Consider the following 57671-nt stretch of genomic DNA (forward strand, 5'->3'; position numbering starts at 1 on the left):
ATATTATCAAAAGACACGCTTCCCGTCAAGGCACGCTCATCCTGGCCGTCCTCCAGGTTTACCACATAAAGCCGTTTCAGCTTGGCCGGGTGCTTCAGTCCGCTTGCCGTCAAATCGACCGTCAATGTCTTCCATCCGGTAAAGTCGAGTGGCCGCGCAAGATCCACATAAACGCTCTTTCCGTCCGCTCCGGCAAACTCGGCCCGCAGCCAGTTCAGGCCCGCATCTCCAAGCACGTCGATGGCCATCGACGTAGCTCCTTCCGGAATAGCCTTGCCTGCGGTTCCATTGATTTGCGCATAGCCGAATTTATTGCCGCTGCCTCCGGTCAGGTCATAATCCAGTTTAAGCACTTTGGATTTGGCGCGCTCTCCGGTTCCTTGGACGATCGCTGCCGTTCCTTTGGCCTCCGTCGGCAAGCCGGTAAAGGACACCGGATAACTCACATTCTCGAAGCTTTCCCAAACCTGCTCTTCGGAAGAGGACAGCACGATCGGCGTCCCGCTGAATCCGTCATACTTTGGCGTAGCATAAGCAACCTTGGCCCCGTTATTGATGGATTGCACCGTCAGGACACCACTTTGCACGCTTGCCTTCATGCCGGAGAACACCCACTTGACCGATTCATCCGGCACGTTCACGGTTCGTCCGTTTTTCAATTTGGCGGTCACTGGAACCGAGACGGTCGCTCCGGCCTCCAGCGGCGCAAATGTCGTTACCGGCGTCAGGCCGGCCAGATCGCTGCCGCCGAGCACGGTCACATCCATGCTGCTCTTTGCCTCTCCGCTTACCGCCGTTATTTTTGCGGCGCCTGCCTTAATGCCTTTAAAGCCCGACCCGGTCCAAGCTACATTCCCGTTGCTCGACTTCCAGGTGGCTTGAACGCTCGCCGTATCGATCGGGTTGTAATAGGTGTCATAGCCCTTCAAGCTAAAAGACACCGTCTGCCCGATCAGCAAAGTCGAAGCCCCGCTAACCTGCAGCCCTTTGAGCGTCCCCTGCGGAGCTGTCGTGAACACGCCGAGCCCATTGGCCACAGAGCGTTGACCCGCGGAGCCGTTGGAGGTCGTAAACGTCAGCTCCGCCTCCGTCTCGGCGAGCGGACGAGTGACCATCGTCGTCGAGCCGCCGCCGTCCAGGTTCAGCCCTTTCCAGACCCCGATCGACGTCATAAAGCTTTGCAGTTCCTTCAAGGTCATCCCGGGACTGTCGCTGTTCTTTTCGACCGTAATAATATATGCCTTCTTCTCGTCTTTTGAGTAGCCGACCGCGGTTCGGGCCACGGAACTGCTCCCACTGATCGAGGTGGTCGAGCGGGTGAACGAGGACGCTTTCCCCTGATCGACCAGAAGCGTATGACCTCCGATCAGCATTTTGAAATCGGACGGGTTTATCTCCTGGCCGCTCGTTTGCGAAACCAACGAATACCTTGTCTCTAGCCGTTGTCCTACCGCCAAATGAGCGGATATGTATTCTGCCGCCTGACCATGCGCCCGCAAAATATATCCGTCCGCCGGAACCGGCCCCGGAATCGCCGACTGAGGAGAAATTTGCTGGATCACTCCGCCCTGAACCAACACCTCCGTCGGCGTCGTCCCGCTCCCTTTCGGACGCTCTTCGGATTTCCATGCGCTTGTATAGATAAACATTTTGTTGACATGGCTGTGAGCCTTATCCGGCTCCGTTGTATACGATTCCTGGTTAATCCCCTCCAGCGGGAAGGTCGTGCCGTCTTCAGCCAGTACGGTGCCGCTAAACATGTACCGATCGATGATCGGGGTGTTGCCGTTATTTACGCCAAAAGCAAACATCCCCGTAAGCTGCGCCGGACTGGTCACCAACGTGCCTTTGGAAACGGCGGCGCCCATCGGTACCCCTTGCCCCCCCGTCGCAAAGAAATCTCCGTTCACTCCGGCCACGGCGCCCGTCTCCTTGGCCATGCCTTCAACGGTTTGCCGGGTCGTCAGTTGTCCGCCTTTGCCTGTCATCACATCCAATTGGACGTATGGGTTACTCAAATCTATCTCGATCACGTCGGCCAGCACATTTACTTGCTTCCCTGAGCGAGTCGTCGTATACCGATATTTTACGAGCTTGGCTCCGGACGTAACGATTTCCTCACCTAAACGGGTGGCCTGACTGGCCGCCGCATGAATCGTCGATATCGAGCCTCCGAACAACTCGGGTAACACCACCGGCTGGATCCAGATCAACCCCGCCAACGATACAATAATCCATTTTTTACCTTTATTTGCAGCAATTTGCGTCCATTTCATTCTATTTCCGGTCTCTTCTCTACGAACTACCATTTTTATTTGCTACTCTCCCATCTTTGTGTGCTGTCTATGATCCCGAGACGACTCCGGGAATCTTCCACCTATTTAATAGACTACAATCCCGCGGAAAAGTTACGAAAAAAAGCAAATTTCATGAGAATTGGTGGAAATTACAAAATCGAAAGAATTCCAGCATAAACAGCCCGCTCTCCGAATAAGAGAGCGGGCTGCGTAAACTAGCCAGAGTAATTTTTTACAGATAGTTCAAATTGTTTAACACCCGTTTCACCATCACAGCGGCTTGGGCGCGGGTAGCATTTCCCGTAGGCCGGAACGTATAGGCATTAACGCCCTGAATAATGCCCGCCTTGACGGCTTTGGCCACCGTTTCCTTGGACTGGATCTTCGAGCCGTCTTTAAAGCGGCCGAGCACCTGTGCGGAAGAAGTGCCCAGGTTCGTATCATGCCCGGCATATTCCATCGCCCGCACCATCATCAAAGCCATCTGTTCCCGGGTGATGAAGCTTCCCGGTTTAAACGTCCCGGCGGGTGTTCCGTTGATAATCCCCGCTTTCGCCGCCGCACCGATATAGCCGGCAACAGTGCTTCCGGACGCGACATCGGAGAACCGGCGCGCATTGGATGCATCTGCGGTCAAACCGAGCCCTTTTGCGATAAATACGGCGAACTCGGCGCGGGTGATGTTTTTATCGGGTTCAAATTTGGCGCCCGAGCGGGTATCAATGATCAGCTTGCTCGCCAGCTCCGTGATATCTTTACTCGCCCAATGCTTCAGTGTATCCGAAAAGTAACTATACCCCGCCGCAGGTCCAACCGCCTTGTTCCCGCTGATCTTTCCGCTGAGCACATAGCTGCTTCCGCTCCCCTTCACCGTTGAAGGCACAAAAGAAGCCGTTCTGGTCAGCAACTCGAATTGAGCCAAGAAGGTTTGGCCGCTTGCCGTGGTGTCGGAAGCTTTCATGTAAATGTTTCCGGTAGTGTTCAACTCAACGGCGCTTTGCGCCGCAGTCCCATTAGATATAGTCACGCTGACTTGAATGGGATCTCCCAAAGGCGTTGTCGTAACCCCATTATTATAATTTACTGACGGCATCTGAACCTTAGTTACCGGTTCTAACTGTACTGTAATAAATGCGGAGGTAAGTGCCGATACATTCAAGGATCTCGAGATCTCCATATAAGGGATTTTCTCGATAGGCAGTTCATACATCACCGAATTGTATTTCACCGCAAAAGTACCGGTCTTTCCGCTGCTGTACATGTCCATCAAAGCGGTCACAGGAATGACTACTTCAGCGGCCTTCTCCGTAGAAGGAACCTCGAACACGATCCGCTTTGTCGGCGCATTGCTCGCGGTCAAGTATTTGTACGCATTCTGCAGCTTAACCGTATCGATCGTATATTTTTTGATTCCCTGGCCGAATTTGGAGCGGCTGTCCGTCGCTTGGGCCGCATTGAGATTCAGCAGAAAACCGCCTACGCCAAAATCAACATTCGACATGTTCGTGAGATAATCCGGTTGGGAGGTTGGTGTCGTTGACGTCTGTCCGGTTGGATTGGAATTCGTTTGACCCCCTGCCGTATTTTGTACCGCCATGTTGTTAAAGCTTTTCAACTGATTGCCAAGCGTATCGTAAAGTGAAGATGCCCCCGTCAGATAAGACAGAGTAACTACTTGCCCGGCCGTTACGGGAGTCGCCAGTTTCAGAACTACGGTATTCCCGCTAATGGTGGCGGACGTGATCCCAATGCTGAGTTTATCTACGAATACATTAAACTGGTTCACCGGAAGGTAAGACATCCCCCGTAGCGTGTTGTTGTATGTTATCGTCAGTGTATCCCCCGTAACTGTGGCGGAACGCACCCCCTCGGCTACCGCTGCATAGGTGACCGGCTGCAGGTTGATATACCCCGCCAGGTTTCCGTTCAGGTCAGCGATTCCATCGCTCCCGCCTGCCACGTAGGATACCGTTACTGCTTGATTTTGTGTAAAAGAAGAGGCCAACGTTAGCTTTACTTGGTTATCTATAATCTCTACAGCATTTACATATACGGGCGCATTATTTACCAACACCGAAAATTGGCTTTTTAAAGGCAATCGGGTCGTTCTTAAGGCTTCATTGTAGTTCAGAATTACGGTTCTATCCGATCCTTGCGCACTCTTAAATACAGGCGCCACAGAATCATAGTAATTCCGGACAAAATAATCGTTAAATCCTGCAATCTCCATACCTCTGTAATCCTGTAACGGATAGGATCCAGGTGTATATGAGACTTTTACCACTTCTCCGTTGGAGACGGAACTGGATAGGTACAATGTAATCGTCGATCCACTATGAGTTAGTCTGTTGACGCTTTTAGTTTTGCCATCTGCCGTGACGGTGAACTGCTGATAGGCATTGCTTGATGGGCTCTTTAGCGAATCGGTAAAATACAAGGTTATTTCACTCCCGCTAACTCTACCGTCAGTTGGTTTCGGACTAACCGAGTCAATCCCGTTGGTTACCGCTCTATTCGAAAAAGTTGCCGCCGCATTTCCCGCCCGATCTCTAATCGTTTGACCTGTATAGCTGATTTTAACGTCTTGCCCTACGGCTACTCCAGTCCTCAACTCGACATACACATAGTCTCCGGAAACAGAGACATCGTCAACCCGGCGATTCTCCCCGTTTACTGTCACCGTAAAGCTCGAATCTGGAATATTGATGGAGGAATCGAGTCGCTCATTATACTGCAAACGAATTCTGGTATTGTTGTACATGGTGGCATTCTGGAGAAGTGGTGCCGTTTTATCATTATCGGAGGCCGTAGTAAAGTACCAGCGGCTGCTTCCGGAAAAGCCCTCAAAATAATTGGAACTATTGCTGGCATCCACGATCCCGTAACGATCGGCTTCCACATAATATCTTGTTCCCGGCTCAAGGCTGGACTTCGGATTAATCGTGACTGTGCTATACCCATTTGACGTTACGCTAATCGGAATGGAAGCCGAGCTATTGGATCTACGAAGCGTAAGCCCCCCTTGCGAAGTATTCAGCTTTACATTTCTATTAAACTGTATGCTGGGCTGCACATTGACGCTTACATTCGTGCTTCCGGCGGACGGATTGAAGGAAGACACTGTAATAGAACCTGTGCTGCTGCCGGCAACAGTTTGAAAAGACCAGTACTCCGCGTCATTTATCGTACCGTCCTCTCCGGTAAAGGTCCCCTTAGGAACTTGTACCGTATAGAGGGTATTGTACTCAAGCTGTCCCAATGGAGACAACTCTACTTCATAGGTTGCCGTGGTAACCGTAGCGTTAATGGTTTGCGAGCTACCCGTATTGCTCTTGGTCAGCCAAATCGATCCTTTCGAAGTCACCTTTTGATTAAACCTCATCTTGATTTTGGTATTGATAGGCACGTTACTTTCCCCGTTAACCGGGCTTGAACTAACCAAATCCGTTGGAGGGACGGCAGCCGAAACCGACAAGCTCCCCCAAGCACTTAATAGATTGATGACCATAAAAACGGCCAACAATGCCGATACTTTTCGTTTCATTCGTAAAGTTCCCCTTTCACCTGCATCGCTTATGTATTTCACGCCATAGGCCATAAAGCGCACACCTATATTTATTAACGGCATATGTGGGGGTGAAGTTTAGGACTCTGTGATAGACATATTTCAAAAAAATAAAAACAGGATACCTTATCTCCAAATGGAACAAGATACCCTGTTTGTGTTTTCACCCTTTAGATCCCGGCTTGAGCCTTCAAAGCCTCCGCCTTATCGACACGCTCCCAAGGAAGGTCGATATCCGTGCGGCCGAAATGACCGTAAGCGGCGGTTTGGCGGTAGATCGGACGACGAAGATCCAGCATACGGATAATGCCGGCCGGGCGAAGATCAAAGTTTTCGCGTACCAGTTCAACCAGCTTCTCTTCTGCAATTTTCCCTGTTCCATATGTGTCTACGTTAATGGAGACCGGGTTTGCTACGCCGATGGCATAAGCGAGTTGAATTTCCACCTTGTCGGCCAAGCCGGCGGCAACGAGGTTTTTCGCTACGTACCGGGCTGCATAAGCTGCCGAACGGTCCACCTTGGTCGGGTCCTTCCCGGAGAAGGCACCGCCGCCATGGCGAGCATATCCGCCGTACGTGTCGACAATAATCTTACGGCCTGTCAGACCGGCGTCGCCTTGAGGACCGCCAATAACAAAACGGCCTGTAGGGTTAATGAAATATTTGGTTTCTCCATCCAGCAGCTCGGCTGGAACCACAGGGAGAATGACTTTTTCTTTAATATCTTTCTGGATTTGCTCCAGCGCAATTTCTTCGGCATGCTGCGTGGATACGACGATGGTGTCCACACGCTTTGGTCTGCCATCGATGTACTCGATGGTCACCTGGGTTTTACCGTCCGGACGGAGGTAATCCAGCGTACCATCCTTGCGCACCTCGGAAAGACGGCGGGCAATACGATGGGACAAGGCGATCGGCAACGGCATCAATTCCGGCGTCTCATTTGTTGCAAAACCGAACATCAAGCCTTGGTCACCTGCGCCGATATTTTCGGTTTCTTTATCCACTTGAGCCGGATCACGGTTTTCGAGCGCCGCATTAACGCCTTGCGCAATATCCGCGGATTGCTCGTTCAGCGATGTCAAAACGGCGCAAGTATTGGAATCGAATCCGTACTTAGCCCGGGTATATCCGATCTCCTTCACCGTTTTACGCACGATGGCCGGAATATCCACATATTCCGACTTGGTGCTGATTTCGCCGATGACGAGTACAAGCCCGGTAGCTACGGAAACTTCGCACGCCACGCGAGCGTAAGGATCGTTCTCAAGGAATGCGTCAAGAACCGCATCGGAGATTTGGTCGCAAATTTTATCCGGGTGCCCTTCAGTTACGGACTCGGAAGTAAATAAGTGTCGCCCTTGGATGGACATGAAAATCAACCTCCCCTATGGATAGTATGGCAAAAGCCCAAGTATCCAATACTAAATATGATACCGTGAATCCTCGAGGATCGGCGATCGGGTGAATTTTTACCCAAATCAAAAAATGAACCTTTCCCTTAGCGGAAAAGGTTGAATTGACAATCCTCAAAAGTCATATTAACGTATTTGCCAGGTCATGTCAAAAGAAATAAGGGACAAGTCCGTAGTTTTTACAAAAGAAGCTGTTTCTGCGCCTCAGCGACAAGACGTTTCGTAATTTCCCCTCCGACCGAGCCATTCTCCCGGGAAGTCATGTATTTCCATTCCATTCCCGAGTTACCTGATCCATAAGCGCCGAGTTCACCGGCAAATTCGGCATCTGCGGACCCCGCTAAACCCATGGTATTTGCAACAGGAAGCCCGAATTCCGCAGCAATCTCATACTTCATTTGATTGATCATCTGACGGCTTTCCGGTACGATTTTACGGTTGCTTCTTGCCATAAAGGGATGCACCTCCTGCAAAATTTTTATCTCAGGAGTAGTATGTGCACCGACCCTTCACCTAGCCCTTTTAATGTTTGTTACATCTGGCAAAAACATGCGGTCGTATGTTAATTCCTTACTTGACCGAATAACCGCCTCGAACCATAACGGTTAGATTATACTTGCTCCCCTCAGCAACCTGAATCCCGCGTCCTGCACGCGGAAACGAAAGCAAGTGGTTATTCGCTACAGTTCCCCCGTTGCCGACATCCTTCCCGTCAGTCAAATCCGCAACACCATTGGAATCTTCGCTGTAGATCACCGCTTTGCCGGATCGGACGATAAATTCCGCGCCCGCCGAGGCGATGAGAATCTTCCCCGGCTTCACATCAACAATCTCGATGGCTTCTGTACTGGCGCTACCGCTTTCGTTATTGTCGGTTTTTGCAGGTGCGGTTGGTTTAGAAGGTGTAGACGGAGTTGTAGTCGCCCCTCCGCCCTTTAGGGCCTGTTGGATGGCTTGATCCACATAGCTCTTCGTAACCACCGGATCATCAGCGGTTCCCGGCTGGGTAGAGGCTCCCGCCCCTTCTGCCGTCAAATTCATTAAAGAACCTGCCCATATTCCTCCGCCAACCACAACAGCGGCCGCAGCTACTTTCCATGGTGTCTTCATGCTGTTCCTCCTCTAATCTCTCCTTTGATGATTCTATCATATTCGTTTCACGAGAATGGAACAAGGCCAAAGTCGTTTATGACTTTGGCCTTGTTTTTGATAAAAATAGTCAAGTTACAGATCGGTTTCACCGTACCCGACGGCTTGAGTGGCAAGCTTTGTTTTAACACCTTGGTAGAGATCGTAGACTGAGAATTGGAACGAACCCGTTCTAATGGCCGTAAAAATCGGATCGTTAATAACATATGAGTAATCTCTATTGGTGACAAGCTCAAAGTCTTTTTCCAGCTCGATTTCCTTTTCAAATCTCGCTCCGCTGGAATCGACAACCTCCAATAGATACTTATGCTGGAATTCGCCCATTTCAAAGTTCAAATCGCGTTTAAGTTCATATTTGAAGCTTACTTCCAATCCGGAACCGCTCGTTTTTCCTTCTATATTCGCGATGTTTAGCGTGTAAGGGAACAGTTCGATATTTTTCAAAGAATTCTGCAAATCACGGCTATCCAAAGTTAACTCCATCGCCGAAGCGTTGACGTAACCCGTAACCGCCTCTTCCGCCGTACTTGTAAATTTGTTTTCCGAAATACTCTCTCCGATAACCAGATCCCAGTTGGCAACATCCGCCGCTTTAGGGATTTGGGCAGAGAAAGTTACAATACTGGCAGCTTTAGGTCCGACTGTACGCGTAACCTGATTTGCCGTTGCCTTGTAGTACTGTCCATCCTTGGTTCGGTAGTACCCCGTCAAGCGGGAAAGATTGCTTTGCTTATCTTCCTGGTTGCGGAGAACAAGCTCCGTATATAACACGTCGTAAGTCGTTCCTTTGTACAAGTACGTCTTCCGTGTTTGCAGGTCCGCTTTTTTCCCAGCTGTATTCAGATCAAACAAACCGCCGTCGGCAACCAGTTTCAAGTCGCTAGTCTTGCCGTATTTAGTAAACATCACCCAATTGCTAGTAGAATCGGTTCCTGTCTTCTGCTGCAATTGCACCTGCATTTGCGAGAAATTCAAGTCGGATGGGATGTTGGCAACGACGTAAACATCCGCCTTCTCACCCTCTCCCAAGATCCGGGTGGTATTGCTGTTTATCAGTTGCACTGTACTGCTGATGTTGGCCCCATCCATTTTATAAGCTCCAACAAATTCCGGAAGTTTGGCTGCCTTGTTCCCCTTATTCGTAATCGTAATTTTGGAAGTTAAAATATTTCCGGTATCCCACGGCAGTTTTTGAACACTATCCAAGGTTACGCCATAGACCCCATCGTTGTTTTTGACGGTACGCTCCTGTCCTCCCGCTGTAGACTGCCTTTCCTCAAACTCAGGGAAACTGTAAAGAGCAATCGGATAGCTACCCGTCGTGGCTTTTGTTCCGCTCGGATCCTCTGCCGTGGAAGTCCCTGTCGGTGTTTTCAGGATAAGCTCCATTTCCTCTTCATTAGCGATAACAGGAATTATACCATCAATAGAAATGATCTGCGATTCGTCGGGCCCCAACGCTGTGCCTGTTAAACCGCTGGCCGTAAGCGGATATGTCTTCGAGCCAACCTGCACTTCAAACGAATAGTTGGGGAGCGTAATCGTGCTATGCCCTTTGTTCGCCAACTCAAACTGGATAGACAGTGTACTTTCTCCAAAGCTTTGGTTTCTGGAGACGCTATTGATCTTGGTCGTAATTTTGTTGTTATCGACAGTTAAGGCCTTTTCTTTATTCACGGCCGTTTTGGTAAATTGACCTGTCGTAATTCCCAAGTCCATCGACGCGATCGGCAAATCGTTTTTGGTTGTTTCATCGTTTTGCGCCATCAAAAGCTGTAGATTTTTTAGATTTACCGATTTTGGAACTTTAGCTATTAAATTCAGCGTTTTCGTTTCTTGCGGCAAAATTTGATAATTCGAGCTTGTCGAATCCGCGGATAGGGCAAAAGGCGTCCCGCCGGCGGTTTGGACAACAAATTTAAGATTCGGATTTTCCAAAGTTTTAGAGCTTGTATTTTGAAGATTTAGTTCCACATATACATATTTATTGTCGTTCAGCCCCAAAATATTAACGGAATTAACTTTAGCTGCCGCAGAGGAGCCATTCAAATTCAATTTTGCCGAACTCTTTACGGGAGTAGTAACAGAGTATGTAGAAGGAATTTTTATGCTGCCCAGTAATTGCTCATATCCTGCTACACTGAAATTCCATTTAATGACTTGAAAGTTCAAATCACTATACTTTAACCCTTTGGCAATTTTGGCGGTATACGTCACGCTGAGAGAAGAACCGGGGACAACCTTTTTCTTGTCTTTATCAGCGCTTATTGCAGTTACGGAATAAACCGTCCCTGAATTCGTCTTCACTTTTGTCCAATAATCCACCAGAGACAAAGTCTTACTGTCATTATTATTATAGGTTAACGTATAGGTTAACACACTGCCTTCTTCTTGGGATAAAATATTGACATTACTAAGTCTCACGGTACTTTTGGATGTTACCTTCACCGCATTCAAATTGTTAAGTGTTTTAACCGATGATTTTTGCTTCGTCTGGGTCGTCTTCTTCGGTGTTGTTGAGGCAGCATCTACAATCCCTGTAGTACCTTGGGCTAATAAAGCCATTACAGCTATTGATGCTACTAACGATTTTGCTTTGTTCAAGTCCAAACCTCCTAATAAAAAGTCGTATATATATTATATACGTAAAAGCTTAAAAAAAGTTTAAACTTAGTTAAATATATAAATATGAACTCAAGATGAATTAATATCACAAATTAATGAATTGTGGGTATCCCTTTATTTAAGGTCCATAATACAAGTGATCCCTGACTGGATTTCTTAACCTTTTTAAACAGTGTTTTTGCCTTAGTTGGCCCCTTACGTTAATTCCTGACTTGACGACCCCTCATTTAAGCTGACGCCCATAATGGGCATAAAAAGTAGGAGGTGGGCGGTTAACTCCGCCCTCTCACATATTAACATATGCATCATTTCCCCTTCTCCTTGCAGCTTAGCCTCTCCGATTTTCCGGAATTTCGTGACTCTCGATTTATGTCCTATGTTAACTCCTGCGGGTTTCACCGTATTCTTGCGACTGCAATTATGAAATGACCGCCCTAGAGCTACGCCCTGCGGGGGTATACGTAAAAAAGGCAGACCCCTTAAGGTCTGCCTTTTTAGATGAAATCTTAGCGTTTGTAAGCTGTGAAATCATCAAGATCATTTTTGTTTCTGTCGTAAATTACACCTTTGGTAGTATCATATTCGACAGTAACTTTCTTGCCGCTGAGAGATGCTTCCGAAGCATTTACTCTCAAGCGCAATACAGTATTGTCATTGTTCTTACCGTAAGTAACGGCAGTTACTGTTGCTGTATCTGAACCTACCTTAACTTTAAACAGACCATTCACATAATCCGAGTTAAAGTTATTAATTGTAATTCCTTCAGTGAGTGCGATGTCAAAGTAAACAGCATCTGTTACTCCTTCGATCTTCTCAACGTTAAAATAACTGCCCTTAGGTTCCGGTTTAATCTTATCTTGCAGAGTATAAGTATCGCCAGACGTCAGCTTGTTACCGTATACGTCAGAAGCAGCACTAGTGCTTGTAATTTTAAGAATGTATGCGCCATCTTTGCTCAGTTCATTGCTGTTATTGAATTTAAGCGTCAAAGTTTTTCCATCGCTGCTAAGGGAAGAACTATTTGGCTGTTTGCCATCAACTTCAAAGCCTTTAGCGCTGGAGCTATTGACTTTAGCAGAGAATTTGATCTTCACTTCATCAACATCTACTACTTCAGAGTCATTTACAACGATGTCGAACAATTTGTCTGTAGCCTTATCACTAATTGTTTGTACCAATACAGACGAACCGTTGTCCTTAATCAAGTCGCCGTCTTTGTTAGCAATGTAAGCTACTTCGATCTTCATACCTTTTGCAGGTTCTTTGCCATCGAAATCATCTTTCTCCAGACGGATGCTGTCAGCGTTATAAATATTGACCGTACCGTCATAAGAATAACGTTTGCCATCAGTATCTACCAAAGTAAATTTATCTTTGTCTCTTGCACTGCCGTTACCGTCTGTAGCAAGATCAGTAGAGAACTGGAGATACAGATAGTCTTTGTCGACCCATGCTCTTTCAAACGTATCGTTACCAGCTTTACCAGTATCGACTTCAATCGTTTGAGGCATCATGACGTTTCTTACATACGCTCTGTCACCAATACCGCTAACTTCCAGCTTGTAAACCTCATCCTTATCCAGAGCGCTGCCAAGATTTACAATGACTTTGTTGTCGTCAATGTCTTTCAAATCAACTTCGTTTGTCGGATGGCCGTCTTTATCAATGAAATCTTCATCGACAATCTTGCCATCTTCATCTTTCAATACATAGTTATCCAGATCTTTCACATCGTCTTCACGAACCTTCTCACTGAAGGTCAGAGTTACGATATAGTCACTACCATCCATATCAACTTCGGATTTAGTGATGATTGGACGAATCGTATCCAGTGTCGGCGTCACTTCCGATTCACGATCCGCCTTGTTATCACTGTAGTCTCTTACACCTTTGACATGAACCGAGTTCTTGTTGTAATTCATCGGGCTCTTGTCATCAAGTTTCACTGTGACTTTGTTATCATCGATATCGATGGATTCAGCATTGTTAGAAGATGTGTTTACATAAACATCATCGATATCTTTAATCGTTTCATTGAAGGTAATTGTAAGTTCAGTCAAATCGTTAGTTTCAACAGACACGATTTCCGGAGCTTTTGTATCTTCAACAACTTCGAAGCTGTGATCAACCGGAGCTACTTTCAAGCCCGAGAAATCTTCTACGTCACTGATCGATACTTTATGGCTGCCAACCGACAGGTTCGCACTCACGATTACGGTATCTGGATAAACATAAGTAACAGAGCCGCCTACAGCACCGCCATCAATTTCAAAGTTGCTGGAAACCGAACCTTCTTCTTCAGTAATTGGCTCACTGAATTTAACTTTGAAAGCTTTAGTTCCGAGACCTACTACTTCTTTTACAGTAGGAGCCGTCACGTCAGCTGGTGTGAATTTGATGTCGGTAGCAAATGTTACCGTACCGTCTTCATTCTTCACATTATTGATTTTCAGTGTAGTTTCATCCTTGTTATCAAGCGCGCCGTCTTCCTTCGTCAACAGCAATGTAACTGTTGTTTTGTCATCGGACAACTCAGCCTTTTTGATTTCAACATCATCAATTTTATAGTTGCTTTCTTCTTCGGCACTTGCTTTGTCAACCGTACCGTCAAATTTAACAACTACTTGTTTCAGGTTGTCAGCTTTAACGCTTTCGACCTTCTGAGCAACGGTTGTTTTGTAAACAACTTTCTCAGTGTATTCTAAATTCTTGTAAGTGAATTTCACTTCGGTTTCTTTGTTAGCTTCGAGAGCTTTTTCCAAAGCAACCTTCACAACTTCACCATCGGACATTGTGAATTCAACGTTCTTTGGATCCACTACTTTGTAAGATTTTACTGTTGGTTTTTGACTTGCATTCCAGATCGCATAAGCTGCAACGATCGCTTGGGAGCGAGTAGCATTAGCTTGGTAGTTGATGCCTGCAGGGATGTAACCTTTCTCGACAGCTGCTGCTACATAACCTTTAGCCCAACCACTAGCAGTGTTGTCAGCTTTCTCAGGAACTGGCAGTTTCAAAGCAATTGTCAGAACTTTTGCAAGTTCTTGCACAGTAACGTTGCCAGTAGGATCGAACAATTTCTTAGTAGCATCCTTACCATTCATGATGCCGGCTTGTGTAGCGGCTTCAATGAAAGAAGCTGCCCAGTGCTTAGCGGTGTAGCCTTTATCTTTGTAAGAAGCAACGCCAGTTACTGGTGGCAAGTCGGTTGCCTTAACGATGATTTTAGCCAATTCCGCTCTGGACAAAGCCTTCTCCAAGTGGGAACCGCCGTCCGGCATCCCATTCACGATTCCGGCTTCTTTCAAAGCGTTAAACTTTTGCTCGTCAGACAAGTTAGCATCTGCACCGAATGCTACGGAAGCAAACATGGAGAATGCCATTGCTGTAGACAGAGCTACGGATAAAATTTTCTTCATAACCTTTTTTTCTCCTCCTTGATTAACTATCGCATGAGAATTTTCTTTAAATGAATAGCTCGTGTTACTCATTAGCCATTGCACCCCCTTTCCAGAGCCTGAGCAGATTTCCTATAAATTAGGTCTGCGATTAACTCGCAGAAACTTGTAAACATTGCCACAGGAAATAGAATGTAGAAATAGACTAGTTTCCTAATCCTACCTAAACATTATACAATGAGTCCCTAGTGCCGTAAAGCTAAATTTTCTAATAGATAGACAAGTTTCCCCAAAAGGAACAGCTTGGAATGTCTAAATAGGTCATCATTGTCAATGCTCTACATGTTAAACGCACGGGGTTTCAAAAAGTTGCGGTGTTTCGAAAAAAAATTGCAGGATTGTTACCTTTGCCACTGTTCCCCTCATCTTCATCTTTTTTCTTGTCCTTCCGCCTTACGGAAATTAGTATAACATCCTTGAATATCCCAGTCACCAAGCAACATTTACCATAACCAATACCCATAATTTATGAAACTAAAACGCAAATAAGACGTCCAAAATGGACGTCTTATCGAATTTAGAGAGGTGATCCCTTCCATAAAATTATCTTACACGCATAGCCAATTGGATGATACGCGTTCGCATGGCCGGATCACTATTCAGTTTGGTATACATATCGTCGATGGCCTGCCTGTTTTCTTTATACGTCTTCTCATGCTTCATGGTCATGTGGGACCATTCGATGAGTTCTTCTTCCGCCGCCCGCAATTCGTTAAAGGCATCATGGAAACCGGTCTCAAGCACAAGCTGTTCCATAACCTCCTGGGTTACCTCCTGCAGCTTAGCTGTCTCCTCAATTTTTTTCTCCAATACTTTGGATTTATCCTCAAACTTTCTCTTCGCTTTCGAGTAGCCCAACTGCGGTTTCGATAAAATCGGTTTCATCTGAATTAGTTCACCCTTTTGCAAAAATATCGATTACTCTGACTATTGTATCTTAATCTCCAACAAATTACAAAATGATGTAATTGGAAAAAAGAAACCTGCCTATGCGATATTCCCATAGACAGGTTCTCAGCTTGATGGTTTAGCTTAAGTTTTTAGGGAAAATCTTGCTCTTCTTGAGCAGTTCCACCGCAATTTTACCGGCTTCCGCCCGAGTCATGCTGTTCTTCGGATTAAAGTTGATCGAAGCCTTCTTGCTGCCTGCTGTTGTTACGCTTTGTCCATCCATATATTTGGCCTTATAAACGGCTTGAACAGCCGGGCGTGCGTAACGGTCGATTTTGCCCGCATCCATAAATTGTTTAGTCAGAGTTGCATTCAGCTTGTCATCATTTGCCGGAAGTTTCAGCTTAAGCGCCCGGGCGACCATCATGGCAGCCTGTTCTCTCGAAACCGGCTCCTCCACTCCGAAGTAACCTTCAGAGATCCCGGTAATGATCCCCGCTCTGGAAGCTGTTTCGATATACTTGAACTCCCAAGTGTCGGTTTTAGCGCCAGGAACAACGTCAAAATAAGTTTGTACCTTATTGTCATAGTTCAAAGGAATATTTAAGCCTTTAACCAATAATGTCGCAAATTCCCCACGGGTAGTCAAGTCATCGGCACCGAAAGCATTAGGTTGCACATTCTGCATGATGCCTTTGGAGTACAAGGCATTCAAAATGTTGCGGCCCCATGGATGATTCGTGATATCACTATATCCGCGGCTTTGTTTCATAACCATGTAGTAACCGAAATCGTCGAACGGAACCGTAATAGTATTGTTTTTGGTATCTACGGTACCGCCCACGTTTTCCCATTCCGAGTTCTCATTAAAGCGGAAAACCGTTACGGTCGTGCCTGCATCATCTACTACGTTTTTGTCATACTGCAATTTCAAGGTTCCCCGTTGCGACGGAACAAGCTTTCTTTCCGGCTCGCGAATCATCACATCCCGGAAGTTTTGCGAAGTCGAGTATTGCGGCAAAATAGAATACGGCGGCAAACCGTTGGTTGCCGGTTTATACGTATCTCCATTGCCGGTTTCTCCGATACCGCCATGAATCCAGTATACATTCGAGACACGAGTAAAGTTGCTTGTTTTTGCCGTGGAGTTGAAGAATTCAACTAAGTCTTCCGGCAAGGTAAGCGTGGCAAGACCACTAGGCGTTCTCTCATCTTTATCAATGTTAAAAATATTTCCGTAGTCATTCCGGCGTTCGACGATGCCTGTCTTAGGATCCGCAATCCCGAACAGCAGTTTATTGTTGGGATAAAACTTGGTCACAGCTCCCTCAGGAACATTCGCGGTTTTCAAAACCGTACCTTTAGGGAAAGACAACGTCAGTGCTTTATTAAACGCACTATAACTCGTGCCCGGCTTCTCGGTCATGTACTGGGAATCCACGGCAATTGCGCTGGTGTAGTACACCTCAATCGTCTCATTGAGCGTTTCTTCACCACGGACGATTTGGATCTTGATCTTGGTCGATTTGTCCGGCTTCAACCCAACATAATCGTAGATAAAGCGCGCCGGTGTGTTATCCGGCAGATCCGTCCGCTTGATCGCTTCGCCTTTATCGATAATAACTTTAGTTGCCCCTTCGGCTTCGATATCAAAGCGTACGAAGTTTTTGTTCACGATAATTTGCTCCCCAACAGTAGGAACAGGGGACAAAATACGATATGGAGCCAGCACCCGAGTAATTTCCAGTCTTTGCGATGTACGTGCCCCTGTGGTGTTAATCAGCTCCAGGTTGTAAATTTGGCTTCCTAAGGTGTCCAGCGCAATATCTTTGATGCGTAATACGAACTTACCGTTAAATACGGCCATATCATATTGCAAGGTCGGTTGTCCGTTACGGACAATCGAACCGCTAATGAGCGATGTATCAGTCATAGTGGTTTGAGTCAATATTGCATCCAGTCCGGCGCCATCCGTTTGGGAAGAAAATACATTTTCAGTGCCGCGCAGCAAATTGATGATCTTAGCGCCAGATCCTTGAATAATCAGATCGTATTTTTGGGCACTTGTTTCGTATTTTTCACCAACCAATTTGAACTCCGGTGAGTTCGCCAAGATATTCGTAAGCTGTGTATTTGCTCCGCTGGTATCATTCAATTTAAGACCCGAGAAATTAACGGACGGATCAAAAACTTTCGGGCGAAATACCGTAATATTTGATACATTCGTGTCTTGAATATATATCCTTAACTCTTTAACAACTGTTCTTGAGTTACCTTTTCCATCCATCGAAACGCCGACGAACTTGATCCGGTTCTCGCCATAATAGAGTGGTCCACTAACATCGATTGGAAGCGAGAAAGAGAATTTAGAATCATTTACCGTCGGATTGAAAGTGATTGGTGATGTCAACTTGTCATTAGATATCCCGTTCACAAAAAACTGCGGATTGGACAAATTTTCAAAATCGCGGTATTCGCCCGAAATTTCCAATGAAAGATTCGAATTACTCGAGTCTTTCGTAATCACCTGACCATCATACAATCCTTCAACATAGATATAGTTTTTAGTTGCGTAGGAGATCGTCGCTGTTTTCGAAGCGTTTGAATTACCAATGGAAAACTTCACTTGCTGTTTACCGCTCGAAAACCCGCTAACCTCATATACGTACTGATTACCCGAACCACTGCGGGAGGTCAATGTAGGACCCGTATCGCCTTTTGGCATATATACAGCCTTGAGGTCGCTAGCAGCGAAATTCTGATCCGCCGCAACGAGGATATAGAAAGTTTCTTTATCCACTTCGGCTCCGTCCAAATCCGGCAGCGTATTAATATCCGCCGGTATAGTCGCTGGATCTTTCACATACTTCAAATGGGTTATTGCCGCCTCACCGGGCAGATACTTAAAGTTAATATTTGCAAATGTGGTATATACATTGTCATACTGCAGATTTAGGCTGAATCTTTGGTCACCGCTAGAGAACGTGATTGGCACTCGAACGTCCACTATTCTATAAGCTCTAGTCGTCCCATCTGGAGCCGGAACTTCCGTTTCTTTGGTAACGGTAAACGAAGTCACCGGAGTCGCGGAACTATTATTCAAATCCGTTAGTGTTAACGCACCTTTACTGGCAAAAGTATTGCCTGTATCGTTCAGCAATAAGGAAAACTCAATCGTACCGTTCACTGTAGTCGGTGCCGTACTATTATCCGTAACCACGGCTACTTTATTATTTACGTCGTAGCTTTTACCGTTGTACTCCAAATTGATTTTGTCAAACGGTTTGTTCTTATCAAAATAGTAAATTGACCGCTCGATGGTAACGGAATCCGCACCGCTTTTAATCATAATTTCGACTTTATTTGAGCCTGGGCTTAAGTTCAGAGGAGGCGAGAAAAATTTGCCGGTTTGGGTTAATGTCGTTACTAGGCCTGTTCCGCCATTGACCTTAACCGTTACTTCTGTAGCGTTCTTCACTTCCCCGGAAATTGAGACATTATCTTTGTCTGATACTACTTCTGCACCTTCGTTCAAATAAATATTGCCATAACTGGATCCAACCAGCTTCAATTCTTGGACATAAGGCACTTGATCAAACAAAATATAAAAAGTGTCTTCACGCGTAATTCCATTTTGGGAACCGGACAGCGTAATCTTGTTGTAACCTGCGAACAATGAAAGATTTGTTACCTTAAACTTTTGCGAATAATCCGTGGAAGTTGTATCCCTGGAAATACTTCCGTTTTTAAATTGGGAACTGTCAGTCTCCCAGTTTTTATTCTGCGAATTCATCGTTAAGCGTTCTACTTTAACCTTTAAAGACTCCTCTGTAACATGGGAATATGTCCCTGTGAAGCTAACCGTAGGGCTTGTAGTAATATACATCTTGGAGCGATCTTTTCCGACCTGGTCAGCCGTATTTTCCAAAGTCAGAAAAGATGTGTTTCTGAGTGTGACATCGTCCGGAAGAAAATAGTTCGCAGCCGTAGCCGCGCTCGCCTTTTGAACTATTCCCGGCGGGAATAAGGTGACGATCAAGGCTGCCAGCACGAACCATACGAAAGGCTTTTTGATGCGTTGCATGATTTTATCTCTCCTTTGTGAATATGTCGTGATTTCCGCTTGTTGTTTATCGGAAACCGTCCAAAAAGTCGTATAGGTTTGTTATCGGATGCCGGGAGCCATTATTTTAGGAAAATAGGTAAAATATACTTAAATTGATTGTTAAAATTTAAAAAGACCCATCCGACGTTAGCCGGAGGGCCTATTTAAGAATATCTAATGATCTATTTCGCCAGTTTAATTTCGCGAATATCCGCCTCATGCTCAAGGGAGCGGATCGATAGCTTCTCCAAAATCTTCTCGTGGCGCTCTTGTCCCTCTTTTAGGGAGGACAGCTCTCCATGGAGCTTGTGAACGTCCATACTGAGCGCATCTAGCTTCGCGTCCGTCTCATCCTGTCTGTCGCGAATCGCTCTGACGATAGCGTTGGTTTCACCAAGCTGCGTCTGCATAAGCTCCTGAGTCTCTTTTAATGACACGACATCCTTCTTCATCGTCTGCATGTCTGACTTCATCGTCTGCATGTCTGACTTCATCGTCTGCACGTCTGTTTCAATGTGATCCAACTTCTGCAAAATCTGATGGAGTAGTTGCTCGCTCATCCGAATTACTCCCTTCAAAAAAATAAACTCGTCCCATGTATTATACCCTTTTCACGGGCATAGCGGCTAGTCCATTTGCCGGTTCCCCCGGCACCATATATAGCTAAAAGCCCCGCCGCTCAATCGAGCTGACAGGGCTAGTCCATACGCCTAAAGCCTATAATAATTCATAATTATAGCGATTCGTTAAAAGCGGCAACTACTTCGAGCCACGCTCAGTGCCGGCCTTCATGCGCAGACGCGCAAAAAAGTTGAGCAGCGGGCGTTTGGTCTTGCCGATCAGGCCAATGACCTCTGCGCCGATTTGCAGGAAGAACACCATCACGCAAATGACGACGAAGGTGACCCAGTTCGCATTATACATCGCCGCCGAGGATTGGATAACCGCCAGCACGCCGAAAAATGCGGCGATCCCGTAAATGATCAGCACCGTCTGACGATGGCTGAAGCCGATTTCACGCAAGCAGTGATGCAGGTGTCCTTTGTCCGGCGAAAAAATCGGCTTCCTCTGCATCCATCGGCGCACGATGGCAAACAACGTGTCCGAAAGCGGAACACCGATGAGAATGAGCGGTGTCAGGAAGGACACGATGGCGATCTGCTTAAAGCCAAGCAGCGACAAGAGCGCCAGGCTGAAGCCGAGGAAAAGCGCCCCGGAGTCGCCCATAAATATTTTAGCCGGATGAAAGTTGAAATACAGAAAACCGATAATGCCGCCCAGCAGCAAAAGACACAGCAGGGCCACAACGGTGTTGCCCATCAAAAAGGCCATCACCGTAATCGTCCCGATAGCGATCGCTGAAACCCCCGCGGCCAACCCGTCGAGACCATCGATCAGATTGATCGCGTTGGTCACGCCGACAATCCAAAGGATCGTGAACGGGATCGCAATCCAACCTTCCACGGAAGCATACGTATGAAAAGGAATATTGGCAAATTCAATCCGAATGTCAAAACCGAAAACAACCACGCAAGCCGTGGCGATTTGAACGAGGAACTTCAGCTTGGCCGGCAGATCAAACCGGTCGTCGAACGCCCCAAGCAAAATCGTCATCGTTCCACCCACAAGAAACGCTTTGATAAAATTCACTTCGCGTACCGAAATACTGTCCGGAAGAAACGGAAGAACCAGGAAGAACGTAAGCACAAAAGACAAGAAAATCGCTAATCCACCGAGTCTCGGCATAATTGTTGTGTGCACCTTGCGGGCATTCGGCACGTCCACAGCGCCTACTTTAATCGCAAATTTCTTGACAAGCGGTGTCAATCCCAATGCTAGTACCAGCGAGACGATAAACCCGATGGTATAAATCATCCACATGTGTAATTCAACCCCCATTTGTTCTGCCGGAATGAATTATACTCCGTTTCGGGAGAAACACAAACCCCGTTTTTGAGCAATTATACGCTGTTTTGCGTAAAAACCCGGTTATTTAGCCCATTTTCGTCAGGTTTTCTCCCGCACGCAGTACGCGGACTACGAATTTCGGCAGCGCAAGCATTCTCCGGAAGCGGGTCGGCTCCGAGAGCAGGCGGTACAGCCATTCCAGCCGCATTTTCTGGAATGTGACCGGGGCCCGTTTTGTCTTGCCTGAAATAATATCCAGGCTTCCTCCGACGCCCATCATCACCGGAACTCCCAGGGCTTGCTTGTATTTTCCGATCCACGGCTCCTGAGTATCGGCGCCCCGGGCGACAAATAGCAAATCCGGCGCAGCGGCCTTAATCGCTTCGACCACTTCAAGGTCTTGATCCGGTTTGAAGTAGCCATCGCGATATCCGACAATTTCCGTCCCCGGATATTGCAATGTTAACCGCCGGGCCGCTTCCTGAATCACTTCCGGGGTTGAACCCAGCAGGTAAACCTTCCAGCGGCGGCTCTCTCCCTCCCGCATAAGCCTATGCAGCAGGTCAAACCCCGCAACCCGCTCCGTCACCGGATCGCCGCCCTTCTGTGCGGCCCAAACGAGCCCGGTTCCGTCCGGCACAACCAATTCGGCCTCCTGCATGATTTTCTTGTACGCGGGGTCTTCCATTGCGGCCATCAGCATGATCGGATTGGCCGTAATGACCTGATGGGGCTTGCGCAAACGGACCGCCTCAATCAGATACCGGACCGTGTCCTCCATGCCCAACTTGCACACGGATACACCGAAAACGGACACCGTGGGAATGGCCTGATCCTGTTTTTGTTGCGTCTCCACACTAGCTCACCCTTTGCTTCCTAAAAATTCTACGATGCGCCGCGCTGGGGTGCGGGCCTCGCGCTTCAGCTCCGAAATTTTCGGAGCGTGCGCCGTACGCCAGACATCGCCTTCCAGCAGCAGGCGCTCGGCTTGCGAGGCAACGATCCGGGGATCGAGCTCCTCCGTGGTACCGACCGGCACGCTGCCGAGGCGGCCCAGGAAATGGTCGATCTTCGGATCGTACGAAACGCCGAGCAGCGGCACTTCCTGCGAAGCAGCGTAAATGAGGCTGTGCAGCCTCATTCCGATCAGCAGGCGGCAGCGGCTCACCTCGCGAAGCATCTCGTACGGATGCTCCGTCTCCGCCGCAATACTCACGGTGCTTCCGTGTTCCGCCACATTTCCCAAGCGCTCCATGACGAAGCGCGAAGCTTCGTCGTCGCCGGGGAAATGAAACGGCAGGAACCGGATATGCACCGGCTTGCGGCGGCAGAGCGAGGCGAGGCCTTCGGCCAGCTTCGTAAGTTCGGTCCGCTCGGTGTTCCAGAAGCGGACCGATACCCCGACCACCGGCAGCTCGCCACCGCCGGTGGCAGCGCCCACAGCCCCCGCCTCCGGCAGGGCCAAGCCCATGACCGGGTCCGGAACGACCTGGACGGCCTCCTTCCGGATCCCCATGCTGCGGAGCAGTTCGGCCGATTCGATATCCCGGACCGATACATATGCGCAGCGGCGGAACACCGAAGCGATCGCCGGCCGGAATAATTTGCGGCGAACCGGCCCGATGCCCTGCGCGTATACAAAGGTCGGCTTGCCCAGCCACTGGGCGATCTTGAGAATTCCCAGATAATATGGGATCGAGCCGAGCCCGGTCGCGTCCTGCAGCAGGCTCCCCCCGCCGCTGATCAGACCGTCGCTGTTCTTAATAGCGTTCCTTACCTCTGCCAGTTTCATCCGGTGGACGGCCTGGACGCCGTAAGTTCGAGACGTCCATTCGGGATCGATCGACAATACCACCGGTGTGATGGATATTCCCGCGGTCAGGCTTTCTTCCTCCAGCGCGGACAGGATCGACTGCAGCACAGCTTCGTCCCCGCTGTTGCGGTATCCGTAATAACCGGAAAGAACTAAGGTTTGAGAAGACGCGGCGACCATTTATCCCAGCACCTTTCAATAATATGCCAGATCAGAATAGCGATCAGGCCAACAAGAAGTCCCAGGCCGAGTCCGAGCAACCCGCGGATCAAGGAGAGAACCGCCGGAGTATGAATATGCGCGAATGTGTCGACCATGGACAGTTGCCCCATCACCGCAACGATCATGGCGTAGAGCGCCCAACGATAACGGAAGGCGGCGAATACGCCGGCGATGAAGAGCGGATGCGCCAGCAAGAACTCCTTGTTGCGCGGACGAACACCGAATGTGTTTTCCAGGAAAGAGCGGAATGCCGCTTCTCCCGGCAGCAGCGTACCGGCATTCCCGGTGCGCGTCATATAATAATACGCAACGATGGCAAGCACACCAGCCGCAACCACCCAAATCAGCGTAATCGGCATACGCATCCAATTACGAAGTTCCTGCCAAACCGAGCTTCCTTGATACAGGAAAACATACATGGCCACCAGCAAAATCGGAGCCAGATGCAACAGACCTACGCCGCGGAATTGATCCAGCACAAGACTGTAAGTGATATTGTTCAGCAAAGCGATCACGAACGGAACCGCCGCCAGCGAGATAATCGCCGTTTTTACGTAAAGAACAACCGCATGCGTAGCCCGGCGTCCGGCCGACAGGCGCGGGTGGGCCTCCCTGATTTCCTTCACTTTGCGAATCGCGAGAATGGTCGCGATCGTCGGCCCGCTGATGGCCACGAACAAGGCGAGCGCCTTTTCCAGCATAGAAGGCTGCAGCACGTAAAGCCCCGCCGAACCGATCAGCCCGAGCAAAAACACCAGCAGCGTCAACGGCGCGATAAAGTAAGAGATCAGCAGAGCGATAAAGGCAACTCCGCCCAAAACGACGATGGCTTTCAAATATTTTTGCCAGGAAGCATCATGAATTTGAAACGCCTCCGCCTGCCCCGTCTCGAAGCCGTTATGCTGCATGCGCGCTATGGCCCCTTCCGGGCCTTTGAGCGCGTCGACCAGGTTATTGATCGGATTTGTAATAGCCGCTTTGGTGGCATCCTTCGACGGCGATGCGTTCAAATAAATCATCCGAATATTCCGGTCTTTGGTAGCCAGAACCAGACGGTCGGCCAATACGGCTTTATCCGATCCAGCCTCCGTATCCGCCAAGGAATGCAAGCGCACAATGTTATAATCCAACAAATAAGCCAGTTGGTTTAACCCTTTTTGCGGTGCTTTCAAGTTCTCGATAGCCGCAAGGCCAATCCCGTGTTTCCGGAGCAGGTCCGCAAAGGATTGAAGGCTGTTCTTCTCTTCATTATCCTGAAACCCTTTAACCGCTTCCCCGTCAAACAGAATCCGCTTGACTCCGTTCTCGGCGAAGAACGCCAACTGCTGATCCATCAACTCTTGATCGTAAGGAACATTGTCGGACAGGCGCGGCAAAATATTGAATCCTTTCTCCCGCAGCATATCAAATGCGATGGGATCCAGCGGCAACTGCTTCAACGCCGCTTCCTCCGCGCCCAATTGAATTACGAGCCCCCCGTGATCCTCATATTTCCATGGAGCCACGGAAACATCCAGCTTCTCGAAGGCCTCTCGGATCATCGGCCCAAGGATTTCTTCATTCTCCGGGCTGGTAAAAGCAATATACGTATAATTGCTGTCCGGAGAAACGACCGTCCGCGTCATCTTTGCCGCCTCTGCCGCGCCAAACACCATGATCCGGCGCGTCTTCGACAATTCGTCGAGCGTGCTTTCGAACATCGCCATCGTATTGACGCCGGCCTCTTTCAGCTTGTCCAGCTGTTCATCCAGGTAAGCTGCCGGATTGGCCTGATACGAGGCAATATCCAACAGCCCTCTGTAATTAAATACGATTTCCACTTTATTCGCCGACGACTCCGTTTGCACACGCTGCATAATTACGGGCAAAGACGCCACGATGCCAACAATGACCAAGATCCATAACCATTTGCGGGAAGCGTCATTCCACCGCTGCCAACTTCGAATCACAAGGGTACCTCCTCAAAAGTAAAAAAATCACGGCATGGCCCGCCCCGCTTAATAAATAAATTTCCACGGGGCGGCACCGAACTCTCCGTCAAATCCATTCAGCCTTACGCGTCTACGCGGGCGAGCACTTCGTCCTCCAACTGGGACAGACGTGCCTTGGCATCTTCATTCGACGTACCGCGAACGGCAAAATAAAATTTGATCTTCGGCTCCGTTCCCGACGGACGGAGGCAGAACCAGGAACCGTCCTCCAACAGGAACTTCAGGACGTTCTCCTTCGGCAGTCCCTCGATTCCATTCAGGTAATCCCGCACTTCCGCAACCCGGATTCCCGCCACATCTTTCGGCGGGTTGGCGCGGAAGTCTTCCATCAATGCGGTGATCTTCGCCAGTCCGTCTTTGCCTTTCAGCGTGCGGGAAGCCAGCGATTCACGGTAGTAGCCGTATTGCTGGTACAGTTCCTCCAGCACGTCGATCAGCGTCTTGCCCTGCTGCTTGTAATAGGCCGCAGCTTCGCAAATCAAGGTTGAAGCGACGATCGCGTCCTTATCGCGGGCATAGTTACCGGCCAGATAGCCATAGCTTTCCTCATAGCCGAACAAGTACGTATGCTGACCGGTTTGTTCGAATTCGTTCATTTTTTCGCCGATGTATTTGAAGCCGGTCAGGGTATTGAAGACGGCAGCGCCATAGCGACGGGCGATTTCCGCTCCAAATTCGCTGGTCACGATCGTTTTGACGACCGCGCCGTTCGCCGGCAACGCCCCTCTCTCCATCATCTGGCTCAGCACGTAATGAACGAGCAGCGAACCTGACTGGTTACCGGTCAGAATTTCATATTCCCCTTCCTTCGTACGTACAACCGAGCCCATCCGGTCGGCATCCGGGTCCGTTCCGATCAGGATGTCCGCGCCGATTTTTTTGCCCAGCTCGATCGCCATGGTGAACGCCTCGCGCTCCTCCGGATTCGGGGACTTCACGGTCGAAAAATCTCCATCCGGCTGCTCTTGTTCCTTAACGATGTGCACTTGGGTAAAACCGATTTTCTCCAGCGCGCGTCGTACCGGCAAATTCCCAGTGCCATGCAGGGGAGTGAATACAACGACGATGTCCTTGGCCGCGCCGGCCGCCATCAATTCCCGGTTCACGCTCGTATTCGCCACGGTTTCCACAAAAGCTTCATCTTCAGCTTCACCCAGCCAGACGAGAAGCCCTTTAGCTTCCGCCTCCTCCCGGCTCAACCGCTTCACTTCATTTAACGAAGTCAGCGCCTGAATGTTTCCGATCACCCGCTCGGCCTCGTGGGGAACCAGCTGTCCCCCGGAAGCGTTATAGACCTTGTACCCGTTGTATTCCGGAGGGTTATGGCTCGCCGTAATCACGATGCCTCCGGTAGCTTTCAAGCTGCGTACGGAAAAAGACAGCTGCGGCGTTGGCCGAAGCGACGGAAACAGCTTGGCGACAATTCCGTTGCCGGCCAGAACCAGCGCGGCCTCCAAGGCGAATTCCGGGGAGAAATGACGGCAATCATGGGCAATCACCACAGAAGGCTGGCCCTCTTTTCCGGCATGCTCCTCCAGGATATATCGAGCAAACCCTTGCGTAGCCCGGGCCACCGTGTACCGGTTTATCCGGTTGCTTCCGGCTCCGATAACACCGCGCAAACCGCCGGTTCCGAACTCCAGATCGCGATAGAAGCGATCTTCCAGTTCCGCTGGATTGTTGTCCAAGGAACGAAGCTCCTGTTTGGTTGCCTCATCAATGGATGGATCATTTAGCCAGCTATCCACTTTCTCTTTAATCGTTATACTCAATTCAGTCATGGTTTCAAAAAAGCCTCCTTACCGGTATCTAGATACGAATTTCAAATCCCATTTAGGATAACGCAAACATAATTTCACCCTCTGCGACAATTTTATCATCGACTTTGGCGACCGCGTGTCCCTTGCCAATCGATCCCTTCATTCGGGTAATCTCCACTTCGAGCCGGAGCGTATCGCCCGGAAAAACCTGTCCGCGGAAGCGGAAGCCATCCAGACCGGCCAAAAAGCCGATCTTCCCCTTATTGCTCTCCACGCTCAACATCGCCGCCGCGCCCACCTGGGCCAGGGCCTCCGTAATCAGTACGCCGGGCATCACGGGAAAACCGGGAAAATGCCCGGCAAAGAACGGTTCATTGACTGTCACGTTCTTGATCCCTACCGCTCTTTTGCCTTCCTCCATCTCAATAATCCGGTCCACGAATAGAAATGGCGGCCGATGAGGAATGATCTCCTGAATTTGCTTCGTATCGAGCATTATGTAATACCTACCCCTTTCCATTTGTAAGCTGTTGTAAGCTGATTTCATTTTGGTTGTTGGCCTGTTTGGGCCTCGGTCATTTTTCGTATAAAAGATACGGCGTGCGGCTACACTGATAGTATCCTCCGCATCTGCAGAAGCGGAGGTTAAGATAAGGGGCTTATCCGCAGACGGTTTACCCGCGTGCGGATCAAGCCCTTTTGATGTTCAGCGCGCACATTCCTCCATCATTATACATTTTATGACCCGAAAAAGAAAACTCCCGTTCCCGGGAGTTTCATCCAATCCATGCATTCGTTTTCTTCTATTTATAAGGCGATAAAAATCCAGCATTAATGTTCTTGGAAAAACCGGTCATGATGCAAAGACCAGATCAAAAACATGCTTCCATGTGCTCCATTGCAAAATCCCGGAAAGCTCTTGCTTACCCAGTACGACATAACCGATCGCGGCGCCCCCGACCAGAGCGATGACCAGAAACAGCAGAATCAGAAGCATCCGGAGGACGATGATCCACCCGCTGCGTTTCGCCGCAGACGAGGTATTCTCTTGGGTCATGATGGTCCACCTACCCGCGCAAGTTATTCGCCAAGCCCATCATCGTCTCGCTGGAGGTCAATGCCCGGGCGGCAAGCTGATAAGCGCGCTGCACTTGCATCATCTCAGCCATTTCATCAGTCAGATTGACGTTGGAGCCTTCCAACGCGCCTTGCCGAAGCGCGGCTTGCTGTCCCTGCGGCAGTGTCGTCGTATCCGCCAGAACATCCGCCTCAACCGCCCCGGCAGCCAAAGCATAGAGATTTCCGTCAACAGATTTCAGGGCGTCCGGACGAAGCGGCGTCATCAGTTGAAAGCGTCCGAGCGCGGTTGCCCCCGCCTCAGTCACGGCGCTAATATTGCCCCGAGGATCCACCTGCAGTTTGGCGCCGGACGGAACCGCGATGCGATCCCCATTCGCATTCAATACATAGTGCCCCAGCTTGGTAACAAGGTAGCTGGATTCCGGATCGTTCGGATCCGGCTGGATGTTGAAATCGCCTCCGCGCGTATAGGCCTTTCCTTCCGGTGTCAGTACCGCAAACAAAGCATCCCCCTCGATGGCGAAATCCGTCGGATTGCCGGTCTCTTTAATCGACCCTTGGGCAAAGTTGCTGGTAATCGAAGTTACCCGCGATCCGAAGCCCATATCGAATCCGAGGGGAGTGGCTCTCCCGGGTAAATCCATTTTGGAAATCTGTTGCTTCACCCGGGTCAGCGTATCTTCAAAAGAAGCTTCCTGTCGCTTGTAGCCCGTATTGTCCAAGTTCGCGATATTGTTCGAAATCACATCCAGGCGCTGCTGGATTCCGTTCATCGAAACCATCGCACTGATCATGGAGTTGTTCATGAGGCACCTCCTTGGTTAAAGCCTGGTTTATACGCGTCCGATTTCATTAACGGCCTTCTCCAAGCTCTTATCGTAAAATTGAATAACCTTTTGATTCGATTCGTATGCGCGCTGTGCCGCCAGCAGGTCCACCATGGCCTGGGCCGTGTCGACATTGGATACTTCAAGATAACCTTGACGTACCTGCACTCCTTCCACCCCTTGCTGAGGAAGAGGCTGAATGTCCGCAACCTCCGGATCCTGAGCTCGGAAGACACCGTTACCGTCCCGCACCAATTCTTGCGGCCGGTTGACTATGGAAACCCCAAGCGTGGCGACATCGACTCTGGCCCCAGTGTCGTCATACGTGAACAAGTTGCCCAGCGCATCGCATTGCAACTGCTCCAGCGACTGTCCTTGCGCAAGTACGATAGGGTTACCTTGGCTGTCGAGCACGCGCTGCCCGGACGAAGTCAGCAACTCACCGGTTGCGGTCACCGTAAAGTTGCCGTCCCGAGTGTAACGTACTTCATCATTATTGTCCATGACCGCAAAGAAAGCTTCCGGACGATAGATGACTTCGCCGTCTTCATTCACGTATTTCCCCGAGGCGTCGAAAGGGATCGGCTCCCCTGTCGTCGGGTCGTTTAAACTGAGGCTGGACATAAGCGCGAAATTCGAAGCCTTGCCCGTTTCACGCAAATCCCCCTGTACATAAGAAGACATGCTTTCTTCCGCAAAAACGCCCGTTGTCAATTTACCGATACGCTTGGCGTACCCGGACTGCTTGTCACCCATCAAAGAAACCAGCATATCCGGAAAAGAGCGGTTTACCGAATTCACTTGCTTGTACCCCGGAGTGTTGATATTTGCGATATTCTGAGTCACCGTGTCATGCCGCCGCTGCTCCGTGATCATCCCGGATGCCGCGGTGTAAAGCCCTCTTAACATGGACAAACCTCCAAACTAAGGTGCCGGCGAATGTTCCGGACCGGATTGATTCATACTATTTATGTCAATCGCAACTCGCGATTTCATTCGTATACCCTTTATATCGGCAGTTTAGAACTTTTTCTTAACTACCCGGTCCAAATTGTCCAGCATGATGCCTGTCCCTTTGACAACGCAGTGCATCGGATCTTCGGCGATCAAAACCGGAACGTGAAGTTCCTCGGCCAACAGCTCGTCCAATCCGTTCAGCAGAGCGCCTCCGCCCGTCAAAATCACGCCGCGGTCGATAATGTCGGCGGACAGTTCCGGCGGAGTGCGCTCCAGCACCGATTTCGCCGCAGTGACAATCGAGGAAACCGGATCGGCCAAGGCCTCCTGGATTTCGGCGGACGTCACTGTAATCGTAAGCGGCAGCCCGGATACCATGTCCCTGCCGCGGATATCCATTTCCGCCACGAGTCCGGACGGGTGAACGGTTCCGATCGCGATTTTGATATCTTCCGCGGTGCGCTCCCCGATCAACAGCTTGTACTTCGTTTTAATATATTTAATGATGGCGCCATCAAACTTGTCCCCGGCGATTTTAATGGACGAAGCCGTGACGATGTCTCCCATCGAGAGCACCGCCACATCCGTCGTCCCTCCGCCGATATCGACAACCATGTTGCCGCTCGGTTCGAATATGTCCATTCCCGCGCCAATAGCGGCGGCTTTCGGCTCTTCCTCCATGAAAACTTCTTTGGCGCCGCTGTGTTCCGCCGCTTCGCGAATCGATTTCTGCTCGACGGACGTAATGTTCGTAGGCGCACAAATCAAAATACGCGGATGGCTGTACCAGCTTCGCCCCCCCACGCGGTCAATGAAATGTTTGAGCATCGTTTCCGTAACTTCAAAATCAGCAATTACGCCGTCCCGCAAAGGACGGATCGCGATGATATTTCCCGGCGTACGGCCGACCATCTTTCGGGCTTCCTCACCGACCGCCAGCACGCGCTTCGCGTCGCTATCGATCGCAACCACAGACGGCTCGTCAAGAACGACTCCCCTTCCCTTGACATGAATCAGCACATTGGCTGTGCCCAAATCAATACCAATATCCTTGCTCATCATCACGATGCTCCCCCAAAACGTATTTTCATGGCTTAGTATATGGTAAAAGCTTCCCCGAATCACGGAGCCGATATTCGACAAAAAAGTCGCAAAAAACTGCAAAACTCGGGAACATTGGATAAAAATCCACATTCTCATACCATATTTAAAAATACCATACTTTGGGGGAGGTGTTCAATCACATTCCTTGGTTTGCAGGATAAATCATCCAATTTCTCTTTAACGGGCCGAGCTAATCACTTCCCGCTTCGATTGTCCTTTCTTCTTGTACTTGATTTTCGTCGCTTCGCCTCCCCGAAGATGCCTGATCGACTTATGATATTCGAGAATGTGCTTGACCTGGTCCGCCAAATCCGGATTGATCTCCGGCAAACGCTCGGTTAAGTCTTTATGCACCGTACTTTTCGATACGCCGAATTCTTTGGCAATGGTCCGAACCGTGTGCCGAGTTTCCACAATGCAGCGACCGATTTTTATCGTCCGTTCCTTGATGTAATCGTGCACGCTCCCGCCTCCCTACTCGAGATAGTTTGGTACATTATATGAGGGGCGTGCCTATATATTCTTTGTTTCCAAGCCTGACAAGCCCGGGCGCGGCCAATTATTTTGACAGAGGGTTTGTCCGAAAGCCCGCATTCCCGGAGAAAACGGAGCGAGCGCATGACAAAAGCGGGGAGCTCGGAGGCTCCCCGCTTTGCGGTTGATCGGCCGTATTATTGATTTTTCGGAAGCACATGGACCGGGTTAACCAGTTCCCCGTTTTCATAAACGGCAAAGTGAACGTGGTTGCCAAGGTCTTTTTCCATCTCGTTCCGGCCGGCGGTTGCAATGACGTCGCCTTGTTTTACCTCGGCGTTCAACTTCGCTTTCACCTCAGCCAAACTTTCATACACGGTCTTCAAATTGTTGGCATGCGTGATTTCTACAACGAAGCCGAGCAGTGGAACCTCTTCCACCCGGGTCACTTTTCCGCTCATCGCGGCGGTGACATCAAACGACTGGTTGTCCTCACGGGCCAAATCGATCCCGGTATTGGCGATAAACGTATCATTGTACTGGACGAGCGCAGCTTCGTGGTCTTCGGCGCTCGCTTCATTGTCGTAAAACGGTTTAACGATCGCCACTTCCGCCGCTTTCGCTACCGGCCAAGCCAAATCCTCGGCGACCGCGGTCGTTTCGACCGCTTTTCCGTTTCCGTCCTTCGTCCCTTGCGCGGTTTTATCCCCGTTCGGCAGGTCCTGACTGCCCGGCGACTCCATGGAATCCGTCACGCTGGCAGGTGTGGAATCCATCGGCTTCTGGCTGGCATCCTGGTAGACCCACACTAAGGTTAGTATAATTGCCGCTGCTGCCATGTACACCGCCGGGTAAACCCATCTCTTGGACAATAGTTTCTTCCATGCGGACGCCGGTACGACCGGTTCTCCCATTGCAATTTTAGGAGATTCCTCATGGGGTTTGTTTTTGTTGTTCTGTTCATTCATTTGCTCATCACCTCAATAACCAGTGTTACCGCGGCCCGAGCTTTTATACTTCGCTTTATATCAATTTTGAAAAATTTCTTAGAGTAAGGGAATCTAAACTATTTCAGCAGATCGGCAGCCCCTTCGAAAGAAATCCCGGTATAGTAGTGTTTGAGAATCTGGGCTGCGGTATGCCCGTTCTTGGCCATCCCGTTCGCCCCCCATTGGCTCATGCCGACGCCGTGTCCGTACCCGTAGGTCGTAATCTTCACGTTCCTGCCGTCCACGTCCAGCCTGAATTGGCTGGAGCGCAGCCCCAGCTTCTCCCGGACCTCCCGCCCGGTATAAGTTTTGCCCCCTACCAGAATTTGTTTAACACGCCTTCCCGAAGTATAGGAGAGAATGCGAAAAAGACGATCCGAGTATTCCGTTTTTTCCGTTCCGCCCCCGGAGACGGGGATAACGGGGACGGATTGGCCCAACTTGCCCAGTACCTCGCTGACGGGAAGCGTGACCGTTACTTCGTTTCTCGGATTCACCCCGGCGTCCCAAGGGCTGGCCACACTGCGAAGATAAGGCACCCGCAGCGACCAGTACTCCTCAGAATTCTCCGTATAGCCCCCGCTCGCCGAAAAAAAGGAGGCCGTAATCGGTTGTCCCTGGTAGGTCATCACGATTCCCTGTGTTTCTTGAACCGCCCGTTCCAGCCTGGCCAGTTGTTCCGTCTTCCCGTCCCGCTTCCACTTCTCCAGGGTTTTCCGGGACAGGTATGCCTGATGGTCTACCGTGTCCTTGACGTCCGCCTTGCCGCCGGGGATGCCGCTCGTATCCCGGGCTGCCAGCCGGCGGACGATAAAGGTGCGGGCCGCGACCGCCTGTGCTTTGAGCGCCTCCAGCTCAAAGTCCGCCGGCATCTCGGCCGCCAGTACGCCGGTCACGTACTGTTCGAGCGGCAGGCTTTCGACGGACCCGGTGCGCGATAGATAGACGCGCACCAGGGTCCGGCCCTCGGCGGGCGAGCCCTCCGCCGGGGCGAGCCGCTCCGCGCCCGCGCCGCCTGCGGCCGCGGGCGTCCGGGCCTGCGGCGGCTGCGCGGCCGCAGGCAGGTGCGGCGCCGGCGGCGCGCCGGTGCGGCCGGCCAGCAGCGCCGGCAGCAGCACCGCGAGCGCGGCCAGCGCCACCAGCGCCGCCAGCCCGGCGGCTAGCGCCCCGCCCTTCCTTCCGCGCCTGCGGAAGGAAGGGCGCAGCGGCGCGCCGGGCGCAAGGCGCATCCGCAGCGGAGTCTCCCCTGCTGCGGGGCCCGCGCTTGGCGGCCCGTGCGTTCCCCCGCGGGCCTCCTCCCCGGGACGGGGCTCCACCCGTGCCGGTTTCGCCTCCTCTTTGGGGACAGCAGGTTCGTCCAGCTTTACCTTAATTCTATTTTTTTCATAGATCAGTTTTTCTCGCGGTTGGACCGGATTTCCTTGCTCCTTCATCTCGCACCTCATCTCCTCCGGATTCTCGCTGCAGCGTTCTGTAGGCTCTGCTACTTCCATTGCTGCGTACATTTGCGGCAACCTAGCTTTTTTGCCGGTACTATTGAATCCCCGATATACTTATAGATATGAGTTTTATCGGATTGCTAGAACTTTTCCCGACCAATAAGCAGGAGTGCGATATGCCACCAGGGAAACTGATAGCTTTCCGCAGAAGATGAGCGCCCCCTGTAATGTAGGGCTTGTTGAATCGATGTGCAAACCGCACCGTCGGCGAAAAATAGCCGCTATTTCTCTCTAATAGGCGACCTTCCATTTCTAATGGACAGAATAGCGGCTATTCCTGCAAATTCGCGGGTTCCTTGCCCGGATTACAGCAATAGCCGCTACTAGGTCCGTTAGGACACAGTAACCGATCCTTTTTGCCGAAATAACTGCTATGGCGTCCGTTACTGCCAAGGCCAGCGTGCGGCTAGGTACTTCCCCTCGCTTCCGTGGCTTTGCCACACAGCAAAAAAGACCACGCAAGAAGCGTGGTCGGGTTTTCTAAACTTATAAAATCATACGTTTCGCGAGATCAAGCCCAGGTTGGCTGGACTTTGAAAAGCGGCAGCTCCTCTTGTACGGGGACTGTTGTTTTCTCGACTGCGGCATCCTTGCTTTCCGTGATCCGCCAAATATCGGCGCCCAGCCCGGACAATTTCTCGGCCAAGTGAACATAACCACGGTCGATATGATGCGTTCCGCTTACTTCCGTTGTCCCGTCGGCCACCAGACCCGCGATAATCAAAGCGGCTCCGGCCCGCAGATCGGTTGCGCACACCTTGGCTCCGCTAAGCTTGGCTCCGCCAGTGACGATCGCGCTGCGTCCTTCTACCTTAATCTCCGCGTTCATGAGGCGGAACTGATCCACATGCATAAAGCGGTTCTCAAAAACCGTTTCGGTCACTACGCTGGTTCCTTCAGAAACCAGCAGCAGCGCCATCATCTGCGATTGCATATCCGTCGGAAATCCCGGATACGGCAAAGTTTTGACATCTACCGCCTTCAAAGGCTTATCCGCCATAACACGTACGCCATTTTCCTGGATCTCCACGCTCACACCCATTTCTTCGAGCTTCGAGATGATGGGTCCCAAGTGATCGGCGATCGCTCCCTCCACGAACACGTTGCCGCCGGTTGCCGCGGCCGCGATCATGAAAGTTCCCGCTTCAACACGATCCGGAATCACAGTGTGCTCCACACCATGAAGCTTCTCGACGCCTTCGATCCGAATCACGCCGGTACCGGCTCCCCGTACGACGGCGCCCATGCCGTTCAAATAATTGGCCAGGTCCACAATTTCCGGTTCCTTGGCGGCATTTTCAATCACTGTAGTGCCTTCGGCCAATGTTGCGGCCATCATAATATTCTCCGTTGCGCCGACACTGGCTACGTCCAAATAAATTTTAGCCCCACGGAGTCTGCCTTGAGATCTGGCTTCAATAAAACCCTGCCCCAGGTTAATTTCCGCGCCCATGGCCTCAAATCCTTTGAGATGCTGGTCGATCGGCCTTGTACCAATGGCGCAGCCTCCCGGCAATGAAATTCTGGTGTATCCCGTTCTGGTCAGCAAAGGGCCCATGACGAGAAAAGACGCCCGCATTTTCCGTACCCATTCGTACGGCGCTTCACAGGAAGCGATAGTTTGCGCATCGACCGTAATCACTTCACGGTCATATGTAACGGTCGCTCCTAGCGATTCCAATACTTTATTTATAGTCATCACATCATCCAAAGGAGGGGCATCGCGTATAATACTTACGCCTTCCTCGCCCAGCAAGGATGCTGCAATGATTGGCAGCACTGAATTTTTAGCTCCGCTAACTTTAACGTTCCCGGCCAAAACATTGCCACCGCGGACGATAAATTTGCTCATCTTGGTTCCCTCCGCGCGTTCATTTTCACCATTTTCCCTAAATTTCATCATATCATCGGTCATTTGAGGCGCACAAGGCTCTAAACCTGTCGAAAAGACGAGTTTTTCCGAGAAAACGGCACTGTCTTCTAGCCAGGAACGTCTAAACGAACTGTAGTCCTTATTCACCATTGTTGACACAATGTTTTGATGTTATTCGACAATCTCCCTCGTCCCTACAGTCTAACACACATATAACCAATGACTTAGGAATCAAAACATATAGCGCAGCATTTGCGTGTAGCCCCAGTACTCCAGCACGAAAGAAGCGACGAACCTTCCTAATACAACGGCAAGCAGCAGTTGAAGCAGTTTGCCTTGCGGCCCCTTCGGTTGCCGGATGAATAAATCGAGCTTGAGGTTTTGCAGCGCCCACCAAGACAGGGCCACACATGCCAGCGATACGAGTATGGCCGTCAAGCCATTCACCCCGACCGATACGGGGACGGACTCGACCGGATTCATAAAGAACTCCCTCCTGTCACGTTATATTTATGCCGCAGTGACCTGATCGGTTAATATAACTCCCCTAATATATCGGATAACGCCTAATAAATTTATAGACCTATATATCATACTTGGCCACGTGATAATAATCCAGTATTTCTTTTGCTTGCAAAGGTTTCCAAATTCATCTATTCTTCTGAAAATTGAATTTTTGGAAGCCTCCGGAATATACCGGCTTATATTTTAGAGGAATGACACGCTTCCAATTGGGATTTGCTGCTAAACCGGACAGCTTTGAGACGTCTTAATGATAATATGGTCAATCCAGGGGAGGGCAATTCCTGAACCCGCGAATTTATGCCCTAGCTCCATACGTCCGGTTTCATCGGGAATCCCTCATAAAAAAAGCCGGGCACCCTCCGGTACCCGACTCCAACTCGCTACTCTTTCGAGCGGCTCGAAACATTGATCCGCGTTACCGCGCGCTGCAGCGCCAACTCCGCCCGGCGGCGGTCGATGGCATCCTGCGTGCTGGCGGACAACCGGCGTTCCGCACGTTCTCTCGCCGCAATGGCGCGTTCCACGTCGATCTCTTCCGGCAGCTCCGCGCTCTCCGCCAAAACAATCGTTTTGTCGCTCTGGACCTCAACAAAGCCTCCATGCACCGCAATGTTCTTCGTTTTTCCTGCGGCTTTCACGACAATCGTGGCTACCTGCAAAGGGGTAACAAAGGGGATATGCCCCGGCAAAATCCCCAATTCCCCTTCCAATCCGCGGACCGTCAGGCTCTCGACCTGTTCGGAGAATACGACATGCTCCGGTGTGACGATTTCCAATAAAAAGGTACTCACTTTCATCCCTCCTGTTTCGTGGGACGTTCATTTCTGAAGCATCCGCGTTAACGGTGCGTATTAGAGATTTTTCGCTTTTTCCACAGCTTCTTCAATCGGACCGACGAAGAGGAAGGCTGCTTCAGGAAGATTGTCGTGCTTGCCGTCCAAAATTTCCTTAAAGCTACGTACGGTTTCAGCGATCGGCACATACTTCCCTTTAAGGCCGGTGAACTGTTCAGCAACGTTAAATGGCTGCGAAAGGAAGCGTTCGACCTTCCGGGCACGGGCTACAAGCAGCTTGTCATCCTCGGACAATTCGTCCATGCCCAGGATGGCGATAATATCCTGCAGCTCTTTGTAACGAGCCAAAAGTTGCTTAACGCCTTGCGCTACATTGTAATGTTCTTCGCCGACGATTTCCGGAGTCAGAATCCGGGAGCTGGAAGCCAGCGGATCCACGGCAGGGAAGATCCCTTTCTCGGAAATTTTACGCTCCAGGTTCGTCGTTGCGTCCAAGTGGGCAAACGTCGTTGCAGGAGCCGGGTCCGTATAGTCATCCGCAGGCACGTAAATCGCCTGGATCGATGTAACCGAACCTTTTTTGGTCGACGTAATCCGTTCCTGAAGCTGGCCCATTTCGGTCGCAAGCGTAGGCTGATAACCTACCGCAGAAGGCATCCGGCCGAGCAAGGCCGAAACTTCGGAACCCGCTTGCGTGAAACGGAAAATGTTATCGATAAAGAGCAGCACGTCGCGGCCTTCCTGATCGCGGAAGTACTCAGCCATCGTCAAACCGGTCAATGCGACACGCAAACGCGCGCCTGGAGGTTCGTTCATTTGTCCGAACACCATCGCCGTTTTTTCAATAACGCCGGATTCCGTCATTTCCATATAAAGGTCATTACCTTCGCGGGTACGTTCCCCTACGCCGGCAAATACCGAAATACCGCCATGTTCATGGGCGATGTTACGGATCAATTCCTGAATCGTTACGGTTTTACCTACGCCCGCACCGCCGAACAAACCGATTTTACCGCCCTTGGCATAGGGAGCCAGCAGGTCGATAACCTTAATCCCGGTTTCCAGGATTTCGGCTTGTGTCGACAAATCCTCGAATTTCGGCGGCTCGCGGTGGATCGGATTACGCAGAACCCCGTCAATTTGACCTTTGTTGTCAATGGTGTCCCCAAGCACGTTGAAAACCCGGCTAAGCGTGACCTCACCTACAGGAACGGAGATCGGAGCACCCAAGTCCTCGGCTTCCGTACCGCGCACCAAACCGTCCGTCGACGACATCGCGATACAACGGACCAGGTTGTCGCCCAGATGGTTGGACGCTTCCAGAATCAGATCGCCTTTCCCATCCTCCGCGTTTTGATTCATAATTCTGATGGCGTTAAAGATTTCCGGCAGTTGACCGCGGTCAAACTCGATATCAACAACCGGACCCATTACGCTAACAACGCGTCCTTTGTTCATTTTTTTCGTTCCCTCCTAAAAGTTTTGCGGGGCACATGAAAAAGTTCACAACAAAACTACTCGGAAGTTCATCCCTGAGCTTTGCCCATCCGCAAACTGTATTCAAACCGTATAAGGCCGTGAAAGATCCTTGAAGCCTGCCTATCCAATAAGGGAAGAAGTTCTGCTTCAAGGAATCTCGCGGCTTGTTGCTACCAGAACCGAGCGTAATTAGCCTTGCGCGTTCGCGCCTGCCACAATTTCCGTGATCTCCTGGGTAATTGCCGCTTGACGCGCGCGGTTGTACGTCAGGGTAAGCTCGTTGATAATCTTCGTGGCATTTTTCGTCGCACTGCCCATCGCCGTCATTTTCGCAGCAAGCTCACTCGCTTTGCCTTCCAGAAGAGCGCTGAAAATCAGTGTTTCCGCATATTTCGGCAGCAGCACTTCCAGAACGGCTTCCGGCGATGGCTCGTATTCCACCTCAGCCTTGACTTCATGGTTTTGTTCCACTTTGTCGAATGGAAGCAGTCGGTCCACGGTCGGCCTTTGGGTGATCGCATTGATAAACCGGCTGTAGCAGAGATAGACCTCATCATACTGTTCAAGCTCAAAGCCCTGAACCGCCGCATAAGCCAACGCTTTAATGTCGGCGAATTTAGGCGTATCAGACAAATCGGTGACCGATTCGACCACCGGAAGTTCCCGGCGGTTCAAATAATCGCGGCCTTTCCGCCCGATCACAAACAAACCGTACTCCTCCTTGGAAGCATGTTTGCTCTTGATCTCATCCATGACGGTACGAAGCAAGTTCGCATTGTAACCCCCAACCAGTCCGCCGTCGGATGTGATCACGATGTAGGCCGTACGCTTAATCTCCCGCGAAACAAGCATCGGGTGAGAGACGCCGTCCGAGCCGGACGCAATGCTGGTCACGACTTCTTTCAACTTCTCAACATACGGGCGTGATGCCTGCGCTTTTTCCTGAGCTTTTCTCAGTTTGGCCGAAGCCACCATTTCCATCGCTTTCGTGATTTGACGGGTATTCTGAATGCTCTTGATCTGGCGTTTTATTTCGCGAATCCCTTTTGCCATGATTTCACCACCTTCAAGTTTTGGCGAAGCCAAAACTACTTCGTAAGCATAAGCTTAACTTTGGCGAAGCCAAAGTTACTTCGTAAGCATTAACTTAAGTTTTGGCGAAGCCAAAACATAATCACAAACCGGCGTTCCGGCAAATCGCCAGGGCCGGTTTATGCGTTATTTATTATACGGAAGCCGCAAAGCCCTTCTTGAACTTCTCGATAACTTCCTTCAATTTCGCTTCATTATCGGCCGTCAGGTCTTTCGTATCGCGGATCGATTGCAGCACCTCGCCATGCTGATTCTTCGCGAACGACAGGAACTCCGCTTCAAAGCGGCGCACATCGCCAAGCGCGATGTCATCCAGATAACCTTTGACTGCCGTGTATAGGCTGATGACTTGCTCCTCTACCGGAAGCGGTTGGTTAACGCCTTGCTTCAGAATTTCCATCATCCGGGAACCGCGGGTCAGACGCGCTTGCGTCGATTTATCGAGGTCGGAGCCGAATTGGGAGAACGCTTGAAGCTCACGGTATTGGGCAAGGTCGAGACGGAGCGTACCGGCTACCTTCTTCATCGCCTTGATTTGGGCGGAGCCCCCTACCCGGGATACGGAAATACCGACGTTGACCGCCGGACGCTGACCGGAATAGAACAGGTCGGACTCCAGGAAGATTTGACCGTCCGTAATGGAAATTACATTGGTCGGAATATATGCGGATACGTCGGACGCTTGCGTTTCGATAAACGGAAGCGCGGTAATCGACCCGCCGCCGAGTTCATCGCTCAGCTTCGCTGCACGTTCCAAGAGACGGGAGTGCAGATAGAAGACGTCACCCGGATAAGCTTCGCGGCCCGGAGGACGACGGAGCAGCAAGGACAATTCGCGGTAAGCTGCCGCTTGCTTGGACAAGTCATCATAAATAATCAGAACGTGCTCGCCTTTGTACATGAAGTACTCGGCCATAGCTACCCCGGCATAAGGCGCGATGTACAGGAGCGGAGACGGTTCCGAAGCGGAAGCCGTAACCACAATCGTGTAGTCGAGCGCACCGTGACGACGGAGCGTTTCCACCACGTTGACAACCGTGGATTGCTTTTGCCCGATAGCGACATAAATACATTTTACGCCGTTGCCCTTTTGGTTGATGATCGTATCGAGGGCAATCGCCGTTTTACCGGTTTGACGGTCACCGATGATAAGCTCACGTTGGCCGCGGCCAATCGGAACCATCGAGTCGATCGCCTTGATCCCGGTTTGCATCGGCTCATGTACCGATTTCCGCTCAATAACGCCTGGGGCATTATTTTCAACGGGACGGAATTCCGTGGTCTCAATCGGACCTTTACCGTCAACCGGTTGACCGAGCGGGTTGACAACGCGGCCCAGCAGAGCCTCGCCTACCGGAACCTGCATAATTTGCCCCGTACGTTTCACTTGATCGCCTTCGCGAATTTCGCTGTATGGCCCCAGAATAACGACACCGACATTGCTTTCTTCCAGGTTCAAAGCAAGACCAAACACGCCATTCTCAAACTCAAGCAGTTCGTTAGCCATGGCGTTCTCAAGTCCGTGGACACGGGCGATACCGTCGCCTACTTGAATAACGGTGCCAACCTCGGCCACTTCAATTTCCGATTTATATTGTTCAATCTGACTCTTAATCAGTGAACTGATCTCTTCAGGTCTGATACTCAAGTGTTTCACCCCTATCTACAGTGCTTGTCTTCGAAAAGACTTCTCAAGCCGTTCCAGCTTGCCGGCCAAACTTCCATCGTACAGCGTGTCGCCGATTCTGACTTTCATGCCACCGAGCAAGTCTTTATCGATCACGTTTTCAATCCGGATCTTCTTCTTGACGAGCTGGCCGAATTCGGCTTCCACTTGCTGCTTCTCTTCTTCGTTTAACGGATACGTGGTATAAACCGTAGCGTTAGCCATACCCAAAGCCTCGCCGGAAATTTGAATGTACCCTTCCAGCAGCTCGGGAAGCAGTTCGGTTCTTCCGCGCTCCACCAAAAGCTTCATTAAAGATACCACCGGTTTGGACAATTTGTCTTCAATCGCCCGGGAAATCAATTCCCACTTGGTCTCCGACGAAATATTGGGAGAAGCGATAAATCTCTCAATCTCGTCACCGGATTTAAAAGAAGACGTCAGCGCCTTAAGCTCATTCTCCACTTCCAGCGTGCGGCCTTCCTGCGCGGCGATCTCATACAGCGCCTTGGCGTAACGTTTGGCGGCTACGATCTCGCGGCTCATGAGCGGCCACCGACCTCTTTAAGATACTGGTCAACCAGTTCGCCCTGCACCTTTTCCTCGCTGACTTCTTTCTCGATCAGCTTGGAAGCGATCTTGACGGACACGGCGCCCACTTCGCTGCGGAGCTGCTCGACCGCTCTGTTCTTCTCGCTTTGGATATCGCGAACCGCTTCGTCTTTCAAACGCTCCGCTTCTTCCTTGGCCTGCTGCAACAACTGTGCGGCTTGCTTGCTGCTCGTTTGCTTCGATTGCTCGATAATCTCATAGGCTTCCTTGCGCGCTTCCTGAAGAGCCGATTTCTGTTCTTCCACGTAAGTAGCAGCCTGTTCGCGGGTCTGTGCAGCTTCGTTAAGCTGCTGCTGCACCAATTCCCGGCGTTTCTCCATCACGGAGAAGAGCGGACCGAAAGCGTATTTATTCAGCAAAAAGTATAAAATCCCGATCGCGATCAGCGCGATGACGGTGTTTTCCCATACGAAATTCAATCAAAGTCACTCCTTTCCGAAGCCCATCCGTTATGTCTTTCCGCCCATGGGGCTAAAAAGAAGGCGCGGACGGCTGTGGCCTTCCCCGCCAGTTCTTTTTCAAATTCAATTAAGCCTTACCAAAGAACATGAATGCCAAGACCACGCCGATGATCGGAAGTACTTCGATCAGACCTACGCCGATAAACATTGTAGTTTGCAGAGTGGATTTAGCTTCTGGCTGACGAGCCATGCCTTCCACCGTTTTGCTGATAACCATACCGTTACCCAGCGCTGCGCCGAATGCGCCCAATCCTGCTACGATAGCTGCTGCCAATAATGCCATTGCTCCCATTTGTATATCCTCCTTAAAATTTAAAATCAAATTTTATGTTCAATCAGGGTGAAAATTGCTTCACGCCTTAAGTTGAAGCTAATGCTCGTCGTGAGTTTCAAGATTTTGCGAGATGTATACCATCATCAAGATGACAAAGACGAAAGCCTGAATCGCGCCGACGAAAATACTGAAACCATCCCAAACCATCAGCAGCGGCACCGAGAAAATCGCCCCCACAGCGCTCGCTTTCGCAAGGGTCATAATGGTGGAAATCAACACCTCGCCCGCGAAAATATTCGCAAAGAGACGGACACCGTGCGTGACCAGCTTGGAGAGCTGTTCAATCAGGTTTATCGGTAAAAATAACGGGTAAGGCTGGACGTAGTGTTTCAAGTAATTCTTCGTGTTCTTAAACAGACCCAACCCGTGGGAAAGCAAAAACACGAGCAACGCCAATCCCATCGTCACGCTAACGTCGGCAGTCGGTGATTTCCACCAGGCCACCTCGGCGTGAGCTTCCTCGCCCGGATGCTGCTCATGCTGCTCATGCAAAACTTCCGTGACGGAGATAATCTCCTTTCCGAAAATTTTGGCTTTATCGGCGTCATGATACTCGGTGACAAACCCGAACACAAGGCCGAGCATGTTCGCGACGAAGATGAACATTATCATCGTCATGGCGAGGGAAAGAAACGGCTTGCCTTTCTTCCAGTCCATGGTGCTTGAGATCATGTTCCGGACAAATTCCGCCGCCCACTCCAGGAAATTCTGGAGTTTGCCTGGATTCTCCACCGACAGATTCCGGGTAGCCAGCTTGGCGACGATAAAGACGATCGCGCAGGTGACCACCAACATAATGACGATGGACAGATCCAGACGAAAGCCGCCCAGATCAATAATCGGAGCTTCATGCATATTCTCTCACCCCCATTCTCAAGTTGAATGCCCTACTCTGGCTTACGAGAAAATCGGATACCTATAAACAACAAATAGAATTGTGCAAAGACCAGGCCTCCGGCAACCGCATACATATTTAAAATTTGAGGGTTTTTTATCGCGGCAAAAACCGCAAGAATCGCCAGAGCCGCCCGAGTCAGAAAACCTAAGTTCAGTCGTTTGGAGCCGCCGTTCAACGCCGCCTCCGACACCTGCCGTACCTTTCGGCCCAGGTAAACCGCGTTGATCGAGCTCACGGCCGAGCCAAGCGCGACTCCGAGAAAAATGCTTTGATATTTCGGCAGCAAAGCGCCTCCGAGAAAACAGAGCATCAGGAAGACCAGGGTTCCGACTGTCAAAGCACGCTGGTATTTCGACAGTTCATCCATCTTTTCCCCCCATGACCGACTTGATCAGAGAGATAATGCCCAAGATTCCCACGGCCAGACCGACAAGGACGCCCAGGCCGATACCCAGACCATTTCCAAACCATTGCCGATCCATCCAGGATCCCAAGTAGTATCCTCCAACAGCGCATACTGCAAGGTTTGCTCCCAGCGCCGTCACCAAGGCGACAGCCTTCCAGGGGCCGCCTTTACTGTCAGGTTTTGTCGGATCACCCATTCCATCACCCTAATAATCCCAATTTATTTTACTAATTGTGAAGAGTTTTTGTCAATTGAGGTTTTTTAGTGATTTAAAGTTGCGAAATGTTAAATTCGACCTTGTCTTCCTGATGTAGCAGCACACACCGTACAGTAATACTGTATACTTTTTCGCGCCTGGGAGCAAAACCTATTTTGCTTACTTTGTGAATTTTCTGTGAAATTGCTCTGGACGATCGCTTAAAACCCCAAAATGGTGACGAATCGCATTGACAATTCGTTCCGATGCCTTGCCATCGCCGTACGGGTTCGCGGCCCGACTCATGGATTCATACAGCTCACGATCGGTGAGCAACGCCTTTGTCCGCTCATATACCATCTCCTCATCCGTGCCGACCAGTTCCAACGTACCCGCTTCGATCCCTTCGGGACGTTCCGTCGTATCGCGGAGCACAAGGACAGGAACGCCAAAAGACGGCGCTTCTTCCTGCAAACCGCCGGAGTCCGTCAAAATGAGGTGGGTTTTCGGATAGAAGTTATGCAAGTCCACCACATCCAAGGGCTCAATGAGTTTAATACGAGGATGATTGCCCAAAGTTTCAAATGCCGGCTCTTTCACCGCAGGGCTGGGATGCACAGGGTAAACGATAGCGATATCCTCAAATTCGTCCGCGATTCGTTTCACGGCCCGGAAAATGTTTCTATGCGGCTCGCCCTGCGACTCCCGCCGATGTGCGGTCATAAGAATAAGCCGCTTCCCCGCGGCCCATTCCAGCACGGAATTGTTATAGCTTGGCTGTACAGTATATTGAAACACATCCGTAACTGTATTGCCTGTGATATATATGCTTGACTCCGGTTTATTTTCCTTCCTTAAATTCCCGGCGGACCAATCCGTCGGCGCAAAATGCAAATCCGCCAGAACCCCGGTCAATTGCCGGTTCATCTCCTCCGGATACGGAGAAAGTTTGTTCCAGGTACGCAGCCCGGCCTCCACATGCCCGATTTTGATCTGCTGGAGGAACGCCGCATAGCTGGCCAAAAATGTCGTCAATGTGTCGCCGTGCACAAGCACGATATCCGGTTTTGCCTCGCGGAGAACCTTTTCGAGCCCCTCCAGGACGCGAAGCGTAATCTCGTTCAGACTTTGGTTCGGCTTCATCACGTCAAGATCATAGTCCGGAACGATGCGGAACACGTCCAGCACCTGATCGAGCATTTCCCGATGCTGCGCCGTTACGCAGACCACCGATTCGATATCCTCGGGGTGTTTTTGCAGCTCCAGAATCAGCGGAGCCATTTTTATCGCTTCCGGCCTTACGCCGAAAATCGTCATCACTTTGATTTTAGACATGGCGGTCCCCTTCCTTAGCTACGACTCTTATTTCGTTCCGTACAACCGGTCGCCGGCATCCCCCAGCCCTGGAATGATGTACCCGTGTTCATCCAACCGCTCATCCAGCGCGGCCACATAAATGTCCACGTCCGGGTGAGCGTCCTGTACCGCTTTTACGCCTTCCGGGGCCGCGATCAGATTCATCATTTTAATCTGCGTACAACCGCGCTTCTTCAACGCCTCGATCGCCGCAATCGCCGAGCCCCCCGTAGCCAACATAGGGTCGATGACAATCAGTTCGCGTTCCTGCACGTCGGTCGGCAGCTTCACGTAATATTCGACCGGCTGCAGCGTCTGCGGATCGCGGAACAGGCCGACATGGCCCACCTTAGCTGCAGGAAGTAGCTTCAAAACGCCGTCAAGCATCCCCAGCCCCGCGCGTAAAATAGGAATGAGTCCCAGCATGCGGCCCGAAATGACACGCGATTCGGCTTCAGCCACCGGCGTCTGTACTTTAATCGATTCGAGCGGGATTTCTCTCGTAATTTCATAGGCCATCAGCGTGGCCACCTCATCCACCAATTCGCGAAAATCCTTCGTGTTCGTGCGCATATCGCGGATAAATGTCAGTTTGTGTTGAATCAAGGGGTGATCGCATATCACCAGTTTTCCCATGGTTTGTCCCTCCGGTTTTATTGCTAAGTCTTCACTTGCGGCCACGTTCTCATTCTCGAATGCTCCACAAATCTCGTTTATTATATCACTGTCTTTTTGCGAATGCCATGAACCGGATGAACCTGTCGTACAAGCTTCTTCATGCTGGTTACATAACAACGCTACTATACTGTATGATGCAAATTAAAGAGCAACAAAAAAGGCCCCGCTAGTCGTATTCCGTCTAACGAAGCCTTCCTATAGATGCGTTTGCCTTACCCTCCAGCCTTCGGCGCCGGAAGTCAGCTCCGCAAAGCCGCCTCCGCCAAAGCCAAGGCGCCTGCAAGCCCGGCGTTATCGCCTAGTCCCGGTGGGACGATATATTCGCCGATGTTCTCCCGCAAGCTCGCGTGCTGGATGTACCCATTCAGCAGGGTTTGAAGCTTGCCGGCAATCAGCGGGAAGAGCTGGCTCTGCTTCATCACTCCGCCGCCCATGATAATCTTTTGCGGGGAAAGGATCAGAATATAGTTCATCAAGGCTTGTGCCAGGTAATAGGCCTCCATATCCCATGCCGGATGTTCCGGCGGCAGTTCGGCCCCGTTATTTACGCCCCAGCGCTTCACAACCGCCGGTCCGGAAGCCAAGCCTTCCAGGCAGTCCCCGTGGTAGGGACAGGTGCCTTGGTAGGTGTCCTCCGGATGGCGTCGCAGAAGAATATGCCCCATCTCCGGGTGAGACAGCCCGTGAATCAATCCGCCGTCCAGCGCGGCTCCCGCCCCGATGCCGGTCCCGACCGTGATGTACAAACAGTTGTCCAGGCCCCGGGCCGCTCCCCAACGCAATTCCCCGAGCGCCGCCCCGTTGACGTCCGTGTCGAAACCGATCTTGCAGCCTTTGGCTGCTTGCATGGTCCCCACGATACTATAGTGGCTCCAGTGCGGCTTCGGAGTGGTCGTAATATGACCATAGGTCGGACTTCCCTGAATAGGATCGATCGGGCCGAACGAGCCAATGCCGATCGCCTCTACCTGCTTGTCCCGAAAATAATCGAGTACCCGCCCCATCGTCTCTTCCGGTGTCGTGGTCGGAAAACTGACGCGTTCCAGAATGGTACCGTCCTCATGACCGATCCCGCATACGAATTTGGTCCCGCCGGCTTCAATAGCCCCAAGTAGTTTCAATGTTATGCCAACCTCCCGTAATTTTACCCGAAAGTCAGATATGACTAACGTTTAACACATCAGTATTTGCTTGAGATTATACCATGTTATCGAAGGGATTGGCAGCATCTTGATTCATGCAGCAACTAGGAGATAATTCAGCGGTTTGCCTGTTGCTCCTTCAGCAGATCGAATTTATTTGTCAATTTCAACTGACGAACGGTTTGTTCAATGGAAGCAACCAAATATTTGACATCCGCGAGCTTGACGTCCTCATGCAAACTGAGTCTGATGCCGCTGGAAGAAATCGTTTCATCCTGCGTCATGGCCATCAGCACCCGACTTTGTTTGGCTTTTGACGAGCAGGCGGATTGTGAGGAGACTATGATTCCCCGTTTGCCCAGCATACTAATCATCATCGCTGAAGTCACGCCTTTTCTCGCATACGAGAAATTGATGATATGCGGGGAAGAAAAGGGAGGCTCCGGGCTATTTATGATCAGCTCAGGAATTGCCGACAGTCCGGCATATACCAGATCATGCAGCAAAGCCAGATACTCGGCCTTTTTCTCCCGTTCCTCCAATGCCGCCGCGATGGCTTCGGCGAGCCCCAACACCGCGGGAACATTGGTCGTTCCCGGTCTCACGCCCTGTTCCTGCCCCCCGCCGTACATGAGCGGCTCAAGTTCGATATGTTCTTTGGCCATAAGCAGCCCGATGCCTTTGGGTCCCCCGATTTTATGGCCCGACAAGGTATAGAGGTCGATATGTTCAAGTTCCACCGGCGTTTTGCCAAACCCCTGTACGCCATCTACGTGAAACAGAACATGAGGCATTGATCGGAGTAACCCCGCGATTTCGGCAACGGGCTGTACGGTCCCTGTTTCATTGTTCACATGCATCACGCTCACAAGGATGGTGTTGGCTTGCAGTGACTCCTTCACGGAAGCGGGATCAACGATCCCTTTGCGGTTGACGGGAAGAAACGACACCTCAACCCCTTGCTCTGCCAGTTGCTTACCGCATTGGTATACGGATGAATGTTCAATTTCGGAGATCATAAGATGGGGAGTTCGCCCCGTCTTCTTCATCCAGGCACGAATCACGCCCAAAATCGCAAGGTTATTGCTCTCCGTGGCCCCGGATGTAAATATAATTTCCTGAGGTTGGACTTGAAGCAGCCGCGCTATCTGCTCCCTGGACTCTTCCACCCGAAGACTGGCCTTAAACCCCATTTCATGCACGGATGACGGATTGGCATAACAATGTTGGGCGGAATCCAGCATGGTCTGAATCACCCGAGGATGCAGAGGCGTGGAAGCGCAGTAGTCAAAATATAAAGGGTTCATCATGTCATCATCTCATCCCATCCTTTATTAAGGTACTTATGAGGCTGCCCCCTCCACGTGTTCCAGCCAGCTCAAGCAATTCACGCGAAGTATAGACCGTTCCTTTACTGCAAACCCGCTGATGCTCATCGACAACGAGACCAAAAGGAAAGGTGCGGATGAGAAAGTCCTTTTCCATTTGCTCCGGAGAGAGGGATAAGATCGGCCACTTCCACTGAAGAAATTCGGCCAACTCCTTATGATCTTCATCGCTCCCCGTAGAAAAAAGAATAAAGCGGACAGAAGGCCGGTGTATTTGCTGAAGTTCGGGCACCAGCTCCAGGCATCGGATGCAGTGCATGGAAATAAACAGCAGCACCTTTCTGCCCGGGATGGAGTGCATACTCAAAGTTTTGCCGCTCTGATCCACGTACTCTAAATTGGGGATGAAACTGCCGATTGCCAGACCGTGGTCACTAATCATGCTCCCGCCCTCCTTGCTCAACAGCCATGGCCATCCATATATCAAGCTCCTCCGCATCCTTAAGGGATCCCCTTGATAAGATACGGCCTTCAGCGGAGAGAACGTACAGATACGGAAAAACCAACGTTCTGAATGTTCCTCTTAGGCCCGGATCATATAGAAAAAACGGGAGCGATATGCGATTTTCTTCCAGAAGCATTTTCACCTTGACCTCCTCGCCCTGTATGTAGAGGACTATCCGCATATCGGTCCATTTTTCAACAAGCAAATGGATTTTGGAGAAAATGTCCAGGCACGACAAGCAGTCGACAGATAAAAAAAGAACGACGGCCCCCTCCCCCGCTCCCTCTTGAGCATGACCCGCACGCGATAGAGCATCCGGGAACACACTGCCTACAGGCAGTCCCTGATTGCGTCTCGGCCAAACCGGAGAGGACGGCTCCAAGCAATCCTCCAACTGCCCGGGATCGGTCAACTCGTCGACTCGTTCAATTCTTCCCTCTGCACTTACTGTTACGATGGTGGGGACACGTTGAATTCCAAACATCGCTACGACCTTGGTTGACCTGAAAATAGGGAAGTCGTACGATATATCCTCCAAATCGGCGTTTGAGTAAGGCTCGGGATCCCCTTTTATAACCAGACAATGCTTATTTCGGGGGGAGTGATCAAGACGTTTTAGCACTTCAATACACGAGGCGCAGCTATCGCTTAAAAAAATCAATTTCGTGATCCGGCCGGGAAACGTCTCTGACCTCACCTTCCTTCCCATCTGGTCTCTCCCCTTAAATAAAGGAAGAAAATCGCCGTCATTTCCACCCCGGGGGAGCTTCCCTTCCGTGAGGGCCGTATTGGACCCCTTGGCTCTTGAGGAAACAAACAGCGTTTTTAATGAATCCAGTGTTTTTTTCACGCGATCACTCCCTTCATGTCATACCATTGGGACTGGGCCTTGTACATGCGCGCATACTCCCCTTGGCGCTGAAGCAGTTGCAAATGTGTCCCCTGTTCGACCAGACGTCCGTCTTTCAGCACCAGAATCAGATCCGCATGGCGGCAACTTCCCAGCCGATGGGAGATCATAATACTCGTTTTCCCTTCGACCAATTCGGAAAATCGTTCAAACAAGGCGGCCTCGGCAATCGGGTCTAATGCGGAAGTGGGCTCGTCATATATAACAAGCTCGGCATCCGTGTTAAAGAAGGAGCGGCTTAACGCCACCCTTTGCCATTGCCCTTGGGACAATTCTTTGCCCCCTTCATATTCGTAGCCAAGGAGCGTTTCATATCCATGCGGAAGCGAGCGGGAGATCGAATCCACTCCAGTCTTGACTGCCGCAATCTCCAACCGTTCTTGATCCTCCAGCGCTGTAATCTGTCCGAATCCGATATTTTCTTTCAATGTTAATTGATATTGCATAAAGTCTTGGAAAACGGCACTGATCGGCTTGCATTCGTCATCCGCGGAAATCTCCTTGCCGTTCCAGAGGACCCTTCCGTATTGAGGCTTGTATAGGCCAAGCAGGCATTTGGCTAAAGTACTCTTTCCCGCCCCGTTATGTCCGACAATAGCCACCCGCTGTCCGGGCTTGATGTGAAACCCGACATCCGTCAAAGCCGGCATCCGCTGATTGGGATAGGCGAAGCTTAGCCCCGCTACCACAAGACCCTCTTTTACCGCTTCATGGGGTTCTGACGATAACTCCGGCAACCCCGTGCACGCATCCGGCTTTTTATCCGGAAGGTGCAGAAATTGGATCAGTTCGCTGGTAAACAGAGCGTTTTCGTAAATGCCCGACAAATTGGCGGCGATCAGCATCACGCTGTCCTTCGCTGTCGTCACGGTCTGGATCATTGCCACAAAAAAACCGATCGTAAGGCCGCCCGTATAACTCATTAAAAGGACAATCACGGTAGAAAGCGCCGTAAACGCATAAGAGAAAAACTCGGAGAAACCGCCGAGCCATTGGCCCGACTTCTCTAACGCAGCCTTTTCTTTCGCATTTCTCCAATACAACTTTCCCCATTGGTCGATGATGTAAGGATACAATCTGAACAGCTTCATTTCTTTGGCGGACTCCCTGCCGGTCATTAAACCCATGAAATAATGGACTTTACGGCTTGAAGGCGTCTGAGCGATCATCTGCTTGTATCTTTTTTGGCCCAGCTTCATATTGATCAGGAAGGAAGGGATAATCAAACACAGTACGCCTGCGGACAGCAGTCCATGAAACCCGGCCAGAACCGCAAGCAGTGAAGTTAACGTAATGAGGCTTTGCAACACCAGAAAAAAATGATCCAACACAGATAGCCCGCGATAAGCAAGTCCTTGAGTGACTCTCTGCAGGCGGTCGTAGTATTCGGACTGCTCGAAGTAAATATAGTCCAACCTCGAGCATTTTTCGGCGATCTCCCGGTCCAATCGAAACTGCGCTTTTTGTTTAATTACCAGAAGAAGCATATGAGCAAGCGACCTTAAGCCCAGAGCAGTCAGAAAAAACAAGGCCTGCCAACCTATCGTCGTCAGCGCGGGCAGCAGCATTTCCTTATTCCCTTGAAACAATAAGGCAGCTTGCTCCACCAGCCGTTGGGTCAGATAAATTTGAACGGCCGGCTGCAAAGCCTCCACAATACGAGTGACCATCATCACGGCCAATCGGACAGGAGCCGACTTCCATATAAACGGAACGATCTCGAATAACAATCCTCGAAGGACTCCTTTATGGTTCACTTCGGCTACACTCTTTCTTCTTAGTTTGCATCTAGGCGTTAGCCCGAATCATTCTAAGGTAAGCTACTTCCGGTCCAATAATCGCTGTCCCCGCTCCTGCATGGAAGCCATCGCTTCGTCTAAAGTTTTAGCACCGACCATTGCCGCTTTACCTTCAGAATTAATGATCCCTTCCAATCCTCCAAAAAAACCTTTCGGGAACAAATCGGAATTGATATTTTGAGAGTTCATCACAGGTTTCAAATTATAGAAAGCATCCATCCGTTTGCCTTCCGGATTATAAATGTAGTCGGTTCGCGAAGATGGAACAATTCCTGTTGTTCTTGATTTTGCCTTAGCTACTTCTCTACTATTGACAAATTTAACCAATTCCCAAGCAGCCTGTTTTTGCTCGGACTCGGCACTCACTGAGAAAATACCGAATAAATTGAAGTACGGAGATGTATCACGACTTACCTCATTCACCGGGGCGGAAGCCAAATCCCAATTCAAATGAAAATCAGCTCCTTTTTCCGTTTTCGCCCAATTAATATTATTATTTATGTAGTAATAGTAATCGAAGGTCATCGCACTCGATCCTTTGATAAAGGGATCGTATACTTCAAACAAGTCGATGTCCGGCAAAGAAATTGCCCGAGATTCATAAGCTTTCAGAATCATTTCAAAAATTTTCCTGTATGACTCAGTGTTAAGCGTTACCTTCATATCCTTGTCATTGACCTTGGTTACATGTTCGCTTCGTGCAATTTCTTCTGATAATGTGTAAAAATTTCTTATATATAGCCCACTTATGCCATCCTCTTCAGGAAAACGTTCAGCTAACTGAAAAACATCCTTCCAAGTCATCTGATCTTGCGGATAGGGAATGCCGTATTTATCAAATAAATCCTTATTATAATAAAGGGCCTTACTCTGAAAATGGGGAGAAAGTCCATACAGTTTCCCATTTCCCAAATGCCTTAAGTAATTAATAACTTCCGGATGAAACCCTTTAAGATCAAAAGCATCCTGATTAAGCAAGGCATCGAGATCGTACAACCTGTCATCCGCAAGATATTGTTCAAATTCCTGGGGAGAAAGGCTGAAAACATCCGGCTTTTCATCTTCAATGATTTTTTTATAATTGTTAGAGTTATAGTTAATAACCTTTAATTCTATATTGGGATATTTCGCGTTAAACATATCTCCGAAATCCTTCATCACGTTCGCTTCACTATTAATCGTCATGATCTTTAACGTAGCTTTCATCTTTGGATCGCCTTCGTATTGGAGGATTTCTCGGTTAGGCGAACATGCGCTCAGAAAAATGAACATAACACCAAGTATCATCAGAAATTTGTTTTTCAAAATAGCCCCCCCTGTATCCAATACTTGAAAAGTACGGGTACTTAGAATAAGCCGGGAGTCTGCCGTTATGTTTTAACGGCAGACTTAAACTTGTTAACTTAGCAATCAGAGCATCTGCACGTAGAGCAACCACTCGAATAGTAGAAACACAATTGCTTACCTGAAGTAGAAGAACACATACTGGACGACTGACAATATTGATACAAATAAGCTCCAGAACACATATTTTTTTCACCTCCTTTCAATAGATTTTTTTATAGTTAAGGCTGAAACCGCCTTAGCTAACTTAGTTCAAGGAAGTGCACATTTTATCGTTCCACCGATCCTTCCCCTTACGCCGAAACTCGCTCTTCCCCATGCGAGACCAGTGCCTGCAGATGGCCTTCGTTGTTTATAATTCCCTTCGCTCGGATCAAGCCATCCGGGGAGACATAGTATCCAAACGGAACGAAGGGCGTTTGCAGGTCCTTGAAATTTTCCACATGAATAATCGGAACCTGGAGTTCATACTCCTTGATCGCTGCGTTTACCTCGTCCTCCGGACCGGACATCATAAACAGGTACTGATACACCGGCATTTTCTTCTGTACATCGTTAATGACCGAGTACAGCTTTTTGCAAGCCAAGCATTGGGAAGAAGTCAAAAATATAAGTGTACCGAGCTTGCCATGGTCCTTGAGGAGAACGGCTTTTCCATCCATGGGGAGACGGCCGCCAAGCGGAAACTCCGCCCCTTCAGGCAAGCCCTCTTGTTGTTCATAGAGCATACTTCTGGCTGTGATGGCGCTCTTTAAAATGACAATCACGACGTAAGAAATCAGAATCACGATGACCCATAAGAGCAAATACGAGATTTCATACATGTCCGGCATAACATGTCACTCCTTTAGTCGGTTGTTGTTCTATTCCTGGTAGAGCTGATGGTACTGTCGCAGCGTTAAACCCAATGCATAAATTACCAAGATCCCTAAGGAAGAGAGTACCGCCAGCCCTATTTCCCCAAAAGAAGCCGAGGCCCGTGCGGACGGGACCGGCGCAACAAGAAGATAAACGCTCAAGAGGAAGAGGACAAAATGTCTGATATGCAGCGCCATGCCAAACTTTTCCGAAATAAGCCCCCCAAACCACTGGTAGATCACCATTCTGCCTTTGGCTCTCCAGGCCCCCCACGCAAAGGCACAGAGCAGAAGCAGAGCAAGCACCGCACCAATTCGCAAAGTAATAGGGAACCACAATAGCACACAAACGGCCAACTCGGCCAAAGGAATGGCGGCTCCAGCCCTTTTCGTCCATAAAGGAGCGATTCTAAGCTGCCTTAGCGTGTCTCTGAAGGATGACAATTTGCTCAGTTTGGCTGCAGAAGACACCCCGAATAAAACGCTTACAAATACCTGAATCAAGGCAATCAACTCCATCTTTAACTCTCATCTCCTGTCTTCGTATTGACCCATACATCCAAACAAAACGAGATGTTTCGTGCAACCGTTTGCATTTTTGAGAATAAAAAAACGTGTCATCATGAAAATCCTGAGTTTGCCATCTAACGGTGAGGTGCAGAAAAGTAGGAGGAAGCATAGCTGCTGAATAAAAGCAATAATGCAAGCGTTTGCCCAATTGGCCGAAGTATACCCTTTGAAGAAAAACATTAAGGTGGAGCGTTTCTCGAATGTTATTTGTTACCATTTGACTTAATTATATCCTCCTCTCTCTCGCTGTCAACTACTTATCCGCAAAAAAAACCAACCAGTAAAACTGGTCGGCCTTCCTTCCCTTTTATTCGACACATTTCCTCATGCTTACCGCAAAGGCAGGTAGCCAAGCCGGTCCAGTTCCTGGGCAATGACACGGTAGCCCCTCGCGTTCGGGTGAACCCCATCCAAAAAGAGCAAATTCCGTTCGTTGCCTTCGAACGCCGAATAAATGTCGGCCACGCGGTAATTTGGCCCTCCCAGGGAATAGAGAAACGAATTGTACTGACGCGCAAACCTTCCCGCTTCCCTGTTCGGAAAGGGATTGTACACGCCCACCATCCGAATGATGAACGGCCTAGGCTGCCCGGATTTTATCCGGTACACGTCATGGACAATTTGCCTTACATTCTCCTTCGTCCGGCCCAGCGCTTGCGGGATGCGGGAAGCGTCTAGCCGGGATCCGCCGCGGACGGCTCCGGCATAAGGCCGTAGATCGTTCGCGCCGATCGATACGGTGATGATATCGGCCCGCCGAAGCGCCGCCCGGAATCGCGGGTCCCCCTGAATCTTTGCAAGCAGCCTCTGCGAGGTCAACCCGTTAATCCCTAAATTCTCATAGTTTATCGAGGTACGGAGACGTCTTTCGGCCATGCGCCGATAGACGGGGGCAAATCCGCCGCTAAGCCAAGCTCCCGCCCCCGTCGTCAATGAATCCCCGATCGCCGTATAATGGTAGCCCACCTGCAAAACCTCCTCCGTCCTGCCTCTCCCGAATTCGGGTTAACCGAACCATCCACGGAGGACGATTCCGGTTCCCGCCGCATGATATCTTATGCAGTAAGGGAGGGACAGGACAGGGGGATTCGCATATTCCATACCAAAAAAAACGGTAAAGCCTGCTGTTCAGCGCTTACTATTCATCTCCCAGACCCAGCACCCGGGTGGTCCACTTTTGGATCAGGCGTTCACGGTTCCTCCCGGCCCATTCAAGGTCGTATGAAATGGCATTTAGCTTCTCCAAAGGGATAGCTTCTTCGGGAGGAACAGCATCCGGATTGGTCAACTGCTGATAATTCCCGACCTGCTTACCCAGATCCTGAGCCTGTTTGGTCAATGCCCAATCGACGAACTCCCGGGCCTCTTTCTGGTTCGGCCCACCTTTGATTACGCCGACCGCCCCGATTTCATAGCCGGTTCCTTCATTAGGAAAGCTAATGATGAGATCCTGGAACCCCTCTTTGTAATATTTGAGTGCATCATGGGCGAACATGACAGCCGTTCCCGAATCCCCCATGCCCACCGTTCGTCCGGGAACGCTGCCGGATGTGGTGTAAACGATGCTTTGCCGATGAAGCCGCCGCAAGTAATCAAACGCCTCATCCTCGCCAAACAACTGCACCAACGTAGCCATCGTCGTGTAGGCCGTTCCCGATGAGCGGGGATCCGCCATCGAAATCATCCCCCGGTACTCCGGCTTCAGCAAGTCGCTCCACGAGTGAGGAGCTTGCAGCCCCACCTCCTGCAGCCAGGTTTTGTTGGACACAAAGGCGATGGAACCAATATAAATGCCTGTCCAATATCCGTCAGGGTCCCGATACTCCGGAGGGATCGACTCGGCCTGTTTGGAATTGTATGGCTCCAGCAAACCCTCTGTCTTCGCCTGAATAAAGGTATCCGCCGGGCCGCCATACCATATACTGGCTTTCGGCGCATTCCGCTCCGCGCGGATTCGCGCCAGAATTTCCCCGCTCGACATACGCACATAATTCACTTTGATGCCGGTCTGTTTTTGGAAGGTTTCGATCGCCTTTATAGCATGATCCTCGTACAAACCGGCGTATACCGTTAACGTTCCTTGTCTTTCCTTGCCGCAGGCCGACAATAAGGTGAACAGAAGGGACAGCAGAAGTATGCCTAACATTATTCGTTTCATGCCGCCCGTCCCCCTTTTCTTGATGTCGTCCCGAGTCCTATGCTTGGGGTTAAATCACATGCAGCGCATCTTCGGCAAATTCCACGGAAACGGAGGCTCCGACCGTGTGGACCTTCTCCTGAATCGGATTGTGCTCGGTTATTTGGAACAGCTGGCCTCCAAACTGTACTTCGTATTCTTGCGTTTGTCCCATAAACACGCTTTTTTGTACGATTCCCTTACGCTCCGGCCCGTTTCCCAAGGATACGGCTTCCGGTCGGATAACGACGGTCACGCGGTCCCCCGTCTTAAAACCGTCCCGGTGAACTCGCAATAATCCAGCGGCCGTATCCACCAGCAGCCTGCCTTCCTCCGTCCCTTTGACCGTACCCTCCATAAAATTGGCGGTTCCGATAAAATCCGCCACGAACTGCGTTTTGGGGCGCTGATAAATCTCCATCGGCGTACCCATTTGCTCGATTTTCCCTTTATTCATAACGATAACCTTATCGCTCATGCTCATCGCTTCGCTTTGATCATGTGTGACATAAACCGCCGTAATGCCGATCTGCTGTTGAAT

48 protein-coding genes (2 of these 48 cut by a window edge) are annotated in these 57671 nt (G+C 50.2%); all 48 read right to left on the reverse strand.

Annotation, left to right across the window (positions count from 1 at the left end):
* Positions 1 to 2276, reverse strand: partial view of a stalk domain-containing protein gene (locus V4U84_RS03995; RefSeq protein WP_334076807.1) — the 5' portion only. 415 nt of this gene lie to the left of the window's left edge; the window shows 2276 of its 2691 coding nt (coding positions 1-2276); its start codon is at positions 2274 to 2276; its stop codon lies beyond the left edge, outside the window.
* A 253-nt stretch (positions 2277 to 2529) separates the two neighbouring features.
* Positions 2530 to 5841 (reverse strand): SwmB domain-containing protein, encoded by a 3312-nt coding sequence (locus V4U84_RS04000; protein ID WP_334076808.1) that lies wholly within the window; start codon positions 5839 to 5841, stop codon positions 2530 to 2532.
* Positions 5842 to 6032: 191 nt separating this feature from the next.
* Positions 6033 to 7235: a methionine adenosyltransferase gene (gene metK, locus V4U84_RS04005; protein WP_334072170.1), complete on the reverse strand. Its 1203-nt coding sequence runs from the start codon at positions 7233 to 7235 to the stop codon at positions 6033 to 6035.
* Positions 7236 to 7456: 221 nt separating this feature from the next.
* Positions 7457 to 7729, reverse strand: a complete 273-nt coding sequence (locus V4U84_RS04010; protein WP_334072171.1) for an alpha/beta-type small acid-soluble spore protein — start codon at positions 7727 to 7729, stop codon at positions 7457 to 7459.
* A gap of 118 nt (positions 7730 to 7847) precedes the next feature.
* Positions 7848 to 8387: a hypothetical protein gene (locus tag V4U84_RS04015; protein WP_334072172.1), complete on the reverse strand. Its 540-nt coding sequence runs from the start codon at positions 8385 to 8387 to the stop codon at positions 7848 to 7850.
* Positions 8388 to 8501: 114 nt separating this feature from the next.
* A complete protein-coding gene (locus V4U84_RS04020) occupies positions 8502 to 11030 on the reverse strand; it encodes a hypothetical protein (RefSeq protein WP_334072173.1) in 2529 nt (842 codons plus the stop codon).
* A 527-nt stretch (positions 11031 to 11557) separates the two neighbouring features.
* On the reverse strand, positions 11558 to 14542 hold the full coding sequence (locus tag V4U84_RS04025; protein ID WP_334072174.1) for an S-layer homology domain-containing protein: 2985 nt from the start codon (positions 14540 to 14542) through the stop codon (positions 11558 to 11560).
* Positions 14543 to 15052: 510 nt separating this feature from the next.
* The gene (locus V4U84_RS04030) at positions 15053 to 15394 is read right to left on the reverse strand and encodes a hypothetical protein (protein WP_334072175.1); all 342 of its coding nucleotides are present in this window, start codon (positions 15392 to 15394) and stop codon (positions 15053 to 15055) included.
* Between the two features lie 142 nt (positions 15395 to 15536).
* The gene (locus V4U84_RS04035; RefSeq protein ID WP_334072176.1) at positions 15537 to 19484 is read right to left on the reverse strand and encodes an S-layer homology domain-containing protein; all 3948 of its coding nucleotides are present in this window, start codon (positions 19482 to 19484) and stop codon (positions 15537 to 15539) included.
* Positions 19485 to 19687: 203 nt separating this feature from the next.
* Positions 19688 to 20065, reverse strand: coding sequence for a hypothetical protein (locus tag V4U84_RS04040; RefSeq protein ID WP_334072177.1), 378 nt, complete (start codon positions 20063 to 20065; stop codon positions 19688 to 19690).
* A gap of 199 nt (positions 20066 to 20264) precedes the next feature.
* Positions 20265 to 21386 (reverse strand): glycosyltransferase family 4 protein, encoded by a 1122-nt coding sequence (locus V4U84_RS04045; protein WP_334072178.1) that lies wholly within the window; start codon positions 21384 to 21386, stop codon positions 20265 to 20267.
* Positions 21387 to 21498: 112 nt separating this feature from the next.
* Positions 21499 to 22269: a WecB/TagA/CpsF family glycosyltransferase gene (locus tag V4U84_RS04050; RefSeq protein ID WP_334072179.1), complete on the reverse strand. Its 771-nt coding sequence runs from the start codon at positions 22267 to 22269 to the stop codon at positions 21499 to 21501.
* A 6-nt stretch (positions 22270 to 22275) separates the two neighbouring features.
* Positions 22276 to 23406, reverse strand: coding sequence for a polysaccharide pyruvyl transferase CsaB (csaB, locus tag V4U84_RS04055; protein WP_334072180.1), 1131 nt, complete (start codon positions 23404 to 23406; stop codon positions 22276 to 22278).
* Positions 23379 to 25304, reverse strand: a complete 1926-nt coding sequence (locus V4U84_RS04060; protein ID WP_416367211.1) for a DUF5693 family protein — start codon at positions 25302 to 25304, stop codon at positions 23379 to 23381. The genes csaB and V4U84_RS04060 overlap by 28 nt, the downstream gene beginning before the upstream one ends.
* Positions 25305 to 25501: 197 nt before the next feature.
* A complete protein-coding gene (locus V4U84_RS04065) occupies positions 25502 to 27220 on the reverse strand; it encodes a phospho-sugar mutase (protein ID WP_334072182.1) in 1719 nt (572 codons plus the stop codon).
* Positions 27221 to 27272: 52 nt separating this feature from the next.
* Entirely contained in the window at positions 27273 to 27695 is a 423-nt protein-coding gene (gene fabZ, locus V4U84_RS04070) for a 3-hydroxyacyl-ACP dehydratase FabZ (RefSeq protein WP_334072183.1), read from the reverse strand.
* 357 nt (positions 27696 to 28052) lie between these two features.
* Entirely contained in the window at positions 28053 to 28256 is a 204-nt protein-coding gene (locus V4U84_RS04075) for a DNA-directed RNA polymerase subunit beta (RefSeq protein WP_334072184.1), read from the reverse strand.
* A 10-nt stretch (positions 28257 to 28266) separates the two neighbouring features.
* On the reverse strand, positions 28267 to 29085 hold the full coding sequence (locus V4U84_RS04080; protein WP_334072185.1) for a flagellar hook-basal body protein: 819 nt from the start codon (positions 29083 to 29085) through the stop codon (positions 28267 to 28269).
* Between the two features lie 27 nt (positions 29086 to 29112).
* On the reverse strand, positions 29113 to 30015 hold the full coding sequence (locus tag V4U84_RS04085) for a flagellar hook-basal body protein (protein WP_334072186.1): 903 nt from the start codon (positions 30013 to 30015) through the stop codon (positions 29113 to 29115).
* A 111-nt stretch (positions 30016 to 30126) separates the two neighbouring features.
* Entirely contained in the window at positions 30127 to 31125 is a 999-nt protein-coding gene (gene mreB, locus V4U84_RS04090) for a rod shape-determining protein (protein ID WP_334072720.1), read from the reverse strand.
* Between the two features lie 219 nt (positions 31126 to 31344).
* Positions 31345 to 31629, reverse strand: a complete 285-nt coding sequence (spoIIID, locus tag V4U84_RS04095) for a sporulation transcriptional regulator SpoIIID (RefSeq protein WP_114497259.1) — start codon at positions 31627 to 31629, stop codon at positions 31345 to 31347.
* 209 nt (positions 31630 to 31838) lie between these two features.
* On the reverse strand, positions 31839 to 32609 hold the full coding sequence (locus V4U84_RS04100) for a M23 family metallopeptidase (protein WP_334072187.1): 771 nt from the start codon (positions 32607 to 32609) through the stop codon (positions 31839 to 31841).
* A gap of 98 nt (positions 32610 to 32707) precedes the next feature.
* Entirely contained in the window at positions 32708 to 34063 is a 1356-nt protein-coding gene (spoIID, locus tag V4U84_RS04105) for a stage II sporulation protein D (protein ID WP_334076809.1), read from the reverse strand.
* 577 nt (positions 34064 to 34640) lie between these two features.
* Complete coding sequence (murA, locus tag V4U84_RS04110) at positions 34641 to 35981, reverse strand: UDP-N-acetylglucosamine 1-carboxyvinyltransferase (protein WP_334072189.1); 1341 nt, start codon at positions 35979 to 35981, stop codon at positions 34641 to 34643.
* Between the two features lie 252 nt (positions 35982 to 36233).
* Positions 36234 to 36485: a DUF1146 family protein gene (locus V4U84_RS04115; protein ID WP_334072190.1), complete on the reverse strand. Its 252-nt coding sequence runs from the start codon at positions 36483 to 36485 to the stop codon at positions 36234 to 36236.
* Positions 36486 to 36907: 422 nt separating this feature from the next.
* Positions 36908 to 37318 carry a F0F1 ATP synthase subunit epsilon gene (locus V4U84_RS04120; RefSeq protein ID WP_334072191.1) on the reverse strand — a complete coding sequence of 137 codons (411 nt, stop codon included), beginning with the start codon at positions 37316 to 37318 and terminating at the stop codon, positions 36908 to 36910.
* A gap of 60 nt (positions 37319 to 37378) precedes the next feature.
* The gene (gene atpD / locus V4U84_RS04125; protein ID WP_334072192.1) at positions 37379 to 38779 is read right to left on the reverse strand and encodes a F0F1 ATP synthase subunit beta; all 1401 of its coding nucleotides are present in this window, start codon (positions 38777 to 38779) and stop codon (positions 37379 to 37381) included.
* A 210-nt stretch (positions 38780 to 38989) separates the two neighbouring features.
* On the reverse strand, positions 38990 to 39853 hold the full coding sequence (atpG, locus tag V4U84_RS04130) for an ATP synthase F1 subunit gamma (RefSeq protein WP_334072193.1): 864 nt from the start codon (positions 39851 to 39853) through the stop codon (positions 38990 to 38992).
* 172 nt (positions 39854 to 40025) lie between these two features.
* The gene (gene atpA, locus V4U84_RS04135) at positions 40026 to 41540 is read right to left on the reverse strand and encodes a F0F1 ATP synthase subunit alpha (protein WP_334072194.1); all 1515 of its coding nucleotides are present in this window, start codon (positions 41538 to 41540) and stop codon (positions 40026 to 40028) included.
* 15 nt (positions 41541 to 41555) lie between these two features.
* Positions 41556 to 42104: a F0F1 ATP synthase subunit delta gene (locus V4U84_RS04140; protein WP_334072195.1), complete on the reverse strand. Its 549-nt coding sequence runs from the start codon at positions 42102 to 42104 to the stop codon at positions 41556 to 41558.
* Positions 42101 to 42589: a F0F1 ATP synthase subunit B gene (atpF, locus tag V4U84_RS04145; protein ID WP_334072196.1), complete on the reverse strand. Its 489-nt coding sequence runs from the start codon at positions 42587 to 42589 to the stop codon at positions 42101 to 42103. Before atpF ends, V4U84_RS04140 begins: the two co-directional genes overlap by 4 nt.
* Before the next feature lie 109 nt (positions 42590 to 42698).
* Entirely contained in the window at positions 42699 to 42923 is a 225-nt protein-coding gene (gene atpE / locus V4U84_RS04150) for a F0F1 ATP synthase subunit C (RefSeq protein WP_148452992.1), read from the reverse strand.
* 78 nt (positions 42924 to 43001) lie between these two features.
* Positions 43002 to 43820 (reverse strand): F0F1 ATP synthase subunit A, encoded by an 819-nt coding sequence (atpB, locus tag V4U84_RS04155; protein ID WP_334072197.1) that lies wholly within the window; start codon positions 43818 to 43820, stop codon positions 43002 to 43004.
* Positions 43821 to 43852: 32 nt separating this feature from the next.
* Positions 43853 to 44230 (reverse strand): ATP synthase subunit I, encoded by a 378-nt coding sequence (locus V4U84_RS04160; protein ID WP_334072198.1) that lies wholly within the window; start codon positions 44228 to 44230, stop codon positions 43853 to 43855.
* The gene (locus tag V4U84_RS04165) at positions 44223 to 44465 is read right to left on the reverse strand and encodes an AtpZ/AtpI family protein (protein ID WP_334072199.1); all 243 of its coding nucleotides are present in this window, start codon (positions 44463 to 44465) and stop codon (positions 44223 to 44225) included. Before V4U84_RS04165 ends, V4U84_RS04160 begins: the two co-directional genes overlap by 8 nt.
* A gap of 180 nt (positions 44466 to 44645) precedes the next feature.
* The gene (gene wecB, locus V4U84_RS04170; RefSeq protein WP_334072200.1) at positions 44646 to 45800 is read right to left on the reverse strand and encodes a non-hydrolyzing UDP-N-acetylglucosamine 2-epimerase; all 1155 of its coding nucleotides are present in this window, start codon (positions 45798 to 45800) and stop codon (positions 44646 to 44648) included.
* Between the two features lie 27 nt (positions 45801 to 45827).
* Positions 45828 to 46457 carry a uracil phosphoribosyltransferase gene (gene upp / locus V4U84_RS04175; protein ID WP_334072201.1) on the reverse strand — a complete coding sequence of 210 codons (630 nt, stop codon included), beginning with the start codon at positions 46455 to 46457 and terminating at the stop codon, positions 45828 to 45830.
* Between the two features lie 281 nt (positions 46458 to 46738).
* Entirely contained in the window at positions 46739 to 47620 is an 882-nt protein-coding gene (locus V4U84_RS04180; RefSeq protein WP_334072202.1) for an ROK family protein, read from the reverse strand.
* Between the two features lie 137 nt (positions 47621 to 47757).
* The gene (locus tag V4U84_RS04185) at positions 47758 to 48951 is read right to left on the reverse strand and encodes a cysteine desulfurase family protein (RefSeq protein ID WP_334072203.1); all 1194 of its coding nucleotides are present in this window, start codon (positions 48949 to 48951) and stop codon (positions 47758 to 47760) included.
* Positions 48952 to 48955: 4 nt separating this feature from the next.
* Entirely contained in the window at positions 48956 to 49411 is a 456-nt protein-coding gene (locus V4U84_RS04190) for a peroxiredoxin family protein (RefSeq protein WP_334072204.1), read from the reverse strand.
* A complete protein-coding gene (locus tag V4U84_RS04195) occupies positions 49404 to 50324 on the reverse strand; it encodes a TlpA family protein disulfide reductase (RefSeq protein WP_334076810.1) in 921 nt (306 codons plus the stop codon). The genes V4U84_RS04190 and V4U84_RS04195 overlap by 8 nt, the downstream gene beginning before the upstream one ends.
* Positions 50321 to 52114 carry an ABC transporter ATP-binding protein gene (locus V4U84_RS04200; RefSeq protein ID WP_334072206.1) on the reverse strand — a complete coding sequence of 598 codons (1794 nt, stop codon included), beginning with the start codon at positions 52112 to 52114 and terminating at the stop codon, positions 50321 to 50323. The genes V4U84_RS04195 and V4U84_RS04200 overlap by 4 nt, the downstream gene beginning before the upstream one ends.
* Positions 52115 to 52204: 90 nt before the next feature.
* Entirely contained in the window at positions 52205 to 53488 is a 1284-nt protein-coding gene (locus tag V4U84_RS04205) for an ABC transporter substrate-binding protein (RefSeq protein WP_334072207.1), read from the reverse strand.
* A 332-nt stretch (positions 53489 to 53820) separates the two neighbouring features.
* On the reverse strand, positions 53821 to 54360 hold the full coding sequence (locus V4U84_RS04210; RefSeq protein WP_334072208.1) for a thioredoxin domain-containing protein: 540 nt from the start codon (positions 54358 to 54360) through the stop codon (positions 53821 to 53823).
* A 30-nt stretch (positions 54361 to 54390) separates the two neighbouring features.
* Positions 54391 to 54903 (reverse strand): MauE/DoxX family redox-associated membrane protein, encoded by a 513-nt coding sequence (locus V4U84_RS04215; RefSeq protein ID WP_334072209.1) that lies wholly within the window; start codon positions 54901 to 54903, stop codon positions 54391 to 54393.
* Positions 54904 to 55284: 381 nt separating this feature from the next.
* Positions 55285 to 55920, reverse strand: coding sequence for an SGNH/GDSL hydrolase family protein (locus V4U84_RS04220; protein ID WP_334072210.1), 636 nt, complete (start codon positions 55918 to 55920; stop codon positions 55285 to 55287).
* Between the two features lie 172 nt (positions 55921 to 56092).
* Entirely contained in the window at positions 56093 to 57112 is a 1020-nt protein-coding gene (locus V4U84_RS04225) for an ABC transporter substrate-binding protein (protein ID WP_334072211.1), read from the reverse strand.
* Between the two features lie 49 nt (positions 57113 to 57161).
* On the reverse strand, positions 57162 to 57671 hold the 3' end of the coding sequence (locus tag V4U84_RS04230) for an ABC transporter ATP-binding protein (protein WP_334072212.1). Its footprint extends 552 nt past the window's final position; only the last 510 of its 1062 coding nucleotides appear in the window; its start codon lies off the right edge, out of view; it ends in the stop codon at positions 57162 to 57164.

This window comes from Paenibacillus sanfengchensis, assembly GCF_036864765.1.
Classification (GTDB): domain Bacteria; phylum Bacillota; class Bacilli; order Paenibacillales; family Paenibacillaceae; genus Fontibacillus; species Fontibacillus sanfengchensis.

What these genes read in the sequence shown, in the direction of transcription:
- V4U84_RS04185 (WP_334072203.1), bottom strand. Translation starts at nt 48,951, where the DNA reads ATGATGAACCCTTTATATTTTGACTACTGCGCTTCCACGCCTCTGCAT.
- atpB (WP_334072197.1), bottom strand. Translation starts at nt 43,820, where the DNA reads ATGCATGAAGCTCCGATTATTGATCTGGGCGGCTTTCGTCTGGATCTG.
- atpE (WP_148452992.1), bottom strand. Translation starts at nt 42,923, where the DNA reads ATGGGAGCAATGGCATTATTGGCAGCAGCTATCGTAGCAGGATTGGGC.
- spoIID (WP_334076809.1), bottom strand. Translation starts at nt 34,063, where the DNA reads ATGAAGGAGCAAGGAAATCCGGTCCAACCGCGAGAAAAACTGATCTAT.
- metK (WP_334072170.1), bottom strand. Translation starts at nt 7,235, where the DNA reads ATGTCCATCCAAGGGCGACACTTATTTACTTCCGAGTCCGTAACTGAA.
- V4U84_RS04025 (WP_334072174.1), bottom strand. Translation starts at nt 14,542, where the DNA reads ATGAGTAACACGAGCTATTCATTTAAAGAAAATTCTCATGCGATAGTT.
- V4U84_RS04040 (WP_334072177.1), bottom strand. Translation starts at nt 20,065, where the DNA reads ATGAGCGAGCAACTACTCCATCAGATTTTGCAGAAGTTGGATCACATT.
- upp (WP_334072201.1), bottom strand. Translation starts at nt 46,457, where the DNA reads ATGGGAAAACTGGTGATATGCGATCACCCCTTGATTCAACACAAACTG.
- V4U84_RS04100 (WP_334072187.1), bottom strand. Translation starts at nt 32,609, where the DNA reads ATGAATGAACAGAACAACAAAAACAAACCCCATGAGGAATCTCCTAAA.
- fabZ (WP_334072183.1), bottom strand. Translation starts at nt 27,695, where the DNA reads ATGCTCGATACGAAGCAAATTCAGGAGATCATTCCTCATCGGCCGCCA.
- V4U84_RS04085 (WP_334072186.1), bottom strand. Translation starts at nt 30,015, where the DNA reads ATGTTAAGAGGGCTTTACACCGCGGCATCCGGGATGATCACGGAGCAG.
- V4U84_RS04210 (WP_334072208.1), bottom strand. Translation starts at nt 54,360, where the DNA reads ATGCCGGACATGTATGAAATCTCGTATTTGCTCTTATGGGTCATCGTG.
- wecB (WP_334072200.1), bottom strand. Translation starts at nt 45,800, where the DNA reads ATGTCTAAAATCAAAGTGATGACGATTTTCGGCGTAAGGCCGGAAGCG.
- V4U84_RS04010 (WP_334072171.1), bottom strand. Translation starts at nt 7,729, where the DNA reads ATGGCAAGAAGCAACCGTAAAATCGTACCGGAAAGCCGTCAGATGATC.
- V4U84_RS04015 (WP_334072172.1), bottom strand. Translation starts at nt 8,387, where the DNA reads ATGAAGACACCATGGAAAGTAGCTGCGGCCGCTGTTGTGGTTGGCGGA.
- V4U84_RS04075 (WP_334072184.1), bottom strand. Translation starts at nt 28,256, where the DNA reads ATGACCCAAGAGAATACCTCGTCTGCGGCGAAACGCAGCGGGTGGATC.
- V4U84_RS04190 (WP_334072204.1), bottom strand. Translation starts at nt 49,411, where the DNA reads ATGATTAGTGACCACGGTCTGGCAATCGGCAGTTTCATCCCCAATTTA.
- V4U84_RS04160 (WP_334072198.1), bottom strand. Translation starts at nt 44,230, where the DNA reads ATGGATGAACTGTCGAAATACCAGCGTGCTTTGACAGTCGGAACCCTG.
- V4U84_RS04115 (WP_334072190.1), bottom strand. Translation starts at nt 36,485, where the DNA reads ATGAATCCGGTCGAGTCCGTCCCCGTATCGGTCGGGGTGAATGGCTTG.
- murA (WP_334072189.1), bottom strand. Translation starts at nt 35,981, where the DNA reads ATGAGCAAATTTATCGTCCGCGGTGGCAATGTTTTGGCCGGGAACGTT.
- mreB (WP_334072720.1), bottom strand. Translation starts at nt 31,125, where the DNA reads ATGATGAGCAAGGATATTGGTATTGATTTGGGCACAGCCAATGTGCTG.
- V4U84_RS04045 (WP_334072178.1), bottom strand. Translation starts at nt 21,386, where the DNA reads ATGTGGATGATTTATACCATCGGGTTTATCGTCTCGCTGGTACTAGCA.
- V4U84_RS04165 (WP_334072199.1), bottom strand. Translation starts at nt 44,465, where the DNA reads ATGGGTGATCCGACAAAACCTGACAGTAAAGGCGGCCCCTGGAAGGCT.
- V4U84_RS04030 (WP_334072175.1), bottom strand. Translation starts at nt 15,394, where the DNA reads ATGAAACCGATTTTATCGAAACCGCAGTTGGGCTACTCGAAAGCGAAG.
- atpD (WP_334072192.1), bottom strand. Translation starts at nt 38,779, where the DNA reads ATGAACAAAGGACGCGTTGTTAGCGTAATGGGTCCGGTTGTTGATATC.
- V4U84_RS04215 (WP_334072209.1), bottom strand. Translation starts at nt 54,903, where the DNA reads ATGGAGTTGATTGCCTTGATTCAGGTATTTGTAAGCGTTTTATTCGGG.
- atpG (WP_334072193.1), bottom strand. Translation starts at nt 39,853, where the DNA reads ATGGCAAAAGGGATTCGCGAAATAAAACGCCAGATCAAGAGCATTCAG.
- V4U84_RS04080 (WP_334072185.1), bottom strand. Translation starts at nt 29,085, where the DNA reads ATGAACAACTCCATGATCAGTGCGATGGTTTCGATGAACGGAATCCAG.
- V4U84_RS04060 (WP_416367211.1), bottom strand. Translation starts at nt 25,304, where the DNA reads ATGCAGCGTGTGCAAACGGAGTCGTCGGCGAATAAAGTGGAAATCGTA.
- V4U84_RS04065 (WP_334072182.1), bottom strand. Translation starts at nt 27,220, where the DNA reads ATGACTGAATTGAGTATAACGATTAAAGAGAAAGTGGATAGCTGGCTA.
- V4U84_RS04035 (WP_334072176.1), bottom strand. Translation starts at nt 19,484, where the DNA reads ATGCAACGCATCAAAAAGCCTTTCGTATGGTTCGTGCTGGCAGCCTTG.
- V4U84_RS04140 (WP_334072195.1), bottom strand. Translation starts at nt 42,104, where the DNA reads ATGAGCCGCGAGATCGTAGCCGCCAAACGTTACGCCAAGGCGCTGTAT.
- V4U84_RS04000 (WP_334076808.1), bottom strand. Translation starts at nt 5,841, where the DNA reads ATGAAACGAAAAGTATCGGCATTGTTGGCCGTTTTTATGGTCATCAAT.
- csaB (WP_334072180.1), bottom strand. Translation starts at nt 23,406, where the DNA reads ATGGTCGCCGCGTCTTCTCAAACCTTAGTTCTTTCCGGTTATTACGGA.
- V4U84_RS04225 (WP_334072211.1), bottom strand. Translation starts at nt 57,112, where the DNA reads ATGAAACGAATAATGTTAGGCATACTTCTGCTGTCCCTTCTGTTCACC.